General features: G+C 54.5%; 51 protein-coding genes and 7 tRNA genes (2 of these 58 only partly in view). 19 read left to right on the forward strand and 39 right to left on the reverse strand.

The annotated features are described in order from the left end of the window. The 3 genes in view from holA to leuS are tightly spaced (at most 14 nt apart) and all read right to left on the reverse strand, a layout consistent with a single transcriptional unit that may run on beyond the window. On the reverse strand, positions 1-416 hold the beginning of the coding sequence (gene holA / locus AC2FAP_RS00800) for a DNA polymerase III subunit delta (protein WP_040016926.1). It extends 616 nt beyond the left edge of the window; the window shows 416 of its 1,032 coding nt (coding positions 1-416); its start codon is at positions 414-416; the stop codon falls past the left edge of the window. Then, complete coding sequence (lptE, locus tag AC2FAP_RS00805) at positions 416-985, reverse strand: LPS assembly lipoprotein LptE (protein WP_020884995.1); 570 nt, start codon at positions 983-985, stop codon at positions 416-418. Before lptE ends, holA begins: the two co-directional genes overlap by 1 nt. A 14-nt stretch (positions 986-999) precedes the next feature. Continuing rightward, positions 1,000-3,582 (reverse strand): leucine--tRNA ligase, encoded by a 2,583-nt coding sequence (leuS, locus tag AC2FAP_RS00810; protein ID WP_485452812.1) that lies wholly within the window; start codon positions 3,580-3,582, stop codon positions 1,000-1,002. Positions 3,583-3,796: 214 nt separating this feature from the next. Between leuS and AC2FAP_RS00815 the strand changes: the two genes are divergently transcribed. Continuing rightward, a complete protein-coding gene (locus tag AC2FAP_RS00815) occupies positions 3,797-4,279 on the forward strand; it encodes a zinc ribbon-containing protein (protein ID WP_025204671.1) in 483 nt (160 codons plus the stop codon). Positions 4,280-4,358: 79 nt separating this feature from the next. Here the strand turns inward: AC2FAP_RS00815 and rihA are convergent, their stop codons facing one another. The 10 genes from rihA to miaB form a co-directional block, all read right to left on the reverse strand. Continuing rightward, a complete protein-coding gene (gene rihA / locus AC2FAP_RS00820; RefSeq protein WP_047955230.1) occupies positions 4,359-5,303 on the reverse strand; it encodes a pyrimidine-specific ribonucleoside hydrolase RihA in 945 nt (314 codons plus the stop codon). A gap of 120 nt (positions 5,304-5,423) precedes the next feature. After that, entirely contained in the window at positions 5,424-6,149 is a 726-nt protein-coding gene (locus AC2FAP_RS00825; RefSeq protein ID WP_014169127.1) for an amino acid ABC transporter ATP-binding protein, read from the reverse strand. Further along, complete coding sequence (gene gltK, locus AC2FAP_RS00830; protein WP_014169128.1) at positions 6,149-6,823, reverse strand: glutamate/aspartate ABC transporter permease GltK; 675 nt, start codon at positions 6,821-6,823, stop codon at positions 6,149-6,151. Before gltK ends, AC2FAP_RS00825 begins: the two co-directional genes overlap by 1 nt. Next, positions 6,823-7,563 (reverse strand): amino acid ABC transporter permease, encoded by a 741-nt coding sequence (locus AC2FAP_RS00835; RefSeq protein ID WP_449541407.1) that lies wholly within the window; start codon positions 7,561-7,563, stop codon positions 6,823-6,825. The genes gltK and AC2FAP_RS00835 overlap by 1 nt, the downstream gene beginning before the upstream one ends. 155 nt (positions 7,564-7,718) lie before the next feature. Continuing rightward, the gene (locus tag AC2FAP_RS00840) at positions 7,719-8,624 is read right to left on the reverse strand and encodes an amino acid ABC transporter substrate-binding protein (RefSeq protein WP_020884991.1); all 906 of its coding nucleotides are present in this window, start codon (positions 8,622-8,624) and stop codon (positions 7,719-7,721) included. A 331-nt stretch (positions 8,625-8,955) separates the two neighbouring features. After that, positions 8,956-10,494, reverse strand: a complete 1,539-nt coding sequence (gene lnt, locus AC2FAP_RS00845; protein WP_214580683.1) for an apolipoprotein N-acyltransferase — start codon at positions 10,492-10,494, stop codon at positions 8,956-8,958. Positions 10,495-10,499: 5 nt separating this feature from the next. Further along, positions 10,500-11,378, reverse strand: a complete 879-nt coding sequence (corC, locus tag AC2FAP_RS00850) for a CNNM family magnesium/cobalt transport protein CorC (protein ID WP_020884989.1) — start codon at positions 11,376-11,378, stop codon at positions 10,500-10,502. An 89-nt stretch (positions 11,379-11,467) separates the two neighbouring features. Continuing rightward, on the reverse strand, positions 11,468-11,935 hold the full coding sequence (ybeY, locus tag AC2FAP_RS00855) for an rRNA maturation RNase YbeY (protein WP_040016936.1): 468 nt from the start codon (positions 11,933-11,935) through the stop codon (positions 11,468-11,470). Continuing rightward, positions 11,932-12,978 carry a PhoH family protein gene (locus AC2FAP_RS00860; RefSeq protein ID WP_020884987.1) on the reverse strand — a complete coding sequence of 349 codons (1,047 nt, stop codon included), beginning with the start codon at positions 12,976-12,978 and terminating at the stop codon, positions 11,932-11,934. Before AC2FAP_RS00860 ends, ybeY begins: the two co-directional genes overlap by 4 nt. 164 nt (positions 12,979-13,142) lie before the next feature. Continuing rightward, on the reverse strand, positions 13,143-14,567 hold the full coding sequence (gene miaB / locus AC2FAP_RS00865) for a tRNA (N6-isopentenyl adenosine(37)-C2)-methylthiotransferase MiaB (RefSeq protein WP_020884986.1): 1,425 nt from the start codon (positions 14,565-14,567) through the stop codon (positions 13,143-13,145). Positions 14,568-14,703: 136 nt separating this feature from the next. On the opposite strand from miaB, the gene ubiF reads away from it, so the two are divergent. Next, positions 14,704-15,879: a 3-demethoxyubiquinol 3-hydroxylase gene (ubiF, locus tag AC2FAP_RS00870; RefSeq protein WP_331705702.1), complete on the forward strand. Its 1,176-nt coding sequence runs from the start codon at positions 14,704-14,706 to the stop codon at positions 15,877-15,879. Positions 15,880-15,974: 95 nt separating this feature from the next. On the opposite strand, the gene AC2FAP_RS00875 is transcribed toward ubiF, so the two are convergent. From AC2FAP_RS00875 to nagB, 12 genes are all read right to left on the reverse strand, one after another. Beyond that, positions 15,975-16,049, reverse strand: a tRNA-Gln gene (locus AC2FAP_RS00875). A gap of 36 nt (positions 16,050-16,085) precedes the next feature. Next, positions 16,086-16,160: transfer RNA gene (locus AC2FAP_RS00880), tRNA-Gln, on the reverse strand. A 44-nt stretch (positions 16,161-16,204) separates the two neighbouring features. Continuing rightward, positions 16,205-16,281, reverse strand: a tRNA-Met gene (locus AC2FAP_RS00885). A gap of 17 nt (positions 16,282-16,298) precedes the next feature. Further along, positions 16,299-16,373: transfer RNA gene (locus AC2FAP_RS00890), tRNA-Gln, on the reverse strand. 32 nt (positions 16,374-16,405) lie between these two features. Further along, a tRNA-Gln gene (locus AC2FAP_RS00895) sits at positions 16,406-16,480 on the reverse strand. A gap of 23 nt (positions 16,481-16,503) precedes the next feature. Then, positions 16,504-16,588 (reverse strand) — tRNA-Leu (locus tag AC2FAP_RS00900). An 8-nt stretch (positions 16,589-16,596) separates the two neighbouring features. Then, a tRNA-Met gene (locus AC2FAP_RS00905) sits at positions 16,597-16,673 on the reverse strand. Between the two features lie 227 nt (positions 16,674-16,900). Then, entirely contained in the window at positions 16,901-18,565 is a 1,665-nt protein-coding gene (gene asnB, locus AC2FAP_RS00910) for an asparagine synthase B (protein ID WP_010428626.1), read from the reverse strand. 249 nt (positions 18,566-18,814) lie between these two features. Further along, the gene (gene nagD / locus AC2FAP_RS00915; RefSeq protein ID WP_020884984.1) at positions 18,815-19,567 is read right to left on the reverse strand and encodes a ribonucleotide monophosphatase NagD; all 753 of its coding nucleotides are present in this window, start codon (positions 19,565-19,567) and stop codon (positions 18,815-18,817) included. A gap of 45 nt (positions 19,568-19,612) precedes the next feature. Beyond that, positions 19,613-20,833 (reverse strand): DNA-binding transcriptional regulator NagC, encoded by a 1,221-nt coding sequence (gene nagC, locus AC2FAP_RS00920; RefSeq protein ID WP_014169139.1) that lies wholly within the window; start codon positions 20,831-20,833, stop codon positions 19,613-19,615. 8 nt (positions 20,834-20,841) lie between these two features. Continuing rightward, the gene (gene nagA, locus AC2FAP_RS00925) at positions 20,842-21,990 is read right to left on the reverse strand and encodes an N-acetylglucosamine-6-phosphate deacetylase (protein WP_044857290.1); all 1,149 of its coding nucleotides are present in this window, start codon (positions 21,988-21,990) and stop codon (positions 20,842-20,844) included. Positions 21,991-22,045: 55 nt separating this feature from the next. Then, on the reverse strand, positions 22,046-22,846 hold the full coding sequence (nagB, locus tag AC2FAP_RS00930) for a glucosamine-6-phosphate deaminase (RefSeq protein ID WP_008501061.1): 801 nt from the start codon (positions 22,844-22,846) through the stop codon (positions 22,046-22,048). 326 nt (positions 22,847-23,172) lie between these two features. On the opposite strand from nagB, the gene nagE reads away from it, so the two are divergent. The 4 genes from nagE (at position 23,173) to AC2FAP_RS00950 (ending at position 29,180) form a co-directional block, all read left to right on the forward strand. Then, positions 23,173-25,122 carry a PTS N-acetyl glucosamine transporter subunit IIABC gene (gene nagE / locus AC2FAP_RS00935; protein ID WP_176586786.1) on the forward strand — a complete coding sequence of 650 codons (1,950 nt, stop codon included), beginning with the start codon at positions 23,173-23,175 and terminating at the stop codon, positions 25,120-25,122. A 169-nt stretch (positions 25,123-25,291) separates the two neighbouring features. Then, on the forward strand, positions 25,292-26,959 hold the full coding sequence (gene glnS, locus AC2FAP_RS00940) for a glutamine--tRNA ligase (RefSeq protein ID WP_020884981.1): 1,668 nt from the start codon (positions 25,292-25,294) through the stop codon (positions 26,957-26,959). Positions 26,960-27,405: 446 nt separating this feature from the next. Then, on the forward strand, positions 27,406-28,803 hold the full coding sequence (gene chiP, locus AC2FAP_RS00945) for a chitoporin ChiP (protein WP_449541406.1): 1,398 nt from the start codon (positions 27,406-27,408) through the stop codon (positions 28,801-28,803). A gap of 47 nt (positions 28,804-28,850) precedes the next feature. After that, positions 28,851-29,180, forward strand: coding sequence for a ChiQ/YbfN family lipoprotein (locus AC2FAP_RS00950; protein ID WP_025204664.1), 330 nt, complete (start codon positions 28,851-28,853; stop codon positions 29,178-29,180). A 108-nt stretch (positions 29,181-29,288) separates the two neighbouring features. Here AC2FAP_RS00950 and fur read toward each other — a convergent pair whose 3' ends face one another. From fur to ybfF, 4 genes are all read right to left on the reverse strand, one after another. Beyond that, positions 29,289-29,735: a ferric iron uptake transcriptional regulator gene (gene fur, locus AC2FAP_RS00955; RefSeq protein WP_014169146.1), complete on the reverse strand. Its 447-nt coding sequence runs from the start codon at positions 29,733-29,735 to the stop codon at positions 29,289-29,291. 288 nt (positions 29,736-30,023) lie between these two features. After that, positions 30,024-30,554, reverse strand: a complete 531-nt coding sequence (gene fldA, locus AC2FAP_RS00960; protein ID WP_008501067.1) for a flavodoxin FldA — start codon at positions 30,552-30,554, stop codon at positions 30,024-30,026. A gap of 155 nt (positions 30,555-30,709) precedes the next feature. Then, positions 30,710-30,997, reverse strand: a complete 288-nt coding sequence (gene ybfE, locus AC2FAP_RS00965; RefSeq protein WP_014169148.1) for a LexA regulated protein — start codon at positions 30,995-30,997, stop codon at positions 30,710-30,712. Positions 30,998-31,125: 128 nt separating this feature from the next. Then, positions 31,126-31,899, reverse strand: coding sequence for an esterase (gene ybfF / locus AC2FAP_RS00970; protein ID WP_014169149.1), 774 nt, complete (start codon positions 31,897-31,899; stop codon positions 31,126-31,128). Between the two features lie 183 nt (positions 31,900-32,082). On the opposite strand from ybfF, the gene seqA reads away from it, so the two are divergent. Both seqA and pgm read left to right on the forward strand, forming a co-directional pair. Beyond that, positions 32,083-32,631 (forward strand): replication initiation negative regulator SeqA, encoded by a 549-nt coding sequence (gene seqA, locus AC2FAP_RS00975; RefSeq protein ID WP_020884977.1) that lies wholly within the window; start codon positions 32,083-32,085, stop codon positions 32,629-32,631. A gap of 24 nt (positions 32,632-32,655) precedes the next feature. Further along, the gene (gene pgm, locus AC2FAP_RS00980; protein WP_041162495.1) at positions 32,656-34,296 is read left to right on the forward strand and encodes a phosphoglucomutase (alpha-D-glucose-1,6-bisphosphate-dependent); all 1,641 of its coding nucleotides are present in this window, start codon (positions 32,656-32,658) and stop codon (positions 34,294-34,296) included. Between the two features lie 70 nt (positions 34,297-34,366). Here pgm and potE read toward each other — a convergent pair whose 3' ends face one another. The 9 genes from potE to kdpF all read right to left on the reverse strand — a co-directional run bounded on the left by potE (position 34,367) and on the right by kdpF (position 46,300). Beyond that, positions 34,367-35,680: a putrescine-ornithine antiporter gene (potE, locus tag AC2FAP_RS00985; RefSeq protein ID WP_014169152.1), complete on the reverse strand. Its 1,314-nt coding sequence runs from the start codon at positions 35,678-35,680 to the stop codon at positions 34,367-34,369. After that, a complete protein-coding gene (gene speF, locus AC2FAP_RS00990) occupies positions 35,677-37,875 on the reverse strand; it encodes an ornithine decarboxylase SpeF (protein ID WP_449541405.1) in 2,199 nt (732 codons plus the stop codon). Before speF ends, potE begins: the two co-directional genes overlap by 4 nt. 256 nt (positions 37,876-38,131) lie before the next feature. After that, positions 38,132-38,236 (reverse strand): leader peptide SpeFL, encoded by a 105-nt coding sequence (gene speFL, locus AC2FAP_RS00995; RefSeq protein WP_106503839.1) that lies wholly within the window; start codon positions 38,234-38,236, stop codon positions 38,132-38,134. A 278-nt stretch (positions 38,237-38,514) separates the two neighbouring features. Further along, entirely contained in the window at positions 38,515-39,192 is a 678-nt protein-coding gene (gene kdpE / locus AC2FAP_RS01000) for a two-component system response regulator KdpE (protein ID WP_014169154.1), read from the reverse strand. Further along, positions 39,189-41,876 (reverse strand): two-component system sensor histidine kinase KdpD, encoded by a 2,688-nt coding sequence (gene kdpD, locus AC2FAP_RS01005; protein ID WP_014169155.1) that lies wholly within the window; start codon positions 41,874-41,876, stop codon positions 39,189-39,191. The genes kdpE and kdpD overlap by 4 nt, the downstream gene beginning before the upstream one ends. Beyond that, positions 41,877-42,452, reverse strand: coding sequence for a potassium-transporting ATPase subunit KdpC (gene kdpC, locus AC2FAP_RS01010; protein WP_068795103.1), 576 nt, complete (start codon positions 42,450-42,452; stop codon positions 41,877-41,879). Positions 42,453-42,464: 12 nt separating this feature from the next. After that, complete coding sequence (gene kdpB, locus AC2FAP_RS01015) at positions 42,465-44,513, reverse strand: potassium-transporting ATPase subunit KdpB (protein ID WP_014169157.1); 2,049 nt, start codon at positions 44,511-44,513, stop codon at positions 42,465-42,467. An 18-nt stretch (positions 44,514-44,531) separates the two neighbouring features. Next, positions 44,532-46,211, reverse strand: a complete 1,680-nt coding sequence (kdpA, locus tag AC2FAP_RS01020; RefSeq protein WP_020884973.1) for a potassium-transporting ATPase subunit KdpA — start codon at positions 46,209-46,211, stop codon at positions 44,532-44,534. Continuing rightward, positions 46,211-46,300 (reverse strand): K(+)-transporting ATPase subunit F, encoded by a 90-nt coding sequence (gene kdpF, locus AC2FAP_RS01025; protein ID WP_015386886.1) that lies wholly within the window; start codon positions 46,298-46,300, stop codon positions 46,211-46,213. The genes kdpA and kdpF overlap by 1 nt, the downstream gene beginning before the upstream one ends. Positions 46,301-46,607: 307 nt before the next feature. On the opposite strand from kdpF, the gene AC2FAP_RS01030 reads away from it, so the two are divergent. The 7 genes from AC2FAP_RS01030 (at position 46,608) to nei (ending at position 52,528) form a co-directional block, all read left to right on the forward strand. Next, positions 46,608-46,814, forward strand: a complete 207-nt coding sequence (locus AC2FAP_RS01030) for a YbfA family protein (protein ID WP_014883027.1) — start codon at positions 46,608-46,610, stop codon at positions 46,812-46,814. A gap of 413 nt (positions 46,815-47,227) precedes the next feature. After that, positions 47,228-48,640: a deoxyribodipyrimidine photo-lyase gene (gene phrB / locus AC2FAP_RS01035; RefSeq protein WP_153852937.1), complete on the forward strand. Its 1,413-nt coding sequence runs from the start codon at positions 47,228-47,230 to the stop codon at positions 48,638-48,640. Between the two features lie 10 nt (positions 48,641-48,650). Further along, complete coding sequence (locus AC2FAP_RS01040; protein WP_086532787.1) at positions 48,651-49,394, forward strand: type 2 GTP cyclohydrolase I; 744 nt, start codon at positions 48,651-48,653, stop codon at positions 49,392-49,394. A 14-nt stretch (positions 49,395-49,408) separates the two neighbouring features. Further along, positions 49,409-50,065, forward strand: a complete 657-nt coding sequence (gene pxpB / locus AC2FAP_RS01045; protein WP_014169163.1) for a 5-oxoprolinase subunit PxpB — start codon at positions 49,409-49,411, stop codon at positions 50,063-50,065. Next, positions 50,059-50,991 (forward strand): 5-oxoprolinase subunit PxpC, encoded by a 933-nt coding sequence (pxpC, locus tag AC2FAP_RS01050; protein WP_449541404.1) that lies wholly within the window; start codon positions 50,059-50,061, stop codon positions 50,989-50,991. The genes pxpB and pxpC overlap by 7 nt, the downstream gene beginning before the upstream one ends. Next, complete coding sequence (gene pxpA / locus AC2FAP_RS01055) at positions 50,978-51,715, forward strand: 5-oxoprolinase subunit PxpA (protein ID WP_020884969.1); 738 nt, start codon at positions 50,978-50,980, stop codon at positions 51,713-51,715. Before pxpC ends, pxpA begins: the two co-directional genes overlap by 14 nt. A 21-nt stretch (positions 51,716-51,736) precedes the next feature. Next, complete coding sequence (gene nei / locus AC2FAP_RS01060) at positions 51,737-52,528, forward strand: endonuclease VIII (protein ID WP_279260456.1); 792 nt, start codon at positions 51,737-51,739, stop codon at positions 52,526-52,528. 100 nt (positions 52,529-52,628) lie between these two features. Here the strand turns inward: nei and AC2FAP_RS01065 are convergent, their stop codons facing one another. Continuing rightward, positions 52,629-53,912, reverse strand: coding sequence for a citrate synthase (locus tag AC2FAP_RS01065; protein WP_014169167.1), 1,284 nt, complete (start codon positions 53,910-53,912; stop codon positions 52,629-52,631). 641 nt (positions 53,913-54,553) lie between these two features. Between AC2FAP_RS01065 and sdhC the strand changes: the two genes are divergently transcribed. The 4 genes in view from sdhC to sdhB are tightly spaced (at most 15 nt apart) and all read left to right on the forward strand, a layout consistent with a single transcriptional unit that may run on beyond the window. Next, positions 54,554-54,958 carry a succinate dehydrogenase cytochrome b556 subunit gene (sdhC, locus tag AC2FAP_RS01070; protein WP_025204654.1) on the forward strand — a complete coding sequence of 135 codons (405 nt, stop codon included), beginning with the start codon at positions 54,554-54,556 and terminating at the stop codon, positions 54,956-54,958. Continuing rightward, positions 54,952-55,299 (forward strand): succinate dehydrogenase membrane anchor subunit, encoded by a 348-nt coding sequence (gene sdhD / locus AC2FAP_RS01075; protein WP_010428702.1) that lies wholly within the window; start codon positions 54,952-54,954, stop codon positions 55,297-55,299. Before sdhC ends, sdhD begins: the two co-directional genes overlap by 7 nt. Next, entirely contained in the window at positions 55,299-57,065 is a 1,767-nt protein-coding gene (gene sdhA, locus AC2FAP_RS01080) for a succinate dehydrogenase flavoprotein subunit (RefSeq protein ID WP_014883036.1), read from the forward strand. The genes sdhD and sdhA overlap by 1 nt, the downstream gene beginning before the upstream one ends. Positions 57,066-57,080: 15 nt before the next feature. After that, positions 57,081-57,671, forward strand: partial view of a succinate dehydrogenase iron-sulfur subunit SdhB gene (gene sdhB, locus AC2FAP_RS01085; protein WP_014169170.1) — the 5' portion only. 126 nt of this gene lie beyond the right edge of the window; only the first 591 of its 717 coding nucleotides appear in the window; it begins with the start codon at positions 57,081-57,083; its stop codon lies off the right edge, out of view.

The following is a 57,671-nucleotide window of genomic DNA, read 5'->3' on the forward strand; positions in this document are numbered from 1 at the left end:
CAGGTCACCATAACCGCATTGGCCGCGAGCTGGGTAAACCAGGCCGCGTTTTCCTGCGCTTTGGTGAGCTTGTTGCCGCGCACAATAAACAGCAGATCGCTGTGCAGCAGACTGACCAGCGTTGCCAGCTGTTCATTGATGGCCGCGTTAGGGCCATTCTCCGGTAGCAGGATCTGGATGGTCTGGCGCGATGCGAAGAGGCTCATCGCCTGGCAAAGCGAGAAGAGGGCATTCCAGTCGGTGTTGTTATCCAGCTGGACGGTGTGGTGTTCATCAAAGCCCTGAGCGGCCGCCGCCTGTCGGACGGCATCCAGGCTTTCCTGAAGTAATAACGGATCGTTTCCGAGAAGCAGATACGCCGCGCGCAGCCCTTCATTGAGCTGCGCGCGGAGTTGTTCAGGATACAGCCTGATCATCAGTTACCCATGGAGGCAGAAACAGGAGGCGTGGTGGCATCCGGTTTTTCGATGATGTCAGAACCCTGTTTCGTTGACGCGGCAACGCCCGGCAGCTTACGGATCAGCTGCTCTGCGGCCTTATCGTACATTTCGTTAATGATAATCTGCTGCTCGGCGTCTTTTGCCAGAGCCGTCTGCGGGTTATCGAAGAACGAACGGTACACTTTCGTGCTGATTGGGTAGATGTCTTTACCCGGGATCAGAACGGCGGCATTAACCGACAGTACCATCTGATACTCCGCGGTACGGCCGTCCTGGAAAATGGACGCCGTGTCTTTGGCTAAGGTTGAGCCCAGAACGCGCAGGGATGGAACATCCTGACGTAACGTCCCTTTCTCAATCAACTCAACATCGTTAAGCCGCAGCTGGTTTCGAATTGCCCGGCTGAGTGGACCATTCGGATCCGATGAGTCGAAAATCATCGTTTTCATTTCAGCAGGCACTGCCGTGGTATTGCGCAGATGCCAGCCACAACCAGCGGTGACAAGCACCGCCAGAGATAAGAGTATTGTTGCCAGTTGTCGCACGTTTCCTCCCGCGCTTAGCCAACGACCAGATTCAGCAATTTACCCGGTACGTAGATCACTTTACGTACGGTAACGCCCTCAAGATATTTCGCAACCAGATGTTCCTGGCCTGCGCGTTCGCGAACCTGTTCTTCGGTAGCATCGACCGCCACGGTAATTTTACCGCGAACTTTGCCGTTAACCTGGACCACAACCAGCGTGGTGTTTTCCACCATCGCGGATTCGTCAGCCACTGGCCACGGTGCGTTGTCGATATCGCCTTCGCCTTTCAGCTCCTGCCAGAGGGTGAAGCTGACGTGCGGGGTGAACGGGTTCAACATGCGAACGACGGCCAGCAGCGCTTCACGCATTAAGGCACGATCCTGCTCGCCATCCTGCGGGGCTTTTGCCAGCTTGTTCATCAGTTCCATAATAGCCGCAATTGCGGTATTGAAGGTCTGACGACGACCAATATCATCGGTCACTTTTGCAATCGTTTTATGAACATCACGACGCAGCGCCTGCTGATCTTCAGTCAGTGCCGCGACGTTCACTGCCGGAGCATCACCCTGAGAGGTGTGCTCATAAACCAGTTTCCAGACACGCTTCAGGAAGCGGTTAGCCCCTTCAACGCCCGATTCCTGCCATTCCAGGGTCATGTCAGCCGGAGAGGCAAACATCATAAACAGACGCACGGTATCTGCGCCGTAACGCTCAACCATCACCTGAGGGTCGATGCCGTTGTTTTTAGACTTCGACATCTTGCTCATGCCGGTATAAACCAGTTCATGACCTTCGGTGTCTTTCGCCTTCACGATACGGCCTTTCTCGTCGCGCTCAACGATCGCGTCAACCGGAGACACCCAGTTACGCTCGCCGTTCGCCCCGACGTAGTAGAAGGCATCGGCCAGCACCATTCCCTGACACAGCAGCTGTTTTGCTGGTTCGTCAGAGTTGACCATGCCTGCGTCACGCATCAGCTTGTGGAAGAAGCGGAAGTAGAGCAGGTGCATGATGGCGTGTTCAATACCACCGATGTAGATGTCCACAGGCAGCCAGTAGTTTGCTGCATCGGAATCCAGCATGCCTTCCTGATACTGCGGGCAGGTGTAACGCGCGTAGTACCATGACGATTCCATAAAGGTATCAAAGGTGTCAGTTTCACGCAGCGCTGGCTGGCCGTTAACGGTCGTTTTTGCCCACTCAGGATCGGCTTTGATTGGGCTGGTGATACCGTCCATGATCACATCTTCCGGCAGGATCACCGGGAGTTGATCTTCTGGCGTTGGCATCACGGTACCATCTTCCAGCGTCACCATTGGGATAGGTGCTCCCCAGTAGCGCTGGCGAGAGACACCCCAGTCGCGCAGGCGGTAGTTGACTTTACGCTCACCGACGCCCAGCGACGCTAACTTGTCGGCAATCGCGTTGAAGCCATCTTCAAAGCTCAGACCGCTGAATTCACCCGAGTTGAACAGGGTGCCTTTTTCGGTCAGGGCTTGTGCGGAGAGGTCTGGCTCAGAACCGTCAGCCGCGAGGATGACAGGCTTGATGGTCAGGCCATATTTGGTGGCAAATTCGTAGTCACGCTGATCGTGGCCTGGAACGGCCATGACGGCGCCCGTACCGTACTCCATCAGCACGAAGTTGGCTGCCCAGACAGGGATTGCTTCGCCCGTCAGTGGATGGATGGCCTTAAAGCCGGTATCAACGCCTTTCTTCTCCATCGTCGCCATGTCGGCTTCGGCCACTTTGGTGTTGCGGCACTCGTCGATGAAGGCCGCCAGTTCCGGGTTGTTTTCCGCGGCTTTCTGCGCCAGCGGGTGACCAGCGGCCACGGCCAGATAGGTCGCACCCATGAAGGTGTCCGGACGGGTAGTGTAGACGGTCAAGGTCCGATCGTCGTTCTCAACGTTGAAGGTGATCTCCACGCCTTCTGAACGGCCGATCCAGTTACGCTGCATGGTCTTGACGGTATCAGGCCAGTGATCCAGATTATCCAGATCGTTCAGCAGCTCGTCAGCGTAGGCGGTGATTTTGATAAACCACTGTGGGATCTCTTTACGCTCAACTTTGGTATCACAACGCCAGCAGCAGCCGTCGATAACCTGCTCGTTCGCCAGTACGGTCTGGTCGTTCGGGCACCAGTTAACGGCAGAGGTCTTCTTATACACCAGGCCTTTTTTGTACAGCTCGGTGAAGAATTTCTGCTCCCAGCGGTAGTATTCCGGGGTGCAGGTCGCCAGCTCGCGGCTCCAGTCATAGCCAAAGCCCAGCATTTTGAGCTGGTTTTTCATGTACGCGATGTTGTCGTACGTCCACGGGGCAGGTGCCGTGTTGTTTTTGACCGCCGCGCCTTCTGCAGGCAGACCAAACGCATCCCAGCCGATTGGCTGCAGGACGTTTTTGCCGAGCATACGCTGGTAGCGGGCAATCACATCACCAATGGTGTAGTTACGCACGTGGCCCATGTGTAGTCGACCAGAAGGATAGGGAAGCATCGACAGGCAGTAATACTTCTCTTTGCTCTCGTCTTCGGTTACTTCAAAGGTGCGCTTCTCGTCCCAGTGTTGCTGGACTTTTGATTCTATCTCTTCCGGGCGGTATTGCTCTTGCATGGCAGCCAGTGGTCCTGTTTTCAATACAGCTACAAATGTAGCCAATGGATGTGGTAATTCAGATCCGCATAGCATAGCCCAAACGCCCGCGCCAAAACAGCCTTTCGCACAAATGCACGCGTGAGGAATTTGTCGGGTCTGTGGTTCACCTGGCAAAGCGGTGGCGAAATAAGGTCTATTATTAGAGTCAGTTACTTACCCGGGAGGCAAAATGATGAACAAGGTTGCTCAATTTTACCGAGAACTGGTGACAACACTGACGGAACGGCTGCGTAACGGCGAGCGTGATATCGATGCGCTGGTGGAACAGGCGCGGGCCCGCGTGACGCAAACGGGTGAGTTAACGCGAACCGAAGTGGAAGAGGTGACGCGCGCCGTACGCCGCGACCTGGAAGAGTTTGCGCGAAGCTACGAAGAGAGTCAGAACGAGGTTACCGACAGCGTTTTTATGCGGGTAATTAAAGAAAGCCTGTGGCAGGAGCTGGCGGATATCACCGATAAAACGCAGCTGGAGTGGCGTGAAGTCTTTCAGGACCTCAACCACCACGGGGTCTATCACAGCGGAGAAGTGGTCGGACTGGGGAATCTGGTGTGCGAGAAATGCCATCACCACATTGCAGTCTATACGCCGGATGTGTTGCCGCTGTGTCCAAAGTGTGGACACGATCAGTTCCAGCGTCGGCCGTTTGAGCCCTAAGTAAAAGCCGCCCTCTCCCTGCAGGCCAGGGGGAGGGCATCAGGCCGCAGAGCAGTCTATCATGCCCGGTGGCCTTCGCTTACCGGGCCTGGCTGTAATAGTTGAGTCTTTCCGCCAGCAAACCCACGAACGCTTCCCGGTCAATATCCACCATCAGCGTGGTGTTGGGTTGATTGCCCGTCAGCGAATAGTAGTCCACCACCGTCATACCCTGAGTGTATTTTCCCTGGGTTTCCACGCCTACCCACCGTTCTACCGTGGTAAACATCTCCGGTTTGAGCAGCCAGGCAATGGTGCACGGATCGTGCAGCGGCGCGCCGTGAAAACCCCATTTCTCGGCTTTGTGATACGCCATAAAGAAGTCCAGCAATTCTGCGACGGTTGTCGCTACCGGGTTGCCAATGGCACGAAAGCGCGCAATGTCGTGCGCCATTATTTGTGCGCGATGGGTGACGTCCAGGCCGGCCATAACAATCGGCAGGCCAGACTGGAAGACAATCTCTGCGGCTTCCGGATCGACAAAAATGTTGAACTCCGCCGCTGGCGTCCAGTTCCCGAGTCCCATTGCGCCGCCCATGATCACGATTCGGGCGATTTTACTGTGCAATTCCGGATGGCTGTTCAGCAGCAGCGCAACGTTGGTTTGCGGGCCGGTGGCCACCAGCGTGACCGGTTCCGCGCTTTCACGCAGCACTTTCGCCATCAACTCTACGGCGGTGCAGGGTTGCGCTTCAAACCCCGGTTCGGGCAGTGCCGGGCCATCCAGCCCACTTTCACCGTGCACGTTGTCGGCAATGATCAGATCGCGCATGAGTGGTTTGATGGCACCGCCGGCGACCGGTATATCGGTGCGTTTGAGCAACGTCAGCATACGCAGGACGTTACGCAGCGTTTTCTCCGGGGTCTGGTTTCCGGCAGAGGACGTAACGGCTTTGACGTCCAGTTCAGGGGAGGCAAGTGCAAGGACGAGGGCGATCGCGTCATCATGACCCGGGTCGCAATCGAGAAGGATAGGTTGTGCCATAGCGTGCTCCATACGTAGCATTATTTTGTGACAAGGTTAACGCTGCAATGTGACGCCGACGAGAAGAAGAGAGTTAAAGCGTGAAGCAGTGCGCAATCCGCAGATTGCGCACCGGGGAGATTAGTGCAGGATTTTGGCGAGGAAGTCTTTTGCTCGCTCGGATTTTGGATTGGCGAAGAACTCTTCTTTCGGCGAGTCTTCAACAATCTTCCCTTCGTCCATGAAGATCACGCGGTTCGCCACTTTGCGGGCAAAGCCCATTTCGTGGGTCACCACCATCATCGTCATCCCTTCGTGCGCCAGCTCAACCATTACGTCCAGCACTTCGTTGATCATCTCGGGATCGAGAGCGGAAGTCGGTTCATCAAACAGCATGGCGACCGGATCCATACACAGGGCACGGGCAATAGCCACACGCTGCTGCTGACCGCCAGAGAGCTGCGCCGGGAATTTATCAGCATGCGCAGAGAGCCCCACGCGTTCCAGCAGCTTCAGACCTTTATCGCGCGCGAGCTTTTTATCGCGTTTCAGCACTTTTACCTGCGCCAGCGTCAGGTTCTCGATAATGGAGAGGTGCGGAAACAGCTCAAAGTGCTGGAACACCATGCCGACGTGGGAACGCAGCTGAGCAAGGTTGGTTTTCCTGTCATTGACTTTGGTGCCATTGACGAGGATCTCACCTTGCTGCACCGGCTCCAGGCCGTTAACGGTTTTGATCAGCGTGGATTTACCGGAGCCGGATGGCCCACATACCACCACCACGTCACCTTTTTTCACTTCGGTTGAGCAGTCGGTCAGCACCTGAAAGTGCCCATACCATTTAGAAACATTTTTCAGGGAAATCATTATACAGTCCTTTTCTTCAGCCAGCTGACCAACAGCGACGCGCTTAAACTAATCACAAAATAGACGCCACCCGCGAAGAGCACCATTTCGACCTGCGTACCGTCACGTTCACCGATGGTAGACGCGGTACGGAAGAAGTCTGCCAGGCTCAATACGTAGACCAAAGAGGTATCCTGGAACAGTACGATGCCCTGGGTCAGCAGGAGGGGAACCATGGCGCGAAACGCCTGCGGCAGAATAATGAGCTGCATGGATTGCCAGTGCGTCATCCCCAGCGCCAGCGCGGCGCTGGACTGCCCACGGGAAATACTCTGAATACCCGCTCGGATAATCTCTGAATAGTAAGCAGCCTCAAACATTGAGAACGCGACCATCGCGGAGATCAGGCGGATATCGGTTTTCGGCGACAGCCCCAGCACGTTTTGCAGAAAGCCGGGAACAATCAGGTAAAACCACAGCAGTACCATCACCAGGGGAATGGAGCGGAAAACGTTAACGTAGGCCGTGGCAAACCAGGCGAACGGTTTAAAGGCCGACAGGCGCATGACCGCCAGCAGGGTGCCCCAGACGATACCCACCACAATAGCAATCACGGTGATTTTTAAGGTGATCAGCAGGCCATCCAGCAGGTAAGGCATGGATGGAACGATAGAACTCCAGTCAAATTCGTACATTATTTGCCCCCCAGATTGCCCAGCAGGCGGATTTTGCGTTCAACCAGGTTCATCACCAGCATGATGAAAGTGTTAATCAGAACATAGGCGAGTGTGATCGCTGTGAAGGATTCCCACGCGTGGGCGGAATAATCCAGCAGCTTGCCCGCCTGTGCGGCCATATCCACCAGACCGATGGTCGAGGCGATGGCCGAGTTTTTCACCAGGTTCATCATCTCAGACGTCATCGGTGGAACAATGACGCGGTAAGCGTTAGGCAGCAGTACATAGCGGTAAGTTTGTGGCAGCGTCAGGCCCATCGCCAGGCCAGCATTTTTTTGTCCGCGCGGCAGTGACTGAATGGCGGCACGCACCTGCTCGCAAACGCGCGCGGCGGTGAAGAGCCCCAGGCAGAGCATGGAGGAGACAAAGAACTGCACGTTCGGATCCAGTTCCGACTTAAACCACATGCCAATATTTTCCGGCAGCAGTTCCGGGACGACCAGATACCAGGTGAAAAATTGCACAATCAGCGGAACGTTACGGAACAGTTCCACATACAGGGTGCCGAGAGATGAGAGAAAACGGTTAGGCACGGTGCGCAAAATACCGAACAGTGAACCGACAAGAAACGCGATAATCCACGCCGTGATCGATAAGGCGACGGTAACCTGAAAACCGCTCCACAGCCAGCCAAGATAGGTGGTGTTGCCGAACGGGGCTTGTTGCAGGAATATGCCCCAGTTCCAGTCTATTGACATAATAAACTCCAGAAAAAAAAGGGTAGCAGCGCTACCCTCGAAGATTGGTGAGAAGCTCATTTTTCGCGCTGAGTGGGGAACGACCACTCAACGTATAGTCTGTCCATGCTTCCCGACAATCGAGAGGGCAGGAGATCCCGCCCCTGTTGTTCTAATTAGTTAAGAGCCTTGTCGTTTGGTGATTTGAACAGCGCTTTCATGTCGTCAGACAGTTCGAAGTTCATGTTAAGATTTTTGGGTGGAATCGGGTTCTTGAACCATTTATCGAACCATTTTTCCGCTTCACCGGAGGTCTGAACCTGAGCGATGGTGTCATCGATCAGCTTCTTGAACTGCGGATCGTCTTTACGCAGCATACAGCCGTACGCTTCTTTAGATTGCGCCGTGCCGACGATATCCCAGTTGTCTGGTTTCTTCGCTTTTGCACGTTCGCCTGCCAGCAGGGCATCATCCATCATAAACGCCACAGCACGGCCACTTTCCAGGGTACGGAAAGAGTCGCCATGATCTTTCGCGCTGATGATGCGCATATCCATTTTCTTCTCGTCGTTCAGCTTGTGCAGCAACACTTCGGAAGTGGTACCGGAGGTAACAACAACGGCTTTACCTTTCAGGTCCGCAAAGTCTTTGATCTCGCCGCCTTTCTTGGTCAGCAGGCGGGTGCCCACGACGAAGATGGTGTCAGAGAAGGCAGCCTGTTTCTGACGCTCAAGGTTGTTGGTGGTGGAACCGCACTCAAAATCGAACGTGCCGTTTTGCAGCAGTGGAATACGGTTTTGTGAAGTGATTGGAATCAGCTTCACCTGCAGGTCAGGTTTGTTCAGCTTTTTCTTCACAGCTTCAACGATAGCGTTGGAGTAATCCTGTGAATAGCCCACGACTTTTTGCGTGTTGTCGTAGTAAGAGAACGGGACAGAAGATTCACGGTGGCCGACCACGATCACGCCGTTTTTGGCAATCTTGTCGAGAGTGCTCCCGGCAGCCGGAGCATCTTCAGCGTGAACGACGCTTGCCGACATCCCCATAACCAGCATTGCTGTGGCCAGTTTACGTAATTGCATACCCAACTCCTTTCTTATCAGCGCCAGTGACGCATTGATACCCATTGTGATGTTGTTATATCTCGCGCTATGCGAGTGCAGTGTTATGCAAGCTTGTTAACATTTAGTCTGGCTTAATGTAAAGATTTTGCTGCGTTATTGTTTATTTTTGCGAAGCGCGCCGCACCAATCAGAGGCAAATATCTCTCGTTGCACCGTTTCGGTGCTACCGGTGATCTACGCTGGTGCGACGAAGTTGCACGTTAAGCCAAACTGCGTTTACGTGGGGAAATAAAGCAAGAGACGTGCCAGAAATACCCTCTCCCAACGGGAGAGGGGAAGAGAGGGGAAATTATCGACGACGCTGACGCAAGCTCATCAGCACCGCGCCAAATCCGAACAGCGCGGTCAGGATCCACAGCGGCCAGTTGCCGGTGCGGGCATAAGGCGTCAGGCCCGTCGCAGGCGTGACGTTGGTCGTCAGCACTTCACGGGTGAACTGCGGGATCATGGCCTGGATTTCGCCCTGCGGGCCAATCACGGCGGTTATGCCATTGTTGGTGCTACGCAGCAGCGGGCGCGCCAGCTCCAGGGAGCGCATCCGCGCCATCTGGAAATGCTGCCACGGGCCAATCGACTTGCCAAACCAGGCATCGTTGGAGATAGTCAGCAGGAAGTCAGTGTCCGGACGGAAGTTATCGCGCACCTGCTCGCCGAGGATAATTTCGTAGCAGATGGCCGCTGTCAGGGCAAAACCGTGCGCATGCAGCTGGGGCTGAACGTACGGGCCACGGCTGAATGAGGACATCGGCAGGTCAAAGAACGGTGCTAACGGGCGCAGAATGGACTCCAGCGGTACAAATTCGCCAAACGGTACCAGGTGATTCTTGTTATACCGGTCAGTGGAGTTGTAGCTGTATTCGCTGTCTTTACCCAGCGTAATGATGGTGTTGTAGGTGTCATAGCGGTTCTGCTGATTCAGACGCGCATCGACAATCCCGGTAACCAGCGTACTGCCGCGAGCCAGCAGTAGATCGTTCATCATGTTCAGGAACGGCTGCTGGTTAATTTCCAGATCCGGAATCGCCGACTCTGGCCAGATGATGAGCTGCGATTTACCCATGACCGCCTCGGTGGCGTTAGCGTAGATCTTCAGCGTGTTCAGCAGCTCTTTCTCGTCCCATTTCATTGACTGAGGGATATTCCCCTGCACCATTGAAACCTGCGTGGTGCGCTCTGGCACCAGGCTGTACCACTGGATATAACGCAGTGGGAAAGGCAGGGCAAACAACACCAGCGCCACGACCAGCGTCTTCCAGCTACGTGTGACCAGCGCCAGGACCAGCAGTCCGCTCACCACCATCAACAGGAAGTTAATCGCTTCAACGCCCATTACCGGAGCAAGCCCCTTTAGCGGGCCATCAATCTGACTGTAACCGAACTGCAGCCACGGGAAGCCAGTCAGTACCCAGCCGCGAAGGAACTCGGTAATTTGCCAGACAACCGGCGCAGCAATGGCAACGCGCAGCCAGGTGGTTTTTGGCCACAGGCGAGAAAGGATACCCGCGAACAGGCCGGTATAGAGCGAGAGATAAGCGGCCAGCAGCACCACGAGGAAGACGTTAACGGGTCCTGGCATACCGCCAAACTGGGCGATGCTGACATAGACCCAGTTGATGCCGGAGCCAAACAGCCCCAGTCCCCAGAAGTAGCCAATCGCTGCCGCCTGGACGGGACGACGATTCAGGGTTAAACCCTGAAGTCCCATCAGGGAGAGAATGGCTGCAGGCCAGATATCGTAAGGAGAAAAAGCCAGCGTTCCGCTGGCTCCGAGTAACAGCGCCAGCAGCAGACGTACGCGCTGGCGTTCAAGTAATGGGGCAAATGCCATTTACATTAATCTTCCAGTTTTGGCACCGGTGAGTCGTCCGGCGTTCTGACATGAACCTGTATAATACGTCGGCTGTCGGCCATTGCCACTTTGAACTGGTAACCGTCGATGTCAACGGTCTCGCCGCGTGCCGGAAGGTGGCCAAAGGCCTGCATCACCAGCCCGCCAATAGTATCGACCTCTTCATCGCTGAAATGGGTACTAAAGGCGTCGTTAAAGTCCTCAATCGAGGCCAGCGCGCGAACGGTCCAGGTGTGACGGCTAAGCTGACGGAAGTCGATATCTTCTTCTTCGTCATACTCATCTTCGATTTCGCCCACGATCAGCTCAAGGATATCTTCGATCGTGACGAGACCGGAAACGCCACCAAATTCATCAATAACAATCGCCATGTGGTAGCGCTGAGAGCGAAACTCTTTCAGCATCCGATCCACACGTTTACTTTCCGGCACAACCACGGCCTGGCGTAACACTTTTTCCATGCTGAAGGCTTCGGCATCGCTGCGCATAAACGGCAGCAGATCTTTCGCCATCAAAATCCCTTCAATGTGATCTTTGTCTTCGCTGATGACCGGGAAACGCGAGTGTGCGGATTCGATGATCACATCGAGGCACTCGTCCAGAGGCTGGTTACGTTTCAGGGTGATCATCTGCGAGCGGGGGATCATGATGTCGCGAACGCGCTGGTCGGCGATGTCCATTACCCCTTCGAGCATTTCGCGCGTATCTTCATCGATAAGGTCGTTTTGCCCGGAATCACGAATCAGCTCCAGCAGTTCGTCACGGTTTTTAGGTTCGCCGTGGAAAAGCTGGTTCAGAATGAGGGAGAAAAATCCCTTTTTGGTGTTTGTCGTGTCGCTACTGTGTGAATTGTCGTCGCTCATGGCGTTTGTTAAGGGTTCTCTTGTTAGTTCAACGTTTACCGCCGCGCTATTTCCCTACGCGGCGGCATGTTAGTCAGTCGGTCGACTGACTATTCTTTCTCGGCAATGTACGGATCCTCATAGCCCAGAGCAAGCATTATCTCTGTCTCGAGGGACTCCATCTCTTCCGCTTCGTCATCTTCAATATGGTCGTAGCCGAGCAGATGCAGGCTACCGTGTACCACCATATGCGCCCAGTGGGCTTCCAGCGGTTTTTGCTGCTCTTTAGCTTCCTGTTCCACGACCTGGCGGCAGATGATCAGATCGCCCAGCAGCGGCATCTCAATTCCCGGTGGGGCTTCGAAGGGGAAAGAGAGCACGTTGGTCGGCTTATCTTTCCCGCGGTAGGTCAGGTTAAGCTCATGGCTTTCGGCTTCATCCACCAGACGAATCGTGACTTCTGATTCTTCCTGAAACGGGGGGATAACCGCATCCAGCCATGTCTGAAACTGCGCCTCTTCTGGCAAGCCGGAATTATCGTCACATGCCAGTTGTAAATCGAGGATCACCTGACTCATTTTTGTTCTTGCTCCTGCGCTTCGCGCTTACGTTCTGCGGCCAGTTCGGCCTTACGCTTCTGATCTGCTTCTTCCCATGCTTCATAAGCGTTAACGATGCGCGCCACAACCGGGTGACGGACCACGTCTTCGCTGTGGAAGAAGTTAAAGCTGATTTCGTCGACGTCGGCCAGCACTTCAATGGCATGGCGCAGACCCGATTTGGTGCTGCGCGGCAGGTCAATCTGCGTGACGTCACCGGTAATGACCGCTTTTGAGTTAAAGCCGATACGTGTCAGGAACATTTTCATCTGTTCGATGGTGGTGTTCTGGCTTTCATCGAGAATAATGAATGCATCATTCAGCGTACGGCCGCGCATATAGGCGAGCGGGGCAACTTCAATCACGTTACGCTCAATCAGCTTCTCAACTTTCTCAAAGCCGAGCATCTCGAACAGTGCGTCGTATAACGGACGAAGGTAAGGGTCAACCTTCTGGCTCAGATCGCCTGGCAGGAAGCCCAGTTTTTCACCCGCTTCCACCGCCGGACGGGTCAGCAGGATGCGACGAATCTCCTGGCGTTCAAGCGCATCAACCGCCGCGGCAACGGCCAGATAGGTTTTACCCGTACCCGCCGGGCCCACACCGAAGGTGATGTCATGGTCGAGAATGTTGGCGATGTACTGCGCCTGGTTTGGCGTACGCGGCTTAATGACGCCACGTTTGGTCTTAATATTGATGGCCTTGCCATAGTCCGGCACACTTTCTGCGCTTTGCTCAAGCACGCGCGCCTCTTTGATCGCGAGGTGGATCTGTTCTGGCTCGATATCCTGTATTTCACCGCGCATTGGGGCGGTATCCACATACAGGCTACGCAGAATATCCGCAGCGGCGTTGACGCAGAGAGGGCGTCCGGTGAGTTTGAAATGATTATCGCGACGATTGATTTCGATACCCAGACGTCGCTCCAGTTGTTTGATGTTGTCATCAAACGGCCCGCACAGGCTCAGCAGGCGAGCGTTGTCTGCTGGCTCAAGGCTAATTTCACGCGTATCTATGTTCAAACTGTTCCTCTTTGATTGATTAACTGACCCGGTGCCACCTGGCGTAATAAAACGGTCATTACCGAAATTATTCACGCCATAGAATAAAGGCGCAAGCGTTGCGGAAGATATTGGGGGCGATGAGAGGAAATACAAGGCCTGCCGAAACGGCAGGCCGGATGGCGTTATGGCTGGTAAATACCGACGCCAGCGTCGCTTTCTTTGCGGGTGCGGGACATGACGGATTCCGGCGACTGTGCGATGCGCAGACCCATTTCGTCTTCGGTACGGACCACTTTCGCGCGCAGGGAGTTGGTCAGTACGTCGACAATCTCCACGTCCACAAATTTACCGACCATGTCTGGCGTGCCTTCAAAGTTCACGACGCGGTTATTTTCGGTGCGTCCTGACAGCTCCATAATGCTCTTACGGGAAGTGCCTTCCACCAGAATACGCTGGACGGTGCCGACCATACGACGGCTCCAGGCGTTGGCCTGCTGGTTGATACGCTCCTGCAGAATATACAGACGCTGCTTTTTCTCTTCTTCCGGCACATCGTCGACCATATCGGCCGCAGGAGTACCTGGACGCGCTGAGAAGATAAAGCTGTAGCTGACGTCAAAATTCACTTCGCCAATAAGCTTCATCGTGCGCTCAAAGTCATCCGTGGTTTCGCCCGGGAAGCCAACGATAAAGTCGGAGCTAATCTGGATGTCAGGACGGGCTTCACGCAGCTTGCGGATGATGGATTTGTACTCCAGTACCGTATGTGGACGTCCCATCAGGTTCAGCACGCGGTCGGAACCGCACTGAATCGGCAGATGCAGGAAGCTCACCAGCTCTGGCGTATCGCGATACACATCAATGATGTCATCGGTAAATTCCATCGGGTGGCTGGTGGTGAAGCGAAGGCGGTCGATGCCGTCGATCGCGGCCACCAGGCGCAGCAGTTCTGCAAAGCTGCCGGTGGTACCGTCGTAGTTCTCGCCGCGCCAGGCGTTGACGTTCTGGCCCAGCAGGTGAATTTCACGCACACCCTGTGCCGCCAGTTGCGCCACTTCAAACAGAATGTCGTCAGTCGGACGGCTCACTTCTTCGCCGCGAGTATACGGTACGACACAATAGGTGCAGTACTTGTTACAGCCTTCCATAATGGAGACGTAGGCTGTTGGACCATCCGCGCGTGGTTCTGGCAGACGGTCAAATTTTTCGATTTCCGGGAAGCTTACGTCAACCACCGGGCGGCGATTCTCGCGAACGGCGTTGATCATCTCCGGCAGGCGGTGCAGCGTCTGCGGGCCAAAAATAATATCAACATAGTGAGCACGCTGGCGGATCAGTTTGCCTTCCTGCGAGGCCACACACCCACCCACGCCAATGATCACATCGGGTCTTTTGCGTTTGATAAGCTTCCAGCGGCCCAGTTGATGGAACACCTTCTCCTGCGCCTTCTCACGGATCGAACAGGTATTGAGCAGCAACACGTCCGCTTCGTTCGCGTTGTCAGTCAGTTGATACCCGTGCGTGGCATCCAGCAGATCGGCCATCTTGGATGAATCGTATTCGTTCATCTGACAGCCCCAGGTTTTTATATGGAGTTTTTTTGTCATCGACTTGCTCATGCTCAGGAATGCAGGGCGCGTATTGTAATGCTTTGCTGCGGTTGTGACCAGTATGAAGGTTGTCAACCTCAAGACCGAAAAAATCCGGTAAACTTAAGGTATATACCATTAAGGATAATTGACCATGACTCACCAACAAACCGAAATTGCCGTTGTCGGCGGCGGTATGGTCGGCGGCGCACTCGCGCTGGGGCTGGCGCAGCAGGGATTTGAGGTGACGGTTATCGAGCAGGCTGCCCCTGTTGCGTTTGACCCGACGGCAAAGCCGGATGTGCGAATTTCAGCTATCAGCGCCGCCTCTGTCGATCTGCTGCGCGGGCTGGGCGTCTGGGATGCCGTGCTCGGGATGCGCGCGCACCCTTACAGCCGTCTCGAAACCTGGGAGTGGGAGAATGCGCATGTCGCGTTTGATGCCGCTGAACTGAAGCTGCCCCGCCTGGGCTATATGGTGGAAAACACGGTCCTCCAGCTGGCGCTCTGGCAAGCCCTGGAGGCGCATCCGAAAGTGGCGCTGCGCGTCCCGGCGTCACTTAAAGCACTGCATCCCCACGAAGGCGGGTATTTGCTTGAGCTGGATAAGGGTGATGAGCTGGCCACGAAGCTGGTTGTCGGAGCGGATGGTGCCAACTCACAGGTCAGGCAAATGGCGGGAATTGGCATTCATGCCTGGCAGTACCAGCAGGCGTGCATGCTGATCACCGTGCAGTGTGAGAATGACCCGGGTGAGAGCACCTGGCAGCACTTTACCCCGAATGGCCCGCATGCTTTTTTACCGTTGTTTGATCGCTGGGCGTCGCTGGTGTGGTATGACAAACCGGCGCGCATTCGTCAGTTGCAGGGGCTTTCAATGGAGCAGCTGCAGCGAGAGATCCATCAGCACTTCCCACGCCGTCTGGGCAACGTCATGCCGGTTGCCGCCGGGGCGTTTCCGCTTACGCGTCGCCATGCATTGCAGTATGCCCGTGCAGGGCTGGCGCTGGTGGGGGATGCGGCACACACCATTCACCCGCTGGCGGGGCAGGGCGTGAACCTGGGATACCGTGACGTTGAGGCTTTACTGGATGTGCTGGGCAATGCGCGCGCTCACGCGGAGGCCTGGGCCAGCCATCCGGTACTGAAACGTTACCAGACGCGACGTATGGCGGATAACTTTATCATGCAGTCGGGGATGGATCTGTTTTACGCCGGGTTCAGTAACGATCTTGGTCCGGTGCGCATTCTGCGTAACATTGGGTTGATGGCGGCGGAACGTGCCGGTGGGCTGAAGCGTCAGGCGCTGAAGTACGCATTAGGCCTTTAATCTGGGGCCTTCTCCTGCGGGAGAGGGCTTTCGGATGCGGTACATAATCCAACAAAAACAAAAAAGCCCGCAGAGCGGGCTTTTTTGTTACTAAGTGGCTGGGGTGCAGGGATTCGAACCCCGGAATGCTGGTATCAGAAACCAGAGCCTTACCGCTTGGCGACACCCCAATTGCGTTAAACAATGTGCTTAACGACTTTTTAAATTGGCTGGGGTACGAGGATTCGAACCTCGGAATGCCGGAATCAGAATCCGGTGCCTTACCGCTTGGCGATACCCCAACAATTTTTTCTCGTCTACCGAATCATTCGACAGATGACTAATTTGGTGGCTACGACGGGATTCGAACCTGTGACCCCATCATTATGAGTGATGTGCTCTAACCAACTGAGCTACGTAGCCAGTACTGCAATCTTCGATGGCTGGGGTACCTGGATTCGAACCAGGGAATGCCGGTATCAAAAACCGGTGCCTTACCGCTTGGCGATACCCCAATACCGCGGAGAACCGCAAAATCGAAGAAATATGGCTGGGGTACCTGGATTCGAACCAGGGAATGCCGGTATCAAAAACCGGTGCCTTACCGCTTGGCGATACCCCATCCGTGCAACGCTTACCTGGGAATGGTGCGGGAGGCGAGACTTGAACTCGCACACCTTGCGGCGCCAGAACCTAAATCTGGTGCGTCTACCAATTTCGCCACTCCCGCAAAAAAGATGGTGGCTACGACGGGATTCGAACCTGTGACCCCATCATTATGAGTGATGTGCTCTAACCAACTGAGCTACGTAGCCATCTTTTTTTCGCGTTACCTTATCGGCGTTGCGGGGCGCATTATGCGTATAGACCCTTGCAGCGTCAACACCTTTTTCAACGAAAATAGCCGGAATGTGACTGTTTGGTTAGGTTGCGAACAGCGTGACCGAATATTCGGCAATTATTGGTTATTTATCGTTTTTGGGGAGTGAAATAGGGGGCAAAAAAAATCAGGCCCCGCAGGGCCTGATTGGATGCTTTTCGATTACTTATAGGCAGACTGGTGTACGCCTACCGCACGTCCTGATGGATCGTTCATTGACTTGAAAGATTCATCCCATTCAATGGCTTTAGCCGAAGAACAGGCAACGGACGGGCCGCCCGGAACACACTCCGCCGCACTCGGCACCGGGAACAACTCTTCAAAGATTTCACGGTACAGATACGCTTCTTTGGAGCCTGGTGTGTTGTACGGGAAGCGGAAGCTCGCGGTTTCCAGTTGCTGATCGGAAACCTGTTTTGCCGCCACCTCTTTCAGGGTATCGATCCAGCTATACCCGACACCGTCAGAGAACTGCTCTTTCTGACGCCATGCCACGCTCGCCGGCAGGTAGGATTCGAAACATTCACGCAGGATATGTTTCTCCATTTTGCCGTTGCCGCACATTTTGTCCTGCGGGTTGATGCGCATTGCCACGTCGAGGAATTTCTTATCCAGGAAGGGAACACGGGCTTCCACACCCCAGGCAGACATTGCTTTGTTGGCGCGTGCGCAGTCAAACATATGCAGCGCCTGCAGTTTACGTACTGTCTCTTCATGCAGCTCTTTTGCGTTCGGCGCTTTGTGGAAATAGAGGTAGCCGCCAAACACTTCGTCAGACCCTTCACCGGAGAGCACCATCTTAATGCCCATCGCTTTGATCTTACGCGACATCAGGTACATCGGCGTGGAAGCGCGAATGGTGGTCACATCGTAGGTTTCGATGTGGTAGATAACATCGCGGATCGCATCCAGGCCTTCCTGCACGGTGAAGTGGATCTCATGGTGCACGGTACCGAGATGGTTTGCCACTTCCTGCGCGGCTTTCAGATCCGGTGCGCCTTCCAGGCCCACAGCAAAGGAGTGCAGTTGCGGCCACCAGGCTTCTGAACGTTCCTGATCTTCAACACGACGCGCGGCGAATTTCTTGGTGATCGCGGAGATCACGGACGAGTCCAGCCCGCCGGAGAGCAGTACGCCGTAAGGCACATCTGACATCAGGTGGCTTTTAACAGAATCTTCCAGCGCCTGACGCAGTTCGGCTTTATCAGTCACGTTGTCTTTAACCGCATCATAGTCGAACCAGTCGCGCTGATAGTACTGACGGATCTCGCCGTCTTTACTCCACAGGTAACTTCCTGCCGGGAACTCTTTAATGGTGCGGCAAACCGGTACCAGGGCTTTCATTTCTGAGGCGACATAAAAGTTGCCGTGTTCATCGTGACCCATATACAGCGGGATAATACCAATATGGTCGCGGCCAATCAGATAGGCATCTTTTTCGCTGTCGTACAGGGCGAAGGCAAACATACCCTGCAGATCATCGAGGAATTCCGGGCCTTTCTCCTGATACAGCGCCAGGATCACTTCACAGTCAGAACCGGTCTGGAAGGCGTAACGGTCGCCGTACTCGGCGCGCAGCGCCTGATGGTTATAGATTTCACCGTTGACAGCCAGCGCGTGTGTTTTTTTCTCGTTATACAGCGGCTGCGCGCCGGCGTTGACGTCAACAATGGACAGACGTTCGTGTGCCAGGATGGCTTTATCGCTGGCGTAAACGCCGGACCAGTCCGGGCCGCGATGGCGCATCAGGCGGGACAATTCGAGTGCCTTTTTACGCAGTTCGCCTGCGTCAGTTTTAATATCCAGTACGCCAAAAATTGAACACATAACCTTCTCCGTTAACCCTGTTGCTTTGTAATGTTGCTTGCTTATGAAAATGCCGCAAAGGGGGAGGACGCGCAAGGGTTTTACGGGATAAAACGGAAATAGTGCAATGCTGATTGCCGAATAGTGAAAAACGAGTACGTCATGAACGCTTTTATTGATGATTATGCAATAAATCGGCTGTTTTGTTAGATGTGGGTTTGTTTATCGGGCGTGAAAATAAAAAACCACGCGCTGAGGCGTGGTTTGGGATCAGATAATATCAATTTCTTCGACGGAGGGATAAATCCAGCTCGGCCGGAAGGGCATGGCGTCAATATCGTCGAGGGTGGAGACACCGGAAAGCACCAGAATGGTTTCCAGGCCCGCCTGGAATCCGGCCAGGATATCGGTGCGCAGGTTGTCGCCGACAATCACCGTTTCTTCAGAGTGGGCCTGCATCTTGTTCAGCGCGGCACGGATGATCCACGGGCTGGGCTTGCCCACGTAGAATGGTTTCCGGCCAGAGATCTTTTCGATACCGGCACACAGCGCGCCGCAGGCAGGGTAAAAACCACGGCCGTGGGTATCCGGGTTGGTGGCAATAAAACGCGCACCGTTGGCAACAAAGTAGGAGGCTTTGTGCATCATCTCCCAGTTATAGGAGCGCGTTTCGCCAACGATCACAAAGTCCGGGTTCACATCAGTGATGGTAAACCCTGCCTTATATAACTCGTGGATCAGCGCCCCTTCACCCACCACGTAGGCCTTTTTTCCTTCCTGGCGCTTGAGGAAATCAGCGGTGGCCATGGCAGAGGTATAAAACACGCTGTCCGGCACGTTGACGCCAGCTGTGGCAAAGCGGTTTGCCAGGTCCTGACCGGTTTGAGAAGGGTAGTTCGTGAGAAGAACCAGAGGCATTCCTTTGTCGATGATGCGGTGAAGAAATTCCGCAGCACCTGGTACAGCAACGTTGTCGTGCATCAGCACGCCGTCGATATCACAAATTACATTCTTAATGGTCATGGACATTCCGACATCAAAAAAAGAAGGCGTTACTATAAGACCCGATCAACTTTCCAGCAAATGTTGCAACAGAATACCGTTGAGCATGGCGCGTTTAACCAGCGCAAATGCGCCTATTGCTGAGCGATGGTCAAGCTTAGAACGAACGACGGGAAGGTTCTGGCGGAAGGCTTTCAGCGCCTGAGTGTTAATGCAGCCTTCAATGGCGGGCAGCAGGACCTTCTCGGCCTCCACAATCTCACCGGCGATCACCACTTTTTGCGGGTTAAACAGGTTGATGGCGATGGCGATGGTTTTACCCAGATGGCGACCCACCTGCTCAATAACTTCACAGGCCAGCGCGTCGCCTTTGTTGGCGGCTTTGCAGATAGTCCCTATCTTGCAATCGTCCAGCGTGACGCGGCTCTGGTAACCCTGTTCAAGCAGATGGCGCACCCGCTGTTCAATCGCCGTGTTGGCGGCAATCGTCTCCAGACAGCCAAAGTTTCCGCAGTGGCAGCGTTCGCCAAGCGGCTCTACCTGAATATGACCAATCTCACCGACGTTACCGTTGCGGCCAATAAAAATGCGCCCGTTAGAGATGATGCCTGCCCCTGTCCCGCGGTGTACGCGCACCAGAATCGAATCTTCACAATCCTGGCTCGCACCAAAGTAGTGCTCTGCCAGGGCCAGAGAGCGGATGTCGTGCCCCACGAAACAGGTCACTTTAAAGCGTTTTTCCAGCGCATCTACCAGCCCCCAGTTCTCAACCTTTATATGGGGCATATAACGGATCACGCCGCTTTCGGGGTCTACCAGGCCTGGCAGGATCACCGAGATCGCAATCAGTTCACGGATTTTGCGCTGACAGCTCTCGATAAAGTGTTCAATGGTATTCAGCAGCGCGTGTTCCAGCGTCTCCTGAGTGCGCTCCGGAAGCGGGTAGTGTTCTTCCGCGATGGCTTTGCTGCTCAGATCATAGAGCGTAAGGGTGGTGTCATGACGACCAAGACGGACGCCGATCGCCTGAAAATTGCGGGTTTCGGTAATAATGGAGATGGCGCGGCGGCCTCCGGTGGAGGCCTGCTGATCGACTTCTTTGATCAGTCCGCGCTCAATGAGCTGACGGGTAATTTTTGTCACGCTGGCGGGAGCAAGCTGGCTTTGTTCGGCTATCTGAATGCGCGAGATTGGCCCGTGTTGGTCAATCAGACGATAAACCGCCGCGCTGTTAAGTTGTTTAACGAGATCGACATTACCGATTTGAGCTTGTCCGCCTGGTGTCATACTTTTACTTACTCAGTGACGACCTCGTTACCATTAACGATGGTCTTGATAATTTTATAATCGTGTGTGAATGCCGTCAGGTTTGCAACCATACCTGGTGCAATTCCGCCAAGCTGTTTATCTACGCCCATCGCGCGCGCAGGATAAAGGGTCGCCATACGCAGGACTTCATCAAGCGCAATCCCGCAATGTTCAACCAGGTTACGCACCCCTTCAATCATCGTCAGGGAGGAACCACTCAGCGTACCGTTTTCATCAACACACAGTCCATTGCGGTAGTATATTGTTTTACCGGCAAAAATGAACTGCTCAATATTTGCCCCTGCCGGTGCGGTGGCATCGGTTACCAGACAGAGTTTGTCGCCTTTCAGGCGCTTGGCGTTGCGAATGTTGGTGTAATCGACGTGCAAGCCGTCAGCAATAATGCCGCAGTAAACGTCCTGCTCATCGAGAATTGCCCCGACCAGCCCAGGTTCACGACCGGTGATATACGGCATCGCGTTGTACAGGTGCGTCGCAAAGGTAATGCCGGCGCGGAAACCTGCTTTCGCTTCTTTTTGCGTTGCGTTTGAATGGCCCGCTGAAACGACAATCCCGGCGGCGGCCAGTTTGCTGATAACGTCAGGTCCCGCGATTTCAGGAGCCAGCGTCACTTTGGTGATCACATCGGCGTTGGCACACAGGTAGTCGACCAGCTCAGCGTCAGGTTTACGCACGTAATCCGGGTTATGCGTCCCTTTTTTCACAATGTTCAGCCACGGTCCTTCAAGATGCAGACCCAGCGCCTGATTAGGGTGTTTTGCCAGGTAGTCGCGCATCACGCGGATACCCTGTTTCATGAGATCATCACTACTGGTGATGAGGGTTGGCAGATAGCTGGTGCAGCCCGATTTCTCGTTGGCTTTCTGCATGATTTCCAGCGTGTCGACCGTCACCGCCTCCGCGGTGTCATTAAATTGCACACCGCCGCAGCCGTTCAGCTGTACGTCGATGAAACCGGGGGAGATTACTGCTCCATTGAGTGAGCGCTGTTCAATCCCCGGCGGCAGTTCTGCCAGCGGGCAAACACGTTCAATCAGGCCATCGGCGATAACAATCGCATGGTCATCCAGAATATCATGGCCGGTATAAATCCGACCGTGGGTTAAAGCGTACATAACGACCCCCGGTTAAAAAAAGCGGCCGCCTCTTGATGAAGAGGCGGTTATTCAATTACAGACCTTTGATGTTCTCAGCTTCTAACTCGTTGAAGTATTTCAGCGTTTTCACTTTCAGCTCCATCGTGGACGGTTCGTCGCACACGATGACTGATTTTGGATGCAGCTGCAGGCAGCTGATGGTCCACATGTGGTTAACGTTGCCTTCAACGGCAGCCTGGAGCGCCTGCGCTTTCACACCGCCCAGAACCAGAATCATCACTTCTTCGGCATCCAGTAGGGTGCCTACGCCTACGGTCAGGGCGTATTTTGGAACCTGGTTAACATCACCGTCAAAGAAGCGGGAGTTTGCCACGCGCGTGTCATGAGTCAGGGTTTTAATACGCGTACGGGAAGCCAGAGAAGAGGCCGGTTCGTTGAACGCGATATGACCATCGTTGCCCACGCCACCCATGAACAGGTGGATTTTACCGTAGGAACGGATTTTTTCTTCATACTGACGGCATTCTGCGTCAATATCAGGCGCGTTTCCATTCAGCAGGTTAATGTTTTCAGCCGGAATATCAACGTGATCAAAGAAATTACGGTGCATAAAGCTATGGTAGCTTTCCGGATGATCCTTGGGTAAGCCGACATACTCATCCATGTTGAAGGTCACAACATGTTTAAAGCTAACCTGGCCTGCTTTATGCATCTCAACCAGGGCTTTATACGCGGTCAGCGGCGTGCCGCCGGTAGGAAGGCCGAGAACGAAAGGACGATCGGCGGTGGGTTTGAACGCGTTAATACGGTTAACGATATGACGGGCGGCCCATTTACCGACTTGTTCAGCAGTTGCCAGGGGAATCAGTCTCATTGTTCACCTCAAGAGTTAAAGTAGAAGAGTGGGCGGATGGCTATCGGAACCTGAACTAAGCGTAACCTGGAACCTTTCAGGCCGGATCAATCCGTCTTGATTTTTTGAATGATAAAATAAGTTTTCACTGTTAGCCAGAGAAAGGGAGGGTTATTAACGATATTTGGTGACAAAAATCACAAAAAATACGTGTTTAATTTGCGATACGAATTAATTTTTCACACACTCACAATGCCAGTGAATCATCAACTGTATTTATCGTTGTCGACACAATAAAAACATAGTTTATGCACGAGCCTTAATAAGGGTCTCGTAGGGGGAATAGGATGAATATTTTAGGTTTTTTCCAGCGCCTCGGTAGGGCTTTGCAGCTCCCTATCGCCGTGCTACCGGTTGCAGCACTGCTGCTGCGATTCGGGCAACCCGATCTGCTTAATGTGCCATTTATCGCGCAAGCGGGTGGCGCGATTTTTGACAATCTGGCGCTGATTTTCGCCATCGGTGTGGCATCCAGCTGGTCAAAAGACAGCGCGGGTGCAGCGGCGCTGGCCGGGGCTGTCGGTTACTTCATCCTGACGAAAGCGATGGTGACGATAAACCCAGAAATTAACATGGGCGTTCTGGCAGGTATCATTACCGGTCTGGTCGGCGGGGCTGTTTATAACCGTTGGGCGGGGATCAAACTGCCAGACTTCCTGAGCTTCTTCGGTGGAAAACGTTTTGTGCCGATTGCGACAGGCTTCTTCTGTCTGATTCTGGCCGCGATCTTTGGCTACATCTGGCCACCGGTGCAGCACGCTATCCATGCGGGCGGTGAGTGGATTGTTTCCGCTGGCGCAGTGGGTGCGGGTATCTTCGGTTTCATCAACCGTCTGTTGATCCCAACCGGCCTGCATCAGGTGCTGAACACCATTGCCTGGTTCCAGATTGGTGAGTTTACCAACGCCGCGGGCGCGGTATTCCACGGGGATATCAACCGCTTCTACGCAGGTGACGGCACCGCGGGCATGTTCATGTCGGGCTTCTTCCCTATCATGATGTTTGGTCTGCCGGGCGCGGCGCTGGCTATGTACCTGGCCGCACCGAAAGCGCGTCGTCCAATGGTTGGCGGGATGCTGCTGTCAGTTGCCATCACCGCGTTCCTGACCGGTGTTACTGAGCCGCTGGAATTCCTGTTCATGTTCCTGGCTCCGCTGCTGTACCTCATGCACGCTGTGCTGACGGGTATTAGCCTGTTTGTTGCAACGCTGCTGGGTATCCATGCGGGCTTCTCCTTCTCCGCCGGCGCGATCGACTACGTGTTGATGTACAACCTGCCAGCGGCGAGCAAGAACGTCTGGATGCTGGTCGCAATGGGTCTGGTGTTCTTCGTTATCTACTTCGTTCTGTTCACCGCAGTCATTCGTATGTTTAACCTGAAAACACCAGGCCGCGAAGATACGAAAGACGACATCGTTACTGGCGAAGCTAACAGCAATACCGAAGAAGGGCTGACCCAGCTGGCAACCAATTATATTGCCGCAGTAGGCGGTACGGATAACCTGAAAGCTATCGATGCATGTATTACCCGTCTGCGCCTGACGGTAGGTGATTCTGCGCGCGTTAACGATGCCATGTGTAAACGCCTTGGCGCATCCGGCGTGGTGAAACTGAACAAGCAGACCATCCAGGTTATCGTGGGTGCGAAAGCGGAATCGATTGGCGATGAAATGAAGAAAGTGGTTGCCCGTGGACCGATCGCGGCTTCAGCAGCGAACAGCGCGCCAGTGACGGAAGCCCCGGTGGCAAAACCGCAGGCCGTCCCTAACGCAACGACCATTGCCGCGCTGGTTTCACCGATTACCGGTGAAGTGGTTGCGATTGAGCAGGTGCCTGACGAAGCGTTTGCCAGCAAAGCTGTCGGTGACGGTGTGGCGGTGAAACCAACGGACAAAACCGTGGTGTCACCGGCTGCCGGGACCATCGTTAAAATCTTCAACACCAACCATGCGTTCTGCCTCGAAACTGAAAAGGGCGCGGAGATCGTTGTCCATATGGGTATCGATACCGTCGCGCTGAACGGCCAGGGCTTCACTCGCCTGGTGGAAGAGGGGGCCGAAGTGGTGGCAGGTCAGCCGATTCTGGAAATGGATCTGGATTACCTGAACGCTAACGCGCGCTCCATGATTAGCCCGGTCGTTTGCAGCAATATCGACGACTTCAGCGGCCTGGTGATTCAGGCGAAAGGTCAGGTCGTTGCGGGCCAGACGCCACTGTATGAGATTAAAGGCAAGTAATCGCTCCTGAGTAGAGTCATGCCTTAAGCGGCGGGGGTTTTCCTCCGCCGCTTTTTTTTGCAGCAATTGCCCCCATTATTTTCTTCAGAGACGTTTTAAGGGTTGTCACTACGTCCGGCTTATAAGATCATATGCCGTTATACGTTGTTTACGCTTTGAGGAATCCACGATGAGTGAGGCTGAAGCCCGCCCGAGTAACTTTATTCGTCAGATCATCGATGAAGATCTGGCCAGTGGTAAGCACACCACAGTTCATACCCGTTTCCCGCCGGAGCCAAACGGCTACCTGCATATTGGTCATGCAAAATCGATCTGCCTGAACTTTGGCATCGCGCAAGACTACCAGGGACAGTGCAACCTGCGTTTCGATGACACCAACCCAGTAAAAGAAGACATCGAATACGTTGAGTCTATTAAGAATGACGTGCAATGGCTGGGCTTCAACTGGTCTGGCGATATCTGCTACTCCTCTGACTATTTTGATCAGCTGTATGCCTATGCGGTCGAGCTTATCAATAAAGGTCTGGCGTATGTCGACGAGCTGTCTGCTGAAGAGATCCGCGAATACCGCGGCACGCTGACCGCGCCGGGTAAAAACAGCCCGTTCCGCGATCGCAGCGTTGAAGAGAACCTGGTGCTGTTTGAAAAAATGCGTGCGGGTGGCTTCGAGGAAGGTAAAGCGTGCCTGCGTGCCAAAATCGATATGGCATCACCGTTCATCGTGATGCGCGATCCGGTTCTGTACCGTATCAAGTTCGCTGAACACCATCAGACCGGTAACAAGTGGTGCATCTACCCGATGTATGACTTTACCCACTGCATCAGCGATGCGCTGGAAGGCATTACGCACTCCCTGTGTACGCTGGAGTTCCAGGACAACCGCCGTTTGTACGACTGGGTTCTGGATAACATCACGATCCCGGTGCATCCGCGTCAGTACGAATTCTCTCGTCTGAATCTGGAATACACGGTGATGTCCAAGCGTAAGCTGAACCTGCTGGTAACCGACAAGCACGTTGAGGGCTGGGACGATCCGCGTATGCCAACCATCTCGGGTCTGCGTCGCCGTGGTTATACTGCCGCGTCTATTCGCGAGTTCTGTAAGCGCATCGGCGTGACCAAGCAGGATAACACCATTGAGATCGCCTCTCTGGAATCCTGCATCCGTGAAGATCTGAACGACAACGCGCCGCGCGCAATGGCCGTCATCGATCCGGTTAAACTGGTTATCGAAAACTACCCGCAGGGCGCGAGCGAAATGGTCTCCATGCCTAACCATCCGAACAAACCGGAAATGGGCACCCGTGACGTGCCGTTCAGCGGTGAAATCTGGATCGATCGTGCTGACTTCCGCGAAGAAGCGAACAAGCAGTACAAGCGTCTGGTGCTGGGTAAAGAGGTGCGTCTGCGTAACGCATACGTGATCAAAGCTGAGCGTGTTGAGAAAGATGCAGAAGGGAATATCACCACCATCTTCTGCTCTTACGACGCTGAAACCCTGAGCAAAGATCCGGCAGATGGCCGCAAAGTGAAAGGCGTGATCCACTGGGTAAGTGCAACACATGCGCTGCCGGTTGAAATTCGCCTGTACGATCGTCTGTTCAGCGTGCCTAACCCAGGTGCAGCAGAAGACTTCCTGGCGACAATCAACCCGGAATCTCTGGTCATCAAGCAGGGGTATGCTGAGCCGTCTCTGAAAGCCGCCGAAGCGGGCAAAGCGTTCCAGTTCGAACGTGAAGGCTACTTCTGCCTCGACAGCCGTCACAGTACCTCGGAAAAACCGGTGTTTAACCGTACCGTTGGTCTGCGTGATACCTGGACTAAAGTCGGCGAATAATAACGCTGCTCTGGTCAATGAGAGACAAACGCCGCGTAATGCGGCGTTTTTTTATTGAATGATCATATCGTTAAGCGCGAGCAAAAATAATGTCTGCGCAATATTCAGGTCAATGTGGTGCTACTTATTTTTCTAAAAAAAGTTTGTATATTTCTGAAAAGAGTGAAGACCTGAAAATAACCAGTAATTTACACAATTACTGGCTTAAATTTAATGACTTGCCCCGCCAAATCTCGTCTCCCGCTAAATGTTACAAAGCACTACGAATTATGTGCACTTCGTCATAATCCTGACTTTTGCCCACTGAAAAGCATTGATAATTCGCGTCGCGAAAAATAACCTAAAGGCGGTAGTTAATTCGAGGGTATTTCTGACTACCCCTGACCTTTTGGTCTTTTATATTTTTCGCCGTTCAGGCGTTTTAATTCGTCAAAGAGGAATAATCTATGCGTACGTTCAGTGGCAAACGTAGTGCGCTGGCGCTGGCTATCGCCGGTGTGACAGCAATGTCAGGCCTGGTGATTGCGCCAGAGGCTAAGGCAGCAGGTTTCATCGAAGATTCTACCCTCACGGGCGGTATTTATTACTGGCAGCGTGAACGTGACCGTAAAGACGTTACCGAAGACAAATACAAAACCAACCTTTCTCACTCTACCTGGAATGCCAACCTCGACTTCCAGTCAGGCTATGCCGCCGATATGTTCGGCCTGGATATTGCCGCATTCACGGCAATCGAAATGGCGGAAAATGGCGACAGCGGACACCCGAACGAAATTGCCTTCTCGTCCAGCAATAAGGCCTATAAAGAAGACTGGTCCGGCGATAAAAGCGGTATCAGCCTGTATAAAGCCGCTGCAAAATTCAAGTATGGTCCAGTCTGGGCGCGCGGCGGATATATTCAGCCAACTGGCCAAACCCTGTTAGCGCCACACTGGAGTTTTATGCCTGGTACTTACCAGGGCGCTGAAGCCGGCGCTAACTTTGACTACGGTGATGCGGGTGCGTTGAGTTTCTCCTATATGTGGACCAACGAATACAAAGCCCCGTGGCATATCGAAATGGATAAGTTTTACCAGAACGATAAAAAGACCAAAGTGGATTACCTCCACTCGCTGGGTGCGAAGTACGATTTTAAAAACGACCTCGTGTTAGAAGCCGCCTTTGGTCAGGCTGAAGGTTATATCGATCAGTATTTTGCCAAAGCCAGCTACAAGTTTGATATCGCAGGGAGTCCGTTGAGTACCAGTTACCAGTTCTACGGCACGCGAGACAAAGTCAGCGATGGTGGCGTCAACGATATTTATGACGGCACGGCCTGGCTGCAGGCGCTGACCTTTGGCTACAAAGTGGGGCAGGTGGATTTGCGTCTGGAAGGGACATGGGTGAAGGCGGAAGGGCAGCAGGGCTACTTCCTGCAGCGTATGACCCCGACTTACGCATCTTCCAACGGTCGTCTGGATATCTGGTGGGATAACCGCTCTGACTTCAACGCCGACGGCGAAAAAGCGGTCTTCTTCGGCGCAATGTATGACCTGAAAAACTGGAACCTGCCGGGCTGGGCGGTGGGCGCCTCCTACGCGTATGCCTGGGACGCCAAACCGGGCGACATGGCCACACCGGATGCGTACTACGAACCGAACTACCGTCTGAAAGAGTCCTCTTACAGCCTGGATGCCATCTATACCGTGCAGGATGGACGTGCGAAAGGCACGATGTTCAAGCTGCACTTCACGCAGTATGACAACCACTCTGATATTCCAAGCTACGCGGGCGGTTACGGCAACATCTTCCAGGATGAACGTGACGTGAAATTCATGGTTATCGCACCATTCACTATCTTCTGATGAACGCTCCGGCGGGTTCCGTCCCGCCGGAATGGAGACTGCACATGATGAAAAAAATGGTAATCGTCGCGTTGCTGGCCTCGGGGCTGGTGGCTTGCGCCCAGGACCCGGCACCGAAAGAAGATTCTCGCCTGAAGGAGGCTTACAGCGCCTGCATTAACACCGCTGAAGGCTCACCGGAGAAAATTGAAGCCTGCCAGAGCGTGCTGAATGTGCTGAAGAAAGAGAAGGCGCATGAGCAGTTTGCGACGCAGGAAAATGTTCGCGTGATGGACTATCAGGCCTGCATTCAGGCGCGTAAAACCGGTAACGATCAGGAAGTGGCGAAGCGTTGCGACCAGATCTGGAAGGAAATACGCAGTAACAACGGAAATTAATTAAGCGTGTTAAGGCCCGGTGGCGCTGTGCTTACCGGGCTTTTTTTCGCCGGGTGACAGGCAAAAAAAAGCCAACCTTGCGGCTGGCTCAGAGTATGAAAGTTCGACTTATTTGGCGTCGTGTGCGTGATCGTCTTCGCGGCAATCACCTTCAGCACAGTGACCATACAGATACAGGCTATGGTTGGTCAGGCGGATACCATGACGAGCAGCGATTTCACGCTGACGTGCTTCGATGGAATCATCACTAAATTCAATGACCTTGCCACAATCCAGGCAGATCAGGTGATCGTGGTGCTGCTGCTGGGTCAGTTCGAATACAGATTTACCGCCTTCGAAATTATGACGGGTAACAATGCCCGCGTCATCAAACTGGTTCAGCACGCGATAGACGGTTGCCAGCCCAATCTCTTCACCCATGTCGATAAGACGCTTGTAAAGGTCTTCCGCACTGACATGGTGATTGTCTGGACCCTGAAGCACTTCAAGGATTTTTAACCGAGGAAGCGTAACTTTCAGGCCAGCCTTCTTTAATGCGGTATTGTTGTCAGTCATGCGGAATCTGTCCTGTTGCTAAACGATTCACTTCTGGAGGAAGTGACAGAAAATGCACCTGGAATAATGCGTCTCATTATAGAACTGCCATGGCTAAATGAAAACTGCAAGTCTCAGGCAAAGTATGCTTATAAAAACGTGGTATCACCGACAAACTTACTCAATGGCACCCCATTTTACCTGGGAGACATTGTACAGGTCTGGGCGAAAAAGTTAAAAGATTGTAGCGATTAATTTAATCGTTTGACCCGGTTCCTGGGCGCAACCGGGGTTGCGCCACACTAACAATCAGGCGTTAAGAATATCGTCCAGGTGCAGTTCTTCGCGGATCTGCTTCACCCACTTCTCAACGCGCTCTGCGGTCAGTTCTGGCTGACGGTCTTCGTCGATCGCCAGACCCACGAAGTGGTCGTCATCGGCCAGGCCTTTAGACGCTTCGAAGTGGTAACCGGCAGTCGGCCAGTGGCCTACGATAACTGCACCATTCGGTTCAATGATATCGCGGATAGTGCCCAGCGCGTCACAGAAGTACTCAGCGTAGTCTTCCTGATCGCCGCAGCCAAAAAGGGCGACCAGCTTGCCGTTGAAGTCCACTTCTTCCAGCGTCGGGAAGAAATCATCCCAGTCACACTGGGCTTCACCGTAGTACCAGGTTGGGATACCCAGCAACAGGATGTCATAGCCTTCGAGATCTTCTTTGCTGCTCTTGGCGATGTCATGCACATCGGCAACGTCTTTACCGAGCTGTTTTTGAATGTTTTTTGCGATATTTTCGGTATTGCCGGTATCACTGCCGAAGAAAATGCCGATGATTGCCATGAGTAAAATAACCTCTTGAAACTTAATGGTATGGTGGCGCAATTTGTCCACGGATAAGGGCAATAATAGCAGAACTGGCAACCCCGCGGAAACAGCTATCGCGCAGGACTGCACTCTGTGCTACATGAAAAGGGTAAGAAAGGGGATTTTCAGACTTATGCCTGGCGGCGCAAGGTCTCAAGCTGGGCGATCAACATCTCTTCAATGAGCTCGCTACGGCTGATATTACGCGCTTCAGCCAGTTCGTTAAGCGCATCGACGGCGTCGGCATTGAGCTTCAGTTCGACACGCTTAAGCCCACGATTTTTATCGCGTTTAAGCTGGTTGCGTTTATTAATACGCAGCTGTTCATCGCGCGAAAGCGGATTCGTTTTCGGTCGTCCCGGTCGACGCTCATTCGCGAACAGATCTAGTGTCGTACGGTCCGTTTGTTCTTTGGCCATGATTCTGAGACTTCGGGGGAAACAAGCCGCCCTGCTATTGCCCGGGCGATGAGCGCGCCATCATACATCACCAAAAACGGCACGCCAACGACTGGAAGCCCGCAACCTTCCAGTCGCTCTCTTTTTAATCAATTCGCAGTATCAGAGAGATAGCGGCGGATGGCGCGTAACACGGCGTCAGGTTTTTCCGCGTGAACCCAGTGTCCGGCACCGGCGATGACATGGGCGCGGGCCTGCGGGAATTGCGCCAGCAAGGTGTCGCGATAGGCGTCGGTGACATAAGGGGAGTTACCGCCGCGAATAAAGAGGGTAGGGTGTTGCCAGGCGGGCACCGTATCCCAGCCGACGATGTTGTTGTACTGCGCCCAGAGTACCGGCACGTTGAAACGCCACTGGCCGTCGACAAACGACTTCAGCAGAAACTGAATAACGCCTTCTTCATTAAGATGTTCGCGCATGACGGCTGTGGCCTGTTGGCGGGTTGAAACCCCAGCCTCTGTCACCGCATTGATGGCAGCAAAAATGTCGTCATGACGGCGCACGTCGTAATCCACCGGGGCAACGTCGATCACGACCAGACCGTTGATTCTGTCCGGTGCCAGCGCCGTCAGGGCCATTACCGCCTTGCCGCCCATAGAATGCCCGATGAGCGTCACCTTCTGAAGATGGTTGGCATCAAGCGTATCGAGCAGATCCTGGGCCATTGCCGCGTAGGTCATCTCCTCTGAACGCCCGGAAAGACCGTGATTTCGCATATCGACCTGCAAAATATCGTGATCGGTAACCAGATCGCGCGCCAGCACCCCCAGGTTATCCAGGCTGCCAAAAAGCCCGTGAACCAGTACGATGGGAGAATTATTGTTCGGCGATTGTGCAGTTTGCGCTCGGGTATTCAATTTCATGGCAAAGTTCTTTTTTTACGTATGTCAGGTTAGGGTATCATGTTGACCATTCTGCCGCCCGGCTGCAAGGTTCCAGTTTAATCTGACTTTTGCCGCCAACCTGGTTTGACGCTATCCGCTGTTGGAATTTAACTTTATAATCCCAACGACTTGTATTCAGATAAGATATCGCACTGGATTAAGATGAAAACAATCGAAGTTGATGACGAACTCTATCAGTATATTGCCAGCCAGACGCGGCATATCGGGGAGAGTGCGTCCGACATTTTACGGCGCATGCTTAAAATTTCCGCCGCCTCACAGCCTGCTACCCCAGTCACTAAAGATGTCGTGTCTCAACAAAACGTTGTTGCACAAGCAAAACCTGCCGTCGCGCAAGTGAAAGACAAAGTACGTGCGATGCGCGAGTTGCTGCTCTCTGATGAGTACGCCGAGCAGAAAAAAGCGGTTAACCGCTTCATGCTGGTGCTGTCTACACTCTATTCACTGGATAACAAAGCGTTTGCTGAAGCGACCGAGTCGCTGCACGGTCGTACCCGCGTCTATTTCGCGGGCGACGAGCAAACGCTGCTGCAAAATGGCAACCAAACCAAACCTAAACATGTCCCGGGCACACCGTACTGGGTCATCACCAATACCAATACGGGCCGCAAGTGCAGCATGGTTGAACACATCATGCAGTCCATGCAGTTCCCGGCGGAATTGATTGAAAAGGTTTGCGGTACAATTTAACCCTTGCATCAGAAGGACCCGGTAATGGCAAATCACAGCCGTGCAGGCCAACCTGCACAACAAAGCGATTTGATTAACGTCGCTCAGCTGACCGCGCAGTATTACGTGCTGAAACCGGTCGTGGGCAACGCAGAACACGCAGTGAAGTTTGGTACATCTGGCCACCGCGGTAGCGCGGCGCGCCATAGCTTTAACGAACCGCACATTCTGGCTATTGCTCAGGCCATCGCGGAAGAGCGCGCTAAAAACGGCGTTACCGGTCCGTGCTATGTGGGAAAAGATACCCATGCTCTGTCTGAACCGGCGTTCATTTCCGTGCTGGAAGTGCTGACGGCGAATGGCGTTGACGTCATTGTTCAGGAAAATAACGGCTTCACGCCGACCCCTGCGGTCTCTAACGCGATCCTTGTCCACAACAAAAAAGGCGGCGCGCTGGCTGACGGGATTGTGATCACCCCATCACACAACCCGCCGGAAGACGGTGGGATCAAATACAACCCGCCTAACGGTGGACCGGCAGACACGAACGTCACGAAAGTGGTTGAAGATCGTGCCAATGCGCTGCTGGCGGATGGCCTGAATGGGGTGAAACGCCTCTCTCTGGATGCGGCCATGGCATCCGGCCATGTGAAAGAGCAGGATCTGGTACAGCCATTTGTGGAAGGTCTGGCGGATATCGTCGATATGGCGGCCATCCAGAAAGCCGGTCTGAAGCTGGGCGTTGACCCTCTCGGCGGCTCCGGTATCGAATACTGGAAACGCATCGCAGAGCATTACAAGCTGAACCTGACCATCGTTAACGATCACGTTGATCAGACCTTCCGCTTTATGCACCTGGATAAAGACGGCGCAATCCGTATGGACTGCTCTTCCGAGTGCGCGATGGCGGGCCTGCTGGCGCTGCGTGATAAATTCGACCTGGCGTTTGCCAACGATCCGGATTATGACCGCCACGGTATTGTCACCCCGGCAGGGCTGATGAACCCGAACCATTATCTTGCGGTTGCCATCAACTACCTGTTCCAGCATCGTCCGCAGTGGGGCAAAGAGGTGGCTGTAGGTAAAACGCTGGTCTCCTCGGCGATGATTGACCGCGTGGTTGAGGCGCTGGGCCGTAAGCTGGTGGAAGTACCGGTAGGCTTCAAATGGTTTGTTGACGGTCTGCACGACGGCAGCTTCGGTTTTGGCGGTGAAGAGAGCGCGGGCGCATCCTTCCTGCGTTTCGACGGCACGCCATGGTCTACCGATAAAGACGGGATCATCATGTGCCTGCTGGCGGCGGAAATCACCGCTGTCACCGGTAAAAATCCGCAGGAACACTATAACGAGCTGGCGGCACGCTTTGGCGCGCCAAGCTATAACCGTATTCAGGCTGGCGCGACCTCCGCGCAGAAAGCGGCGCTGTCTAAACTCTCTCCGGAGATGGTCAGTGCCAGCACGCTGGCCGGTGACCCTATCACGGCCCGTCTGACGGCGGCCCCGGGTAACGGTGCCTCTATCGGTGGTCTGAAAGTGATGACCGAAAACGGCTGGTTTGCCGCGCGTCCATCCGGTACGGAAGATGCATACAAAATCTATTGTGAGAGCTTCCTCGGCGACGAACACCGTAAGCTGATTGAGAAAGAAGCGGTAGAGATTGTCAGCGAAGTGCTGAAAAACGCGTAAATCGCGGTGGGCTGATGCCCTCACGATGCAAGCAAAACGGCAACCCCAGGGTTGCCGTTTTGCTTTTGCATTAACTGTGTTTATTTTTCAATTCAAACCGCGGTGATACCAGACCGTACAGCGTCCAGCCCATAAAGGTCACCATCGCACCATACAGCATGGCTTCCTGGCCGGAAGAGTAGAGCGCATAGAAGCTGTAAATTGCCCCAATCAGCGCCACAATATTCGCCACCCTCGCTTTGCCTGCGTCCACCTTCGCCACCTTCTGAATGATGACCAGCGCCGCCATCGACAGAATATACGGAATGATATTGGTCACTACCGCCAGGTTGACCAGCACGTTGAACTGGCTGTTCAGCGACGGGCTGATGGTCATCAAAGATAACCCACTCTGGAAGATAACAATCGCCAGCATGCCCTGAACCGGTGCCTCTGCTTTGCTGACCCGGGAGAAGATTTTCGGGAAATACCCTTCGTCAGCGGATGATTTAAAGACCTGAGCGATGGTGAACTGCCAGCCGAGAAGCGAGCCGCAGCAGGACATCACCATCAGCCCCATGATCACTTTCCCGACACCCGGCGTAAACATCTGCGCAAAGGCCAGACCGAACGGTGCCGTGGAACTGGCAAGATCCATGTTCGGTACAATCCCTGCAATCACGTTGGTTGAGACAATGTAAATGGCCGCAGCGCCCAGCGTACCGCCAAGCACGGCAATCGGTACGTTCTTCTCCGGGTTTTCCACCACTTCGGCGTTAGCACACGCAGATTCCAGCCCCAGGAAGGCCCACAGCGTCATGGCGATGGAAGAGCCCACTGCGGTGAAGAACGGAACATGGTGTGGGTTCCAGGAGTTGACGTACAGCGTGGGGCTAAACCAGAACCAGCCGATGATGCACAGCCCAACCACCGGGATAATGACCCCCCAGACGGTAATACTGCTGATCTGTCCGGTAATACGCGCGCCGCCAAAGTTAGCCACGGTGCAGATCCACAGCACGCCGATGGTGGCCAGCCCGATTTGCACCGGGGTCAGCGCCACACCGAATAGCTCCGTACCGTAACCCACGGCGGAAATGGCAATCGCCACGTTAGCGATCAGCAAAGAGACGCCGTAGGTGTAGTTGGCCATGAAGTTACCGGATTTGCCAAAGGCATATTCGGCGTAGCCGCCCATCCCGCCGGGCTTGCGGCTGAACATACCGCACTTGGCGAATGCCCAGGCCAGTGCCATTGACCCCACGGCGGTCACCATCCAGGAGATAATCGAAATGGTTCCTACTTCCGCAAGCTTGGTGGGCAACATGATGATCCCGGACCCCATCATGTTTACCATGGTGAGAATGGTCAGCTGCACCACGCCCATTTTATTGGACTTGCTCATAATTTTTCTCCTTTCAGCAGCGATGGCTGAGCGGCAGCGTGTTTGATGACGTTACAACGAACCTGCTTACGACCGTCACACTCCTCAACGTAAACGCCCTGCAGTTCCGGCGCGAAGCCCGGTAAAAGGTTGATACCCTCTTCCAGCGCAGCAAAGTAGCGCAGCACGGAACCGCCCCAGACTTCACCCGGCACAACGCACAACACCCCCGGTGGATAAGGAAGGGCACCTTCGGCGGCAATGCGACCTTCCGCATCGCGCAGTGAGACCAGCTCGACCTCACCCCGCAGGTAGGCATAGTTCGCCTCTTGCGGGTTCATCATGACGCGCGGGAAGTGAGACTTGCGGAACATCTCTTTTTGCAGCTGCTTCACGTTGTGGCGGGCGTACAGCTCATGCATTTCCTGGCAAATCTGGCGCAGGGTGTAATCTGCATAGCGCTCCGGATACTGTTTACAGACAGAAGGCAGTACCTCTTTGAGGGGGGCATCCGTCTCGAGCAGTTTTTCGAAGCGCACCAGTTGCGCGACCAGTTGCTGCAGTTTGCCCATATCCTCGGCAGGCGTGAGCAGGAACAGGATGGAGTTGAGATCGCATTTTTCCGGCACGATGCCGTTTTCACGCAGGAAGTTGGCGAGAATAGTGGCGGGGACGCCGAATTCCTCGTACTCACCGGTCTGGGCGTTAATACCCGGCGTGGTCAGCAGCAGTTTGCACGGATCGATAAAATACTGATGTTCGGCATAGCCTTCGAAGGCGTGCCAGTGTTCACCGGGCACGAAGTGGAAGAAGCGCAGGTCCGTGGCAATCTCAGCGGTGTCCCAGCTTTCCCACGGACGGCCATCAACCAGTTCCGGCACGAACGGGCGAAGATACTGGCAGTTCTGCAGGATCAGCTTACGGGCTTCGATACCGGTCACCACGCAGTCCATCCACATGTTGCGGCCGCTCTGTCCCTCATGCATGCGGGCGTTGATGTCCAGTGCAGCAAACAGCGGATAGAACGGGCTGGTGGACGCGTGCATCATGAAGGCGTTATTCAGCCGCTTATGCGGAACATAGCGCTGCTGGCCTTTGATGTGGCTGTCCTTCTTGTGGATTTGCGATGTCTGCGAGAAACCGGCCTGCTGTTTATGGACTGACTGGGTGACCAGGATCCCCGGATCGTTTTCATTCAGCTCCAGCAGCAGCGGAGAGCAATCGGCCATCATCGGTATAAACTGCTCGTAACCCACCCAGGCAGAGTCAAACAGGATGTAGTCGCACAGATGGCCGATGTTATCCACGACCTGGCGAGCGTTATAGATGGTGCCATCGTAGGTACCCAGCTGGATCACCGCCAGGCGGAACGGACGCGCGTCGCGGGCACGGCCCGGCGCCACTTCGGACACCAGCTCACGCAGATAATTCTCCTCGAAGCAGTGGGCGTCGATGCCGCCAATAAAGCCGTACGGGTTACGTGCGGTTTCCAGATAGACCGGCGTTGCGCCCGCCTGAAGAAGTGCCCCGTGATGGTTGGATTTATGGTTGTTGCGATCGAACAGGACCAGGTCGCCCGGAGTGAGAAGGGCGTTGAGCACCACTTTGTTGGACGATGAGGTTCCGTTCAGCACGAAGTAGGTTTTATCGGCATTAAAGACTTTCGCCGCATGCTGCTGCGCAATGCAGGGTGCCCCTTCGTGGATCAGCAGATCGCCCATCGCCACGTCGGCGTTGCACAGGTCTGAGCGGAAAAGGGTTTCGCCAAAGAAATCGACAAACTGATTGCCGGCAGGGTGACGGCGGAAGAATTGCCCGCCCTGGTGACCCGGACAGTCGAAGGCGCTGTTACCCTGTTTGACATAGTCGACCAGAGCCCGGAAAAACGGCGGCCGCAGTTGGGTTTCATACTTCTGCGCGGCCGCTTCCAGTTGGCGTCCGTGGAAGTCGTTGCTGGTGTCTGATGCTTCGAATACGCCGTGGATCCGCGATAAATACTCTGCCGGGATAATTTCTTCTTTATGCGTCGCGACAAAAACAGGAATGCCAAATCCGGTTGCTTCTATTTCTTCTATACGACCAGTGAAAATATCGCTGACGGCCAGAACAATGGCGGCAACATCAATATAATCCGTGGCGTTGATATCCACCAGTTCACGGTGAGTGGTAAAGCAATCAGGGCAGGCGCGGCTGGCTGCAATTTTTAAACTTTTCATCTTTCTCTCTTTATTTTAGGTAATAACAGTCCCTCGATTTCTTGCAGAAAAGAAATCGATAATATGCCGGAAAACAGCAAAAGGAGGCCGCTGATTAAAAAATCAGTAATGCGTTTTTTTGCTGAATAGAATTCAGTCCGCCCGGTCGCGGATGAGCCTGAATTAAGATGAATGAGCGCACGGGTTTACAGGCAAGCACCTGTAAAATAGGGTGTTTCAGGATAACCTGTAAGCGGGTGCGCCAGAAGTCGAAGGACTACCGGGCATTAAAGATGTGAAAGTCAAAACAGTTTCGGTGGGCAAACATCATGATATGAGTTGTCCGCCTTATATGGGGCATTAAACGATTATTGTTTTCCATGTTTCATTTCCTTTCAGTAATTGAAAGCATGGACATTTTATCCTGGAAAAAGCGATTAACTGTGAAACAGATCACCGTTAACCGATCAAATCAGAAATAAATATTCGCTTTTGATGAATATCGCAGATCAAAATGCTGATATGTTGATGTTGCGTTAACGGATTGTGTTATGAATGTGCTGAATGGACATAAATACACCAAAAAATAACCCGGAGATTATTTTCGCGCGTATTTTAGAGGAGGGTAGGTATTTATTTAAAAATAAACTGAATAGTTATTCAAAGCATGAACCGATAACCGATACCGGTTTCAGTTAATAAATGACGAGGACGCGCGGGGTCAACTTCCAGTTTTTGTCGAAGGTGTCCCATATATATGCGTAAATAGTGACTATGTTCCACGGCGTTTGGCCCCCACACCTGACTCAACAGCTGGCGCTGGGTGAGTACCTTACCGTGATTATTGAGCAAAACGGCGAGTAGCCGAAACTCGATGGGAGTGAGATGGATTTCCTCTTCACCGCGAACAATGCGCCGTGCTGCCAGATCAACCCGAATATCACCAAACGTGTATGTTGGGTCGGCAGGGGTGGTGGCGCTGTGACGACGCAGCGCGACACGAAGGCGAGCCTGCAGTTCGCCAATACCAAAAGGCTTAATCAGATAGTCATCCGCTCCGGCATCCAGCGCCGCGATTTTATCCGACTCTTCGGTACGGGCTGACAGCACCAGAATGGGCATCTGACTCCACTGTCGAACCTCACGAATAAAATCGATGCCGTCGCCATCCGGCAGGCCGAGATCGAGGATCACCAGATCAGGTTTGCGCGTGGCCGCTTCAATCAAACCCCGCTGGAGCGTGCCGGCGTCATGAACGCGCAGGCCATCGCCTTCCAGCGCAGCACGCAGAAACCGGCTAATGGCGATCTCATCTTCAACAATCAGAACGTTGATCACAAATCCTCTGGTAATTCATTAAGTTCTGGCGGGGCTTCCAGAGGAAGTTTAACACAAAAACGTGCGCCGCCTTCCGGGCGATTCTCCGCCGAAATGGTACCGCCATGAACGTCAATAATCGCCTGGCAAATCGCCAGCCCCAGACCCACGCCGGGAATGGCCGACTCTTTATTACCGCGGGCAAATTTCTCGAAAATAGCGAACTCCTGTCCGGCAGGGATACCCGGCCCGGTATCCCAGACGTCAAGCCGTAGCGTGTGATCTTCCACCGTGGCATCCACCCCAATCCGGGCGTTTGCTCCTGCGTATTTGCCGGCATTTTCCAGCAGATTGATCAGCACGCGTTCAAACAGCGGGCCATCAACGTGAATTAACGTCAGCGGTTCGGGCATGTTCAGCGCAATATGGCGCCCACCGAGGCCCGGCTCCAGCATTTTCAAAGCGCTACCCACCACCTCTTCGAGCGTGAGCCACTCTTTTTTGAGGTTAAATCCGCCCGACTGAATGCGCGCCATATCAAGCAGATTATTTACCAGGCGTGTGGTGTTCAGCACATGCTGGCGGATCTCGCTGGCCTGCAACGCATGTTTCGAGCCTTCCGCTGCCAAATCCAGCGTCAAAATTTCTGACTGGCCAAACAGCACGGTGAGTGGGGTGCGAAGGTCGTGGGAGAGGGCGGCCAGCAATGAGTTACGAATGCTCTCGCGCTCGCTTGCCAGACGGGCCTGTTCTTCGCTGGCGGTAAGCGCCAGCCGTTCCAGCGCGCTTGCCACCAGCAGGGTAAATGTCTCCAGCAATCGCTGCTGTTCGGGGATCATCAGCTGGCGCAGATTCGAAGGTTCAACGATCACCAGCCCCTGATTTTTATCGGCACTGCGCAGCGGCAGAATTTGATACGGTACGCCGGGCAGGGTGTCCGTCCCTGCACCCGCAGGGAGTCCTTTATCAAAGCTCCAGCGCGCAATGGCTTCATCCCAGGGCGTCATACCTGAGGCCGAGGTCAGCGGGCGCAGTTTCCCGTGTTCGTCCGGAAGTAAAATCAGGTTGCTGGCGTGAAAGGTCGAGCGGATAAACTGCTCGCTGGTCTGCACAATATCCAGCGGCGTACGGCCAACCGCCAGCGATTTAGACATCTCATAAAGATGCCGTGTGCGCTGTTCGCGGTAGCGGGCGATACGGGCCTGATAACGCACACCCGCCGTCAGATTACCGATCACCAGCCCAACGGTAAGCATCACGGCAAAGGTGAGAATGTACTGCACATCCGAAACGGCGAGCGTTCCGCGGGGCGCGATAAAGAACAGATCGAAGCTGATGACGTTGATGAACGTCGCCAGTACTGAGGGCCAGCGCCCGTAAAAGAGCGCCACCACGACCACGCCGAGCAGGTAGATCATCACCAGATTGGCCGCATCGAAGGCAATCAGCCAGTGGCTGGCAATCACGGTGATCAGCGCGCAGAGCACGACGGCGACAAGACAGCCGCGGATCTGAATTCGCCATTTATCATTAAAAGTGCGGCTGTCCGGTGCGCGGTTGGGTAAAGGGGTGGGTTTGTCATCCAGTGCGACAATTACCAGATCGAGGTCGGGAGCACGCCGGGCCAGTTTGTCAGCAAAGGATTCGCGGCTAAACCAGCGACGATGCTGACGACGGCCAATGACAATTTTCCCGAGGTTGTGCTCACGCGCGTAGCGCAGAATGGCTTTATCTTCCTGGGGATCGGAGAGAGTGGCGGTTTCTGCGCCCAGCTCCTGTGCCAGACGCAGCGAACTTAAGATCGCGCGGCGCTGGTTTTCAGGCAGCGCGTGAAGCTGCGGCGTCTCGACATAGACCGCATGCCAGACGCTACCAAACTTGGCCGCCAGACGCGCTGCGGTGCGGACGAGCTTTTCATTGCCGCTGCCGTGACCCACACACAGCAGAATGGCATCCCGCGTATGCCAGACGCGCTCCTGCCCTTGCAGGTCACGCCAGGCGCGCATCTGATCGTCCACGCGATCCGCCGTGCGACGCAGGGCCAGCTCGCGCAGGGCTATCAGGTTGCCTTTGCGAAAGAAATGTTCGATGGCGCGTTCGGCCTGACCTGCAATATAGACTTTTCCTTCATGCAGTCGCTGGCGCAGATCGTCTGGAGGCAGATCGACCAGCACCACTTCGTCCGCAGAGTCGAAAAAGGGATCGGGTACGGTTTCGCGAACCTGAATCCCGGTCACGCCGCTGACCACGTCGTTCAGGCTTTCGAGGTGCTGAACATTTACCGTGGTGAAAACATCAATGCCTGCTTCAAGCAGCTCTTCAACGTCCTGCCAGCGTTTGGGGTGACGCGAGCCGGAAGCATTACTGTGTGCCAGTTCGTCCATCAGGATAAGCGCGGGCCTGCGGGCGAGGGCGGCGTCGAGATCGAACTCCGTGACCAGACGCCCACGATGGCTGATACGGCGAGGCGGCTGTGTCGCCAGCCCCTTCAACAGTGCTGCCGTCTCTTTCCGGCCGTGGGTTTCCACCACGCCGATAAGAATATCGAGCCCCTGCGCCCGAAGCCGCTGGGCTTCTGTCAGCATGGCGAAGGTTTTCCCGACGCCAGCACAGGCGCCGAAGAAGATTTTCAGTTTGCCGCGATGGGCTTCAGCCGTCTGTTCGAGCAGCCTGTCCGGATCCGGGCGCATGGGCTCGTCGGTCATTTAGTTTTTCCTTAGCGCGTCCAGCGCCAGATTCAGCTCAACAATATTCACCACGGGCATGCCGATGAAGCTGACCAGCGGTTTTTGCGTATGCTCTGCGACCAGCTTGCTCACCTGTTCCACCGTCAGCTGACGGGCCGCCGCGACGCGGGGGATCTGCCATGCCACCGCCTTCGGCGTCAGGCTGTAGTCCAGCCCGCTTGCAGAGGCCGTCACCAGCTCCACAGGCACCTCCCGGCTGGCCTGTGGATTTGCGGCGCGCAGGGCGGCTACACGTTCGGCAATGGCTTTATCCAGCTCCGGGTTGCTGCCGGCCAGGTTACTGCCACCGGATGCCATCGGATTATACGGGCTTTCGGCAGTGGCGGAAGGGCGTCCCTGGAAGTAACGGGCGTCGGTAAAATTCTGTCCAATCAGACGCGAACCGCGGTTTTCACCGTTTTGTATGATCAGCGAGCCGTTGGCCTGATCCTTAAACCACCACTGGCCCAGCGCGGTGGTCACCAGCGGGTAAAGCCCGCCGGTAATAAGCGACAACAGAATAAACAGAAGTATAGCGGGACGTAACATCGTCATTTGATTCACCTTTTAAACCAGCCCAAACAGCGTCAACAGCAGGTCGATAACCTTGATACCGATGAAGGGGACAATCAGCCCACCCAGCCCGTAAATCCACAGGTTGCGGCGCAGCATGGCGGCCGCGGTCAGCGGTTTATAGCTCACCCCTTTGAGCGCCAGCGGGATCAGGAAGACAATAATCAGGGCGTTAAAAATAACCGCACTGAGAATGGCTGATGCTGGCGAGTGCAGATGCATCACGTTCAGCGCATTAAGCTGCGGATAGGTGGCCGCAAACGCCGCGGGAATGATGGCAAAGTATTTTGCGACGTCGTTGGCGATACTGAACGTTGTCAGTGAACCGCGCGTCATCAGCATCTGCTTACCAATGTGCACAACTTCAATCAGCTTGGTCGGGTTCGAGTCGAGGTCGACCATGTTGCCCGCCTCTTTCGCCGCCTGGGTACCGGAGTTCATGGCCACCGCCACGTCGGCCTGCGCAAGGGCAGGGGCATCGTTGGTGCCATCACCCGTCATCGCCACCAGGCGACCTTCCGCCTGATACTGACGAATTAATGCCAGCTTGGCTTCAGGCGTTGCCTCCGAGAGAAAATCATCCACGCCCGCTTCGGCAGCAATCGCGGCGGCGGTCAGACGGTTGTCCCCGGTGATCATCACCGTTTTGATCCCCATTTTCCGCAGCTGGGCAAAGCGCTCTTTGATCCCGCCTTTTACGATATCCTTCAGCGAAATCACTCCCAGCACATGTGCCCCTTCAGCCACCACCAGCGGCGTCGCGCCCTGACGTGCCACGCTCTCGACCAGGTTGTCCACTTCTGGTGGGAAATGACCATTGTTGGCTTCAATGTGGCGACGAATTGCGTCGACGGAGCCTTTACGGATCATGCGGTCCTGAATGTTGATGCCGCTCATTCGGGTTTGTGCCGTGAAGGGAACGAAAGTCGCATGGAGACTCTGAACGTCGCGCTGGCGCAGGTTAAAGCGCTGCTTGGCGAGGATCACGATACTGCGGCCTTCCGGCGTTTCATCGGCGAGGGAAGAGAGTTGCGCCGCATCCGCCAGCGTTTTTTCATCCACGCCGGGGGCAGGTAAGAACTCTGACGCCTGGCGGTTACCGAGGGTAATTGTCCCGGTTTTATCCAGCAGCAGAACGTCCACATCCCCTGCGGCTTCGACCGCACGTCCGCTGGTAGCGATGACGTTCGCGCCCAGCATACGGCTCATACCGGCCACGCCGATGGCCGACAGCAGCCCCCCGATGGTGGTCGGGATCAGGCAGACCAGCAGCGCCACCAGGACGGTGGTGGTGACCGCGGTACCGCCGTAAGCGGAGAATGGCCACAACGTGGCGGTTGCCAGCAGAAAGACAATCGTCAGCGCCACCAGCAGGATGGTCAGGGCAATTTCGTTTGGTGTTTTACGACGCTGCGCGCCTTCCACCATGGCAATCATACGGTCAAGGAAGGTTTCACCCGGGTTGACGCTACACTGGATCACCAGCCAGTCGGAGAGAATGCGTGTCCCGCCCGTTACGGAGGCGAAATCACCCCCGGATTCACGTATGACGGGAGCGGATTCCCCGGTGATGGCACTTTCATCTACCGACGCGCCGCCTTCGATGACTTCACCGTCACAGGGGATAATGTCCCCGGCTTCGACCAGCACCACGTCACCTTTACGCAGTTCATCTGCCGGGACATGGTCCATCTGGGCACCGTATTTCGGTTCGCGTAATTTGCGCGCAAAAGCGGTCTTTTTCACCCCTTTGAGGCTATTGGCCTGCGCTTTGCTGCGGCCTTCCGCCAGCGCTTCCGCAAAGTTGGCAAACAGTACGGTGAACCACAGCCACAGGCTGATAGCGCCGGTGAACATCGCATTCCCCTGCAGATGACCCGTTCCCATGGCAATCGCCAGCGCGGTGGTGAGTAAACTCCCTATCCAGACGATAAACATCACCGGGTTGTGCCACTGCACGCGCGGGCTCAACTTTTTCACCGCATCCATGAGGGCCTGTCGAACTAACGACGGTTCGAACAGGGCCATTTGTTTACGACTCATGACAAATTCTCCGCAAAATCAGCGTAAAGAGAGGTATTCCGCGACCGGGCCTAACGCGAGGGCGGGGATAAAGGTCAGGGCGCCGACCAGCAGCACGGTACCGGCCAGCAGTCCGATAAACAGCGCGCCGTGGGTCGGCAACGTCCCGCTGGTGGTCGGTTGAATTTTTTTGCTCACCAGCGACCCGGCAATCGCCAGCACCGGCACAATGACCCCGAAACGGCCCACGAACATGCAGAACGCCAGCAGACAGTTCCAGAACGGTGAGTTAGCGCTTAAGCCTGCGAAGGCACTACCGTTATTGTTAGAAGCAGAAGAGACGGCATAAAGCACTTCGCTAAAGCCGTGGATGCCAGGGTTGAAGATGCCGCTGCGTCCGGCCTCCGTCATCAGTGCCAGTGCGGTACCAGCCAGCACGAGGGCGGGGGTGACCAGAATCGCCAGCGCGGTTAACTTCATCTCACGGACATCGATTTTTTTGCCCAGATATTCCGGGGTGCGACCAATCATCAGACCCGCAATGAACACCGCCAGCAGAACAAACAGCAGCATGCCGTAAAGACCCGAGCCTACGCCGCCGAATACCACTTCACCGATCTGCATCAGCCACATCGGGATCATGCCGCCCAGTGCCGTGAAGGAGTCGTGCATAGCATTGACCGCCCCGCAGGATGCCGCCGTCGTGACCACGGCATAAAGGCTGCTGGCGAGAATGCCAAAGCGGCTCTCTTTCCCTTCCATATTCATGGTGCCGTCAGCGCCCAGCGTCAGGAAATGCGGGTTACCTTGCCATTCGGCCCACATCACCAGCGCAACACAGACGACAAAGATGAGCGACATGGTCCAGAGCAGGGTGCGACCCTGACGACGATCGTTCACCACATCGCCAAAAGCAAAGCACAGCGCTGCGGGGATCAGGAAGATCGCCAGCATTTGCACTGCGTTGGTCAGTGCCGTTGGGTTTTCAAACGGATGCGATGAGTTGGCATTGAAGAAACCGCCACCATTCGTACCGAGCATCTTAATGGCTTCCTGTGAGGCCACAGGCCCCATCGGCAGAAGCTGTTTTGCCCCTTCAAGCGAGGTATAAGGGGCGTAAGGCAGCAGGTTTTGCAGCGTACCTTGCTGAATAAAGAACAGCGCGATGAGCAGAGCAATCGGGAGTAAGACCCACAGAGTAATGCGCGTGAGATCAACCCAGGCATTGCCCAGCGTACCCATATTCTGACGTGCAAACGCACGCGTCAGCGCGAAGACAACCGCGATGCCGCTGGCTGCTGAGAGGAAATTTTGTACGGTTAACCCCACCATCTGGCTGAAGTAGCTCAGTGTGGTTTCGCCGGCGTAGGATTGCCAGTTGGTATTGGTGACAAAGCTGACGGCCGTATTCAGCGCAAGATGCCAGGACAAGCCCGGTAACTGTTGCGGATTCAGCGGCAGGCTACCCTGCAACATCAGCATAACAAAGAGCGCGACCAGCCCAACAATATTCAGCAGCAGAATAGCGACCAGATACTGACGCCAGTTCATCTCCTGATCGCGTATTCCCAGTACGCGCCAGATCCCTTTTTCGATACTTCCCGTACCCGGTAAGGACACGTTGTTGATCAGCCGCGCGAGCCCCGTTCCCAGCGGTCTGGCAAGCACCAATAAGACCAGTAAAAAGCTGGCTATAAGTAAAAACGCCTGAGCAGCCATCAGAAGGCCTCCGCATTAATCAGGGCGTATACCAGATAACCCAATAACAGGAACACCAGCACGATGCCGGTAATCAGACCTGCACTCACAATCCACCTCCGAGTGACATTTGTATTTGTGTTAACGGTAGGATTTATGGCGCAAAGATTTCGCAAAAATCGGCAGGGTGGGTGTAAAAAAAGTATAAAAATGGAAAAGGCACAATTTAACTATTGGTAAGTAAATCGTTAACTTTTTTGTAACTTACTTACGGCGGAAATGTAAATATTCACTAAATGGATGAAAATAACTGGTCTGATGAGTAGTAAAATTACAAACAAAGCGGTATTATTTTAGCCAGATCACAGATTTCAAATTTTCCGGAGCATGTTTCCGGCCAACTATAGGGGAGAAAATATGGATCTTTATAAAGCGTATCCGGCTCATATCGTTTTCATGCGTCGCACTTTCGCCGTAGTGGCTGGCGTGCTGGCCCTGCCGGTGATGCTCTTCTGGAAAGACCGCGCACGTTTTTATAGCTATTTGCACCGCGTCTGGGCCAAAACCAGCGAGAAGCCGGTGTGGATGGATCAGGCCGAGAAAGCGACCTGCGATTTTTACTGATACGAAGACGACACACAGCAATAAAAAAAACCGCCTACAGCAATGTGGCGGTTTTTTTTATCCCTCAGGATCCGCGGTCCGTTGGGCCGTTTTTGGGCTCTCGTCAGAGCGTGTGTCCACCGACTTATCACCGGTGGTGAACGGTGGAGCGGTTAGCAGCAGGGACCGCATGATGAAACGCTCTTTTTGCATTGCGTTCATTGTCACCAGCGTACTCGTGGTAAGACGTGATGAACCGACAGTGTTTATTGCTTTTACCATGATGGCGCAAGATACGTAGCGTTAAGGCCGCCCCGGGCGGCCTTTTTTATTTCATCGCGTCTACACTTCATGGCAAAGTAGATAAAAGCCAGCCGCATTTTCTCTTTAGTGGCATGGCCTTACGGACATAATGGATAATTGCCAGGAGTTTTATGCCCACCCATCTGGTTTGGTTTCGCGCGGACCTGCGCGTACATGACAATCTCGCCCTTGCGGCTGCCTGCCGCTCCCCGGAAGCCCGCGTGCTGGCGGTGTTTATCGCCACCCCCGGGCAGTGGCAGCAGCATGCTATGGCACCACGCCAGGCGGCTTACCTCAGCTCACATCTGAATGGCTTGCAGTGTTCGCTTGCCGAAAAAGGGATCCCGCTCATTTATAAAGAGGTCAGTGACTTCTCCGCGCAATGCCAGGCTGTGAAGGCAATCTGTGAGCAGTACGATGTCACCCACCTTTTTTACAACTATCAGTACGAATTCAATGAACGTCAGCGGGATCGTCAGCTGGAGAAAATCCTGCAGGATGTTGAGTGTCAGGGTTTTGATGACAGCGTCATGCTGCCGCCGGGCAGTGTCATGACCGGCAACCACGAGATGTATAAAGTCTTTACGCCGTTTAAAAATGCCTTCATTAAAAGACTGAAGGAGGCACTGCCGGAATGCGTGGCTGCACCTACCGTGAGGGGAGACGCCATAACGGAGATACCCGAGCGGGAGTTTGACTATCCGCAACAGGCGTTTGATGAGACTCTGTTCCCGGCTACCGAAAAAAACGCTATCGCGAAGCTGCGCCAGTTTTGTAAAGCGGGCGCAGGCGATTACGACGCGCGCAGGGATTTTCCCGCGACAGAGGGCACCAGCCGTTTATCGGCCTGTCTGGCACTGGGTGTGCTCTCTCCGCGCCAGTGCCTGCATCGTCTTCTGGCGGAACAACCGCAGGCATTGGACGGGGGGCCCGGCTCCGTCTGGCTTAACGAACTTATCTGGCGCGAGTTTTATCGCCATTTGATGACGTATCACCCTGATTTATGTAAGCATCGTCCGTTTATACCCTGGACTGATAACGTAAACTGGCAACACAACGAGAGCCACTTACAGGCCTGGCAGAAAGGCGAAACGGGCTTCCCGATTGTTGATGCCGCGATGCGCCAGCTCAATGAAACCGGATGGATGCACAACCGGCTGCGAATGATTACCGCCAGCTTCCTGGTGAAGGATCTGCTTATCGACTGGCGTGTCGGGGAGCGGTATTTTATTTCTCAGCTGATCGATGGCGATCTGGCGGCGAATAACGGCGGCTGGCAGTGGGCGGCGTCCACTGGAACCGACGCCGCGCCCTATTTCCGTATTTTTAATCCTGCCACGCAGGGACAAAAATTTGATGCAGACGGCGAGTTTATCCGCCGCTGGTTGCCCGCGCTGAGCAATGTCCCTGCAAAAGCGATCCACGACCCGTGGGCTTGGGCGGATAAACAGGGCGTGAAGCTCGATTATCCCCGTCCGATTGTTGACCATAAACAGGCGCGTGTCGCCACGCTGGCGGCGTACGAGGCCGCCCGCAAAGCTTAAGAGAGTAATGATGAAAAACAGCGAACTGGAAAGCCTGATTAACGAAAAACTGAACAGCGCCTCCTTCAGCGATTACGGCCCGAACGGCCTCCAGGTTGAAGGACGCGAAACGGTGCAGAAAATTGTCACTGGCGTGACGGCAAGCCAGGCGCTGCTGGACGAAGCCGTCCGTCAGGAAGCGGATGCCGTTATTGTCCATCACGGTTATTTCTGGAAAAACGAAGCACCGATCATTCGCGGTATGAAGCGAAACCGCCTGAAAACGCTGCTGGCAAATGATATCAACCTGTACGGTTACCATCTGCCGCTGGATGCGCACCCGGAGCTGGGCAATAACGTACAGCTCGCGCAGCTGTTGGGGATTACCGTCATGGGTGAAATTGAGCCGCTGGTGCCCTGGGGAGAGCTGGCCATGCCGGTGCCCGGCCTGGAGCTGGCCTCATGGATTGAAGCGCGTCTGGGACGCCGTCCGCTCTGGTGCGGTGACACCGGTCCGGATACGGTGAAGCGGGTTGCCTGGTGTACTGGTGGTGGTCAGGGCTTTATTGACAGCGCGGCACGCTTTGGTGTCGACGCCTTCATCACTGGAGAAGTGTCCGAGCAGACCGTCCATTCGGCGCGTGAACAAGGTCTGCATTTTTACGCGGCAGGTCACCATGCCACCGAGCGTGGCGGAATTCGCGCCCTCAGTGAATGGCTGACCGAAAATACCGATCTGGATGTCACGTTTATTGATATCCCTAACCCGGCCTGATGAGAGGTATCTGAGTGCAGCGAGCGCGTTGTTATCTTCTGGGGGAAACGGCAGTGGTTCTGGAGCTGGAACCGCCAGTGACCCTTGCCACGCAAAAGCGTATCTGGCGGCTAACGCAGCGCCTGGCCGATGTGCCTGAAGTGGTTGAAGCGATTCCGGGTATGAATAACATCACCGTGGTGCTGCGTAATCCGCATACGCTGGCGCTGGATGCTATTGAACGTTTGCAGCGCTGGTGGGAAGAGAGCGAGGCGCTGGAGCCGGATTCCCGGACAATTGAGATCCCGGTGGTGTATGGCGGCGAGCATGGACCCGATCTTGGCGTAGTGGCGGAACACTGCGGATTAACGGAAAAGCAGGTGGTTGAATTGCACGCCTGCGTTGATTACGTGGTCTGGTTCTTAGGTTTCCAGCCGGGCTTCCCCTATCTGGGGGGGCTCTCACCGCAATTGCATACGCCGCGTCGCGCCGAACCCCGCCTGAGCGTGCCGGCGGGCACGGTGGCTATCGGTGGTGAACAGACCGGCATTTATCCTCTGACGTCACCGGGGGGCTGGCAGCTTATCGGGCATACGTCCAGGCCGTTATTTGAACCAGGGCAGGAGGTTCCCATACTCCTTCGTCCCGGCGATACCCTGCGCTTTATCCCGCAGAAGGAGGGGGTATGTTAACGCTGATTCGCGCCGGGCTTTACACGTCCGTACAGGATGCCGGCCGCTTTGGCATGCGCCAGTCGGGCGTGAGCTACTGTGGTGCGCTGGACAGGCCTGCGCTGGAGATTGCTAACGTGCTGGTGGGCAACCCTGGCAGCACGGCGGCACTCGAAATTACGCTTGGCCAGTGTGTGATTGAATTCGGCGAGGAGACCTGGTTTGCCTTAACCGGGGCCGCCTGTGACGCCGAGCTGGATGGCAAAGCGGTCTGGACAGGCTGGCGGCTGCGAGCGAAAGCCGGGCAGCGTCTGATCCTCAAACGTCCTGTGCACGGCGTGCGAAGCTATCTTGCGGTCGCAGGAGGGATTGATGTGCCAGAGGTGCTGGGTTCATCCAGTACCGATCAGAAAGCCGGCATTGGCGGTCATGAAGGGCGCCTGCTGCGTGACGGCGATCGTCTGGCGGTTAACCCCTCAACGCGTCACTTCTCGACGGCCCAGGGGGTAAAACAGCTGTTATGGACCAACCAGATTCGTGCCTTACCGGGGCCGGAATATCAGGAGTTCGATGAAGTCGCTCAGGAGACGTTCTGGCGTTCGCCGTGGAAGATCAGCCCGCAAAGTAACCGTATGGGATACCGCCTTCAGGGGCAGCCATTGACCCGTACGACAGATCGGGAATTGCTCTCACACGGTTTATTACCTGGTGTCATTCAGGTACCGGGTAACGGTCAGCCGATCGTGCTGATGAACGATGCGCAAACAACGGGGGGATACCCGCGTATTGCCTGCATCATTGAAGCAGATCGCTACCATCTGGCGCAGATTCCTCTCGGACAGCCGATTCATTTTGTGCAATGTTCGCTGGAGGAAGCGCTGAAGGCACGCCAGGATCAGCAGCGTTATCTGGAACAACTGGCATGGAGGCTCGATGGCAAAGATTGATTTAAACGCCGATCTGGGTGAGGGCGGAAGTGCCGATGCTGAACTGATGACGCTGGTCTCTTCGGTCAATATTGCCTGCGGGTTTCACGCGGGTGACGCGCAAACCATGCTGGTCAGCGTGCGTAATGCGATTAAGCACGGCGTGGCGATAGGGGCACATCCCAGTTTTCCTGACAGGGATAATTTTGGCCGCACGGCAATGGATCTCCCTCCTGAGACGGTGTATGCCCAGACGCTCTATCAAACGGGCGCGCTGGAGGCGATTGTGCGTTCCCAGCAGGGCGTGCTGCGCCATGTGAAACCCCACGGCATGCTCTACAATCAGGCGGCCAAAGATCCGGCTCTCGCGGATGCCATTGCCCGCGCGGTGCGGGACTGCAACCCGCAGCTCATCCTGGTGGGGCTGGCGGGGAGCGAGCTTATTCGCGCCGGACAGCGGCTGGGGTTAACCACCCGTCAGGAAGTTTTTGCTGACAGAGGGTACCAGCCGGATGGCAGCCTGGTTCCCCGTTCACTGCCCGGTGCGCTTATTACCGATGAATCACAGGCGCTGGCGCAAACGCTGGCGATGGTATGTGAGGGGTCGGTAAAGGCAATTGATGGTTCAACGGCCAGAGTCCAGGCGGATACGGTGTGTTTACACGGCGATGGTGAGCATGCGCTGCAGTTTGCACGCCGCTTACGGGCGGCCTTTGCGGAGCAGGGTATTCTCGTGAGTGCATGACATAACGATAAGGACAGAAAAATGCCTGAAGGCCCGGAGATCCGCCGTGCTGCGGATAGCCTCGAGGCGGCGATAAAGGGCAAACCGCTGACGGATGTCTGGTTTGCTTTTCCTCAACTGAAACCGTTTGAAGCCCAGCTGGTGGGGCAGACGGTGACGCACATTGAAACGCGCGGCAAAGCGCTGCTCACGCATTTCTCCCATAACCTGACGTTATATAGCCATAATCAGCTGTACGGCGTTTGGCGCGTGGTGAAGGCAAACGAGCAGCCGCAAACTACCCGCGTGCTGCGCGTCAGGCTACAGACGGCAGACAACGCGATTCTGCTTTACAGCGCATCCGATATCGAACTGTTAACGCCAGAGCAGCTGCTTACTCACCCGTTCCTGCAGCGCGTCGGGCCGGATGTGCTGGATATGAGCCTGACCCCGGGTGAGGTGAAAGCCCGTCTGGTGTCACCTCGGTTTCGTAACCGACAGTTTTCCGGACTGTTGCTCGATCAGGCGTTTCTGGCTGGATTAGGAAATTACCTGCGGGTGGAGATCCTCTGGGAGGTGGGCCTGGCGGCGCAGCATAAGGCATCGCAACTCAGTGATGAACAGCTGGAGGCGTTATCCCACGCACTGCTGGATATCCCGCGCCTGTCGTACAACACGCGTGGCGTGGTGGATGACAACAGGCACCATGGGGCATTGTTCCGCTTTAAGGTGTTTCATCGTGAAGGGAAGGCGTGTGAACGGTGCGGCGGGATAATTGCGAAAACCACGCTGTCGTCGAGACCGTTTTACTGGTGTCCGCACTGCCAGAAGTAAAATGAAAACGGTAACCCAGGGGGTTACCGTTTTTAATGTCTTCACTCTCTCGGAGTAAGAGAGGGATGGGGTGAGGACATCAGGCCACACCCCGTTAACATCAGCGTTTGATGTCAGACTTAAAATCACGCTGCTCGTAGCCAGTATACAGCTGACGAGGACGGGCGATTTTCATGCCTTCGCTGTGCATTTCGTTCCAGTGCGCAATCCAGCCAACGGTACGTGCCATGGCGAAGATCACGGTGAACATGGAAGACGGAATGCCCATCGCTTTCAGAATAATGCCAGAGTAGAAATCGACGTTCGGGTAGAGTTTCTTCTCGATGAAGTACGGATCGTTCAGCGCAATGTGCTCAAGCTCCATCGCCACTTCCAGCAGGTCGTCTTTTGTACCCAGCTCTTTCAGCACTTCGTGGCATGTTTCACGCATAACGGTAGCGCGTGGGTCGTAATTTTTGTACACACGGTGACCGAAGCCCATCAGACGGAAGGAGTCATTCTTGTCTTTCGCGCGACGCACGAATTCAGGAATGTGCTCAACGGAGCTGATCTCTTCCAGCATCTTCAGTGCCGCTTCGTTTGCGCCGCCGTGCGCCGGTCCCCACAGGGAGGCGATACCCGCAGCGATACAGGCGAACGGGTTCGCGCCTGAGGAGCCTGCGGTACGGACGGTGGAGGTGGAGGCGTTCTGTTCGTGGTCGGCGTGCAGGATCAGAATACGGTCCATCGCACGTTCCAGTACCGGGTTCACTTCGTACTCTTCACACGGCGTGGAGAACATCATGCGCAGGAAATTACCGGCGTAGGAGAGGTCGTTACGTGGATAAACAAACGGCTGGCCGATGGAGTATTTGTAACACATCGCTGCCATGGTCGGCATTTTGGACAGCAGGCGGAACGCCGCGATATCACGGTGACGTGGATTATTCACGTCCAGCGAGTCGTGGTAGAACGCTGCCAGCGCGCCGGTAATACCGCACATCACCGCCATTGGGTGAGAATCACGACGGAAAGCATGGAACAGACGGGTAATCTGCTCATGAATCATGGTGTGACGGGTGACGGTGGTTTTGAATTCATCGTATTGTGCCTGCGTCGGTTTTTCGCCGTTCAGCAGGATGTAGCACACTTCCAGATAGTTGGATTCGGTGGCTAACTGATCGATGGGGAAGCCGCGATGGAGCAGGATACCTTCGTCACCATCAATGAAGGTGATTTTGGATTCGCAAGATGCGGTAGAGGTAAATCCAGGGTCGAAGGTGAATACACCTTTAGAACCCAGCGTACGGATATCAATAACATCCTGACCGAGCGTGCCTTTTAGCACATCCAGTTCAACAGCAGTGTCACCATTTAGGGTGAGCGTTGCCTTTGTATCAGCCATTTACGGTCTCCTTAGCGCCTTATTGCTTAAGACTGCCAATTACCGGATTTGCATTCTGCTGATTTCTCACCGTTACCAGTTTGTTATTTGGCTTACCGCTCAGCTCACGAGGAGAAACCAGGGTACAGAGCTATGGCGCCTTGCAGGTAAAAACATGAAAAATCAGTGAAACAACAGCAAATCAGTGTCTTCGCAGTCCGAATTATTCAAACCTGTATATCACTAATAACTGTCCTGATAACTTCGGTCAATACCATCACACTGTTACATAACTATTTGTCAGGTGAAAGTGAGACCTCATAACTTTTGCGCATTATATGCCTTTTCTGATGACGTTTGTAACAATATTGTTTAACATTTGTCAAATCAGATGATTAAAAATTAAAAAGATGTTGTTATCGTGACCCTGATCACTGTTCCAGAGAAAACCCGACAAACTGTATGTAGGTTAATTGTAATGATTTTGTGAACGGCCTATACTGCCGCCAGGTCTCCGGAACACCCTGCAATCCCGAGCCACCCAGCGTTGTAACGTGTCGTTTTAGCATTTGGAAGCAATGTTTTGCATGACGCGCAGTTATAGAAAAGGAACGCTGTCTGACCCGCATCGCAGTCCGGAGGAAGGAAACAATAAGAACAGCATGTGGGCGTTATTCATGATAAGAAATGTGAAAAAACAAAGACCTGTCAATCTGGATCTCAAAACGATCCGGTTCCCTGTAACAGCAATAGCGTCCATTCTGCACCGCGTTTCTGGTGTGATTACGTTTGTGGCGGTCGGCATTCTGCTGTGGTTACTGGGTACCAGCCTCTCTTCTCCTGAAGGATTCCTCCAGGCCTCTGCCATCATGAACAGCTTCTTCGTGAAATTTATCATGTGGGGCATTCTGACTGCGCTGGCGTACCACGTTGTCGTGGGCATTCGTCATATGCTGATGGACTTTGGCTACCTGGAAGAGACTTTCGAAGCCGGTAAACGCTCCGCTAATATTTCATTTGTATTGACTGTCGTGCTTTCACTTCTCGCAGGAGTTCTCGTATGGTAAGCAACGCCTCCGCATTAGGACGCAACGGCGTACATGACTTCATTCTGGTCCGTGCTACCGCCATCGTTCTCACCCTTTATATCATCTATATGATTGGTTTCTTCGCGACCAGCGGCACGCTGACGTGGGAAATCTGGAGTGGGTTCTTCGGATCTGCCTTCACCAAAGTGTTCACCCTGCTGGCTCTGTTCTCCATCCTTATTCATGCCTGGATTGGTATGTGGCAGGTGTTGACCGATTACGTTAAACCACTGGCGATTCGCCTTCCTCTGCAGCTGGTCATTGTCGTTGCACTGGTGGTTTACGTTATTTATGGATTCGTTGTGGTGTGGGGTGTGTAATGAAACTGCCAGTCAGAGAATTTGATGCTGTTGTGATTGGTGCTGGTGGCGCAGGTATGCGTGCAGCACTGCAAATTTCCCAGAGCGGCCAGACCTGTGCGCTGCTCTCTAAAGTCTTCCCGACCCGTTCCCACACTGTCTCCGCGCAGGGCGGTATTACCGTTGCGCTGGGCAATTCCCATGAAGATAACTGGGAATGGCACATGTATGACACGGTCAAAGGTTCCGACTACATCGGCGACCAGGATGCTATCGAATATATGTGTAAGACTGGCCCGGAAGCGATTCTGGAGCTGGACCACATGGGGCTGCCGTTCTCCCGTCTGGAAAATGGCACCATTTATCAGCGTCCGTTTGGCGGCCAGTCGAAAAACTTCGGCGGCGAGCAGGCGGCACGTACCGCAGCTGCGGCTGACCGTACCGGTCACGCACTGCTGCACACGCTGTATCAACAGAACCTGAAAAACCACACGACTATTTTCTCTGAGTGGTACGCGCTGGATCTGGTGAAAAACGCCGATGGCGCCGTTGTGGGTTGTACTGCGCTGTGTATTGAAACCGGTGAAGTGGTCTACTTCAAAGCGCGTGCTACCGTGCTGGCGACCGGCGGTGCAGGCCGTATTTATCAATCTACCACCAACGCCCATATCAACACCGGTGACGGCGTAGGTATGGCTATCCGCGCCGGCGTACCGGTGCAGGATATGGAAATGTGGCAGTTCCACCCAACCGGCATCGCCGGTGCCGGCGTGCTGGTAACAGAAGGCTGCCGTGGTGAAGGGGGTTACCTGCTGAACAAACACGGCGAGCGCTTCATGGAGCGTTATGCCCCGAATGCGAAAGACCTGGCGGGTCGTGACGTGGTGGCGCGTTCCATCATGATCGAAATCCGTGAAGGCCGCGGCTGTGACGGCCCATGGGGTCCACACGCGAAGCTGAAACTCGACCATCTGGGTAAAGAGGTTCTGGAATCACGTCTGCCAGGCATTCTGGAGCTGTCTCGTACCTTCGCGCACGTCGATCCAGTGAAAGAGCCCATCCCGGTAATCCCAACCTGTCACTACATGATGGGCGGCATTCCGACCAAAGTGACTGGCCAGGCGCTGACCGTGAACGAGCAGGGTGAAGACGTTGTTATCCCGGGCCTGTTTGCCGTCGGTGAAATTGCCTGCGTATCCGTACACGGTGCAAACCGTCTGGGCGGGAACTCCCTGCTTGACCTGGTGGTATTTGGTCGTGCGGTGGGTCTGCATCTGCAAGAGTCTATTGCCGAGCAGGGTGCGCTGCGTGATGCCACCGACGATGAAATTGATGCGTCGCTTGAGCGTCTGAACCGCTGGAACGGCAACCGTAATGGTGAAGATCCGGTGGAAATCCGCAAAGCGCTGCAGGAATGTATGCAGCACAACTTCTCGGTATTCCGTGAAGGGGATGCGATGGCCAAAGGTCTTGAGCAGCTGAAAGCGATCCGCGAGCGTCTGAAAAATGCCCGTCTGGACGACACGTCCAGCGAGTTCAATACCCAGCGCGTTGAGTGTCTGGAGCTGGATAACCTGATGGAAACGGCGTTCGCTACCGCGATGTCGGCAAACTTCCGTACCGAGAGCCGTGGCGCGCATAGCCGCTTCGACTTCCCGGATCGTGACGATGAAAACTGGCTGTGCCATTCCCTGTATCTGCCAGAGTCGGAATCCATGACGCGTCGTAGCGTCAATATGGAACCGAAACTGCGTCCGGCGTTCCCGCCGAAGATTCGTACTTACTAATGCGGAGACAGGATAATGAAACTCGAATTCTCAGTTTATCGTTATAACCCGGATGTAGATGATGCTCCGCGTATGCAGGATTACACCCTGGAAGCGGAAGAAGGCCGTGACATGATGCTGCTGGATGCCTTAATCCAGCTGAAAGAAAAAGATCCGACACTGTCGTTCCGTCGCTCATGCCGTGAAGGCGTTTGTGGCTCTGACGGTGTGAACATGAACGGTAAAAATGGTCTGGCCTGCATCACGCCAATTTCAGCGTTGCAGCGCGCGGGTCAGAAAATTGTTATCCGTCCTTTGCCAGGTCTGCCAGTCGTTCGTGATTTGGTGGTAGACATGGGGCAATTCTATGCACAATATGAGAAGATTAAGCCTTACTTATTGAATAATGGGCAAAATCCACCGGCTCGTGAGCACTTACAGTCTCCTGAGCAGCGTGAAAAACTCGATGGTTTGTACGAGTGTATTCTCTGTGCATGTTGCTCGACCTCTTGCCCGTCGTTCTGGTGGAACCCGGACAAGTTTATCGGCCCGGCCGGTCTGCTGGCTGCCTATCGCTTCCTGATCGATAGCCGCGACACCGAAACCGACAGTCGTCTGGAAGGACTG

This window comes from Enterobacter cloacae complex sp. 394I7 (assembly GCF_057320345.1).

Coding starts and splice junctions, on each gene's coding strand:
- ybfE (WP_014169148.1), bottom strand. CDS start 30,997: ATGGCCAAAGAACAAACGGACCGTACGACACTAGATCTGTTCGCGAAT.
- speFL (WP_106503839.1), bottom strand. CDS start 38,236: ATGGAAAACAATAATCGTTTAATGCCCCATATAAGGCGGACAACTCAT.
- kdpD (WP_014169155.1), bottom strand. CDS start 41,876: ATGACCGACGAGCCCATGCGCCCGGATCCGGACAGGCTGCTCGAACAG.
- leuS (WP_485452812.1), bottom strand. CDS start 3,582: ATGCAAGAGCAATACCGCCCGGAAGAGATAGAATCAAAAGTCCAGCAA.
- sdhA (WP_014883036.1), top strand. CDS start 55,299: ATGAAACTGCCAGTCAGAGAATTTGATGCTGTTGTGATTGGTGCTGGT.
- chiP (WP_449541406.1), top strand. CDS start 27,406: ATGCGTACGTTCAGTGGCAAACGTAGTGCGCTGGCGCTGGCTATCGCC.
- pxpA (WP_020884969.1), top strand. CDS start 50,978: ATGGCAAAGATTGATTTAAACGCCGATCTGGGTGAGGGCGGAAGTGCC.
- fldA (WP_008501067.1), bottom strand. CDS start 30,554: ATGGCAATCATCGGCATTTTCTTCGGCAGTGATACCGGCAATACCGAA.
- AC2FAP_RS00840 (WP_020884991.1), bottom strand. CDS start 8,624: ATGCAATTACGTAAACTGGCCACAGCAATGCTGGTTATGGGGATGTCG.
- seqA (WP_020884977.1), top strand. CDS start 32,083: ATGAAAACAATCGAAGTTGATGACGAACTCTATCAGTATATTGCCAGC.
- kdpB (WP_014169157.1), bottom strand. CDS start 44,513: ATGAGTCGTAAACAAATGGCCCTGTTCGAACCGTCGTTAGTTCGACAG.
- nagB (WP_008501061.1), bottom strand. CDS start 22,846: ATGAGACTGATTCCCCTGGCAACTGCTGAACAAGTCGGTAAATGGGCC.
- nagE (WP_176586786.1), top strand. CDS start 23,173: ATGAATATTTTAGGTTTTTTCCAGCGCCTCGGTAGGGCTTTGCAGCTC.
- asnB (WP_010428626.1), bottom strand. CDS start 18,565: ATGTGTTCAATTTTTGGCGTACTGGATATTAAAACTGACGCAGGCGAA.
- miaB (WP_020884986.1), bottom strand. CDS start 14,567: ATGACAAAAAAACTCCATATAAAAACCTGGGGCTGTCAGATGAACGAA.
- AC2FAP_RS00815 (WP_025204671.1), top strand. CDS start 3,797: ATGAACAAGGTTGCTCAATTTTACCGAGAACTGGTGACAACACTGACG.
- ybfF (WP_014169149.1), bottom strand. CDS start 31,899: ATGAAATTGAATACCCGAGCGCAAACTGCACAATCGCCGAACAATAAT.
- fur (WP_014169146.1), bottom strand. CDS start 29,735: ATGACTGACAACAATACCGCATTAAAGAAGGCTGGCCTGAAAGTTACG.
- glnS (WP_020884981.1), top strand. CDS start 25,292: ATGAGTGAGGCTGAAGCCCGCCCGAGTAACTTTATTCGTCAGATCATC.
- AC2FAP_RS01040 (WP_086532787.1), top strand. CDS start 48,651: ATGAAAAACAGCGAACTGGAAAGCCTGATTAACGAAAAACTGAACAGC.
- sdhC (WP_025204654.1), top strand. CDS start 54,554: ATGTGGGCGTTATTCATGATAAGAAATGTGAAAAAACAAAGACCTGTC.
- gltK (WP_014169128.1), bottom strand. CDS start 6,823: ATGTACGAATTTGACTGGAGTTCTATCGTTCCATCCATGCCTTACCTG.
- nei (WP_279260456.1), top strand. CDS start 51,737: ATGCCTGAAGGCCCGGAGATCCGCCGTGCTGCGGATAGCCTCGAGGCG.
- rihA (WP_047955230.1), bottom strand. CDS start 5,303: ATGGCACAACCTATCCTTCTCGATTGCGACCCGGGTCATGATGACGCG.
- nagA (WP_044857290.1), bottom strand. CDS start 21,990: ATGTACGCTTTAACCCACGGTCGGATTTATACCGGCCATGATATTCTG.
- sdhD (WP_010428702.1), top strand. CDS start 54,952: ATGGTAAGCAACGCCTCCGCATTAGGACGCAACGGCGTACATGACTTC.
- AC2FAP_RS00835 (WP_449541407.1), bottom strand. CDS start 7,563: ATGTCAATAGACTGGAACTGGGGCATATTCCTGCAACAAGCCCCGTTC.
- kdpC (WP_068795103.1), bottom strand. CDS start 42,452: ATGACGATGTTACGTCCCGCTATACTTCTGTTTATTCTGTTGTCGCTT.
- corC (WP_020884989.1), bottom strand. CDS start 11,378: ATGAGCGACGACAATTCACACAGTAGCGACACGACAAACACCAAAAAG.
- phrB (WP_153852937.1), top strand. CDS start 47,228: ATGCCCACCCATCTGGTTTGGTTTCGCGCGGACCTGCGCGTACATGAC.
- ybeY (WP_040016936.1), bottom strand. CDS start 11,935: ATGAGTCAGGTGATCCTCGATTTACAACTGGCATGTGACGATAATTCC.
- kdpA (WP_020884973.1), bottom strand. CDS start 46,211: ATGGCTGCTCAGGCGTTTTTACTTATAGCCAGCTTTTTACTGGTCTTA.
- nagD (WP_020884984.1), bottom strand. CDS start 19,567: ATGACCATTAAGAATGTAATTTGTGATATCGACGGCGTGCTGATGCAC.
- ubiF (WP_331705702.1), top strand. CDS start 14,704: ATGACTCACCAACAAACCGAAATTGCCGTTGTCGGCGGCGGTATGGTC.
- nagC (WP_014169139.1), bottom strand. CDS start 20,833: ATGACACCAGGCGGACAAGCTCAAATCGGTAATGTCGATCTCGTTAAA.
- pxpC (WP_449541404.1), top strand. CDS start 50,059: ATGTTAACGCTGATTCGCGCCGGGCTTTACACGTCCGTACAGGATGCC.
- potE (WP_014169152.1), bottom strand. CDS start 35,680: ATGAGCAAGTCCAATAAAATGGGCGTGGTGCAGCTGACCATTCTCACC.
- AC2FAP_RS00950 (WP_025204664.1), top strand. CDS start 28,851: ATGAAAAAAATGGTAATCGTCGCGTTGCTGGCCTCGGGGCTGGTGGCT.
- speF (WP_449541405.1), bottom strand. CDS start 37,875: ATGAAAAGTTTAAAAATTGCAGCCAGCCGCGCCTGCCCTGATTGCTTT.
- AC2FAP_RS01030 (WP_014883027.1), top strand. CDS start 46,608: ATGGATCTTTATAAAGCGTATCCGGCTCATATCGTTTTCATGCGTCGC.
- AC2FAP_RS01065 (WP_014169167.1), bottom strand. CDS start 53,912: ATGGCTGATACAAAGGCAACGCTCACCCTAAATGGTGACACTGCTGTT.
- pgm (WP_041162495.1), top strand. CDS start 32,656: ATGGCAAATCACAGCCGTGCAGGCCAACCTGCACAACAAAGCGATTTG.
- lnt (WP_214580683.1), bottom strand. CDS start 10,494: ATGGCATTTGCCCCATTACTTGAACGCCAGCGCGTACGTCTGCTGCTG.
- AC2FAP_RS00825 (WP_014169127.1), bottom strand. CDS start 6,149: ATGATTTCCCTGAAAAATGTTTCTAAATGGTATGGGCACTTTCAGGTG.